The sequence below is a fragment of the uncultured Hyphomicrobium sp. genome (genome assembly GCF_902826555.1).
Lineage (GTDB): Bacteria > Pseudomonadota > Alphaproteobacteria > Rhizobiales > Hyphomicrobiaceae > Hyphomicrobium_C.
The window spans coordinates 56005-97695 of record NZ_CADEFI010000008.1 but is presented as its reverse complement, the minus strand read 5'-3'; the positions used below and the strand labels follow the sequence as shown (position 1 = coordinate 97695).

At 64.4% G+C, this 41691-nt stretch carries 37 protein-coding genes (1 of these 37 only partly in view); 22 read left to right on the top strand and 15 right to left on the bottom strand.

The features are described from left to right. From QZV93_RS06055 to ccoS, 8 genes are all read left to right on the top strand, one after another. The coding region (locus tag QZV93_RS06055; protein WP_295556816.1) for a cbb3-type cytochrome c oxidase subunit I at window positions 1-848 on the top strand (848 nt) is incomplete at its 5' end. A 13-nt stretch (window positions 849-861) separates the two neighbouring features. Then, window positions 862-1596 carry a cytochrome-c oxidase, cbb3-type subunit II gene (gene ccoO, locus QZV93_RS06050; RefSeq protein ID WP_295556815.1) on the top strand — a complete coding sequence of 245 codons (735 nt, stop codon included), beginning with the start codon at window positions 862-864 and terminating at the stop codon, window positions 1594-1596. A 10-nt stretch (window positions 1597-1606) separates the two neighbouring features. Next, window positions 1607-1795, top strand: a complete 189-nt coding sequence (locus QZV93_RS06045) for a cbb3-type cytochrome c oxidase subunit 3 (RefSeq protein WP_295556813.1) — start codon at window positions 1607-1609, stop codon at window positions 1793-1795. Then, window positions 1782-2654 carry a cytochrome-c oxidase, cbb3-type subunit III gene (gene ccoP / locus QZV93_RS06040; protein ID WP_295556812.1) on the top strand — a complete coding sequence of 291 codons (873 nt, stop codon included), beginning with the start codon at window positions 1782-1784 and terminating at the stop codon, window positions 2652-2654. Before QZV93_RS06045 ends, ccoP begins: the two co-directional genes overlap by 14 nt. Before the next feature lie 28 nt (window positions 2655-2682). Beyond that, on the top strand, window positions 2683-4185 hold the full coding sequence (ccoG, locus tag QZV93_RS06035) for a cytochrome c oxidase accessory protein CcoG (RefSeq protein WP_295556827.1): 1503 nt from the start codon (window positions 2683-2685) through the stop codon (window positions 4183-4185). Further along, window positions 4182-4706, top strand: coding sequence for a FixH family protein (locus QZV93_RS06030; protein ID WP_295556810.1), 525 nt, complete (start codon window positions 4182-4184; stop codon window positions 4704-4706). Before ccoG ends, QZV93_RS06030 begins: the two co-directional genes overlap by 4 nt. Then, the gene (locus tag QZV93_RS06025; protein ID WP_295556808.1) at window positions 4691-6919 is read left to right on the top strand and encodes a heavy metal translocating P-type ATPase; all 2229 of its coding nucleotides are present in this window, start codon (window positions 4691-4693) and stop codon (window positions 6917-6919) included. The genes QZV93_RS06030 and QZV93_RS06025 overlap by 16 nt, the downstream gene beginning before the upstream one ends. Beyond that, on the top strand, window positions 6916-7101 hold the full coding sequence (gene ccoS, locus QZV93_RS06020) for a cbb3-type cytochrome oxidase assembly protein CcoS (RefSeq protein ID WP_295556807.1): 186 nt from the start codon (window positions 6916-6918) through the stop codon (window positions 7099-7101). The genes QZV93_RS06025 and ccoS overlap by 4 nt, the downstream gene beginning before the upstream one ends. On the opposite strand, the gene QZV93_RS06015 is transcribed toward ccoS, so the two are convergent. Together QZV93_RS06015 and QZV93_RS06010 are read right to left on the bottom strand one after the other, a co-directional pair. Further along, window positions 7098-9779 carry a bifunctional acetate--CoA ligase family protein/GNAT family N-acetyltransferase gene (locus QZV93_RS06015; protein WP_295556806.1) on the bottom strand — a complete coding sequence of 894 codons (2682 nt, stop codon included), beginning with the start codon at window positions 9777-9779 and terminating at the stop codon, window positions 7098-7100. The two genes, ccoS and QZV93_RS06015, sit on opposite strands and share 4 nt — an antisense overlap. Window positions 9780-9905: 126 nt before the next feature. Further along, window positions 9906-10394 (bottom strand): hypothetical protein, encoded by a 489-nt coding sequence (locus QZV93_RS06010; protein ID WP_295556804.1) that lies wholly within the window; start codon window positions 10392-10394, stop codon window positions 9906-9908. A gap of 361 nt (window positions 10395-10755) precedes the next feature. On the opposite strand from QZV93_RS06010, the gene QZV93_RS06005 reads away from it, so the two are divergent. Continuing rightward, window positions 10756-11487 (top strand): response regulator transcription factor, encoded by a 732-nt coding sequence (locus tag QZV93_RS06005; RefSeq protein WP_363156650.1) that lies wholly within the window; start codon window positions 10756-10758, stop codon window positions 11485-11487. A gap of 26 nt (window positions 11488-11513) precedes the next feature. Here QZV93_RS06005 and QZV93_RS06000 read toward each other — a convergent pair whose 3' ends face one another. The 5 genes from QZV93_RS06000 to QZV93_RS05980 form a co-directional block, all read right to left on the bottom strand. Then, window positions 11514-13151 carry an ATP-binding protein gene (locus QZV93_RS06000; protein ID WP_295556803.1) on the bottom strand — a complete coding sequence of 546 codons (1638 nt, stop codon included), beginning with the start codon at window positions 13149-13151 and terminating at the stop codon, window positions 11514-11516. 151 nt (window positions 13152-13302) lie between these two features. Continuing rightward, on the bottom strand, window positions 13303-13638 hold the full coding sequence (locus QZV93_RS05995) for a cytochrome c (RefSeq protein WP_295556801.1): 336 nt from the start codon (window positions 13636-13638) through the stop codon (window positions 13303-13305). Continuing rightward, window positions 13635-13967, bottom strand: coding sequence for a cytochrome c (locus QZV93_RS05990; protein WP_295556800.1), 333 nt, complete (start codon window positions 13965-13967; stop codon window positions 13635-13637). Before QZV93_RS05990 ends, QZV93_RS05995 begins: the two co-directional genes overlap by 4 nt. Window positions 13968-14009: 42 nt before the next feature. Next, window positions 14010-14744 carry a sulfite exporter TauE/SafE family protein gene (locus QZV93_RS05985; RefSeq protein ID WP_295556798.1) on the bottom strand — a complete coding sequence of 245 codons (735 nt, stop codon included), beginning with the start codon at window positions 14742-14744 and terminating at the stop codon, window positions 14010-14012. Window positions 14745-14748: 4 nt separating this feature from the next. Continuing rightward, window positions 14749-15177, bottom strand: coding sequence for a DUF805 domain-containing protein (locus QZV93_RS05980; RefSeq protein WP_295556796.1), 429 nt, complete (start codon window positions 15175-15177; stop codon window positions 14749-14751). Between the two features lie 128 nt (window positions 15178-15305). On the opposite strand from QZV93_RS05980, the gene QZV93_RS05975 reads away from it, so the two are divergent. Beyond that, window positions 15306-15611 carry a hypothetical protein gene (locus QZV93_RS05975; protein WP_295556795.1) on the top strand — a complete coding sequence of 102 codons (306 nt, stop codon included), beginning with the start codon at window positions 15306-15308 and terminating at the stop codon, window positions 15609-15611. Between the two features lie 2 nt (window positions 15612-15613). Here the strand turns inward: QZV93_RS05975 and QZV93_RS05970 are convergent, their stop codons facing one another. After that, entirely contained in the window at window positions 15614-16159 is a 546-nt protein-coding gene (locus QZV93_RS05970; protein ID WP_295556793.1) for a hypothetical protein, read from the bottom strand. A 215-nt stretch (window positions 16160-16374) separates the two neighbouring features. Here QZV93_RS05970 and QZV93_RS05965 point away from each other — a divergent pair, with 215 nt between their 5' ends. Continuing rightward, a complete protein-coding gene (locus tag QZV93_RS05965; RefSeq protein WP_295556791.1) occupies window positions 16375-17064 on the top strand; it encodes a helix-turn-helix domain-containing protein in 690 nt (229 codons plus the stop codon). 129 nt (window positions 17065-17193) lie between these two features. On the opposite strand, the gene pqqC is transcribed toward QZV93_RS05965, so the two are convergent. The 3 genes from pqqC to QZV93_RS05950 all read right to left on the bottom strand — a co-directional run bounded on the left by pqqC (window position 17194) and on the right by QZV93_RS05950 (window position 21646). Continuing rightward, window positions 17194-17952 (bottom strand): pyrroloquinoline-quinone synthase PqqC, encoded by a 759-nt coding sequence (gene pqqC / locus QZV93_RS05960; RefSeq protein ID WP_295556790.1) that lies wholly within the window; start codon window positions 17950-17952, stop codon window positions 17194-17196. A 103-nt stretch (window positions 17953-18055) separates the two neighbouring features. Further along, window positions 18056-21124, bottom strand: coding sequence for a caspase family protein (locus tag QZV93_RS05955; RefSeq protein WP_295556788.1), 3069 nt, complete (start codon window positions 21122-21124; stop codon window positions 18056-18058). Between the two features lie 189 nt (window positions 21125-21313). Then, a complete protein-coding gene (locus QZV93_RS05950; protein ID WP_295556787.1) occupies window positions 21314-21646 on the bottom strand; it encodes a hypothetical protein in 333 nt (110 codons plus the stop codon). Window positions 21647-22191: 545 nt separating this feature from the next. On the opposite strand from QZV93_RS05950, the gene QZV93_RS05945 reads away from it, so the two are divergent. Genes QZV93_RS05945 through QZV93_RS05930 form a run of 4 tightly spaced genes read left to right on the top strand, consistent with a single transcriptional unit; the run spans window position 22192 to window position 27656 of the window. Continuing rightward, complete coding sequence (locus tag QZV93_RS05945; RefSeq protein WP_295556785.1) at window positions 22192-22782, top strand: hypothetical protein; 591 nt, start codon at window positions 22192-22194, stop codon at window positions 22780-22782. Continuing rightward, window positions 22779-25772 carry a hypothetical protein gene (locus QZV93_RS05940; RefSeq protein WP_295556784.1) on the top strand — a complete coding sequence of 998 codons (2994 nt, stop codon included), beginning with the start codon at window positions 22779-22781 and terminating at the stop codon, window positions 25770-25772. Before QZV93_RS05945 ends, QZV93_RS05940 begins: the two co-directional genes overlap by 4 nt. 19 nt (window positions 25773-25791) lie before the next feature. Further along, window positions 25792-26433 carry a hypothetical protein gene (locus QZV93_RS05935; RefSeq protein ID WP_295556782.1) on the top strand — a complete coding sequence of 214 codons (642 nt, stop codon included), beginning with the start codon at window positions 25792-25794 and terminating at the stop codon, window positions 26431-26433. 44 nt (window positions 26434-26477) lie between these two features. Next, entirely contained in the window at window positions 26478-27656 is a 1179-nt protein-coding gene (locus QZV93_RS05930) for a trypsin-like peptidase domain-containing protein (protein ID WP_295556781.1), read from the top strand. An 82-nt stretch (window positions 27657-27738) separates the two neighbouring features. Here QZV93_RS05930 and QZV93_RS05925 read toward each other — a convergent pair whose 3' ends face one another. Both QZV93_RS05925 and QZV93_RS05920 read right to left on the bottom strand, forming a co-directional pair. After that, a complete protein-coding gene (locus QZV93_RS05925) occupies window positions 27739-29616 on the bottom strand; it encodes an alpha/beta fold hydrolase (RefSeq protein ID WP_295556779.1) in 1878 nt (625 codons plus the stop codon). 178 nt (window positions 29617-29794) lie between these two features. Further along, entirely contained in the window at window positions 29795-31174 is a 1380-nt protein-coding gene (locus QZV93_RS05920) for an ammonium transporter (protein ID WP_295556823.1), read from the bottom strand. 418 nt (window positions 31175-31592) lie between these two features. Between QZV93_RS05920 and QZV93_RS05915 the strand changes: the two genes are divergently transcribed. The 4 genes from QZV93_RS05915 to QZV93_RS05900 all read left to right on the top strand — a co-directional run bounded on the left by QZV93_RS05915 (window position 31593) and on the right by QZV93_RS05900 (window position 37341). Next, a complete protein-coding gene (locus tag QZV93_RS05915) occupies window positions 31593-32261 on the top strand; it encodes a hypothetical protein (protein ID WP_295556777.1) in 669 nt (222 codons plus the stop codon). A 116-nt stretch (window positions 32262-32377) separates the two neighbouring features. Next, the gene (locus QZV93_RS05910; protein WP_295556776.1) at window positions 32378-34561 is read left to right on the top strand and encodes a dynamin family protein; all 2184 of its coding nucleotides are present in this window, start codon (window positions 32378-32380) and stop codon (window positions 34559-34561) included. Further along, on the top strand, window positions 34558-35844 hold the full coding sequence (locus tag QZV93_RS05905; RefSeq protein ID WP_295556774.1) for a hypothetical protein: 1287 nt from the start codon (window positions 34558-34560) through the stop codon (window positions 35842-35844). The genes QZV93_RS05910 and QZV93_RS05905 overlap by 4 nt, the downstream gene beginning before the upstream one ends. A gap of 264 nt (window positions 35845-36108) precedes the next feature. Continuing rightward, entirely contained in the window at window positions 36109-37341 is a 1233-nt protein-coding gene (locus QZV93_RS05900) for an SH3 domain-containing protein (protein WP_295556773.1), read from the top strand. Between the two features lie 64 nt (window positions 37342-37405). Here QZV93_RS05900 and QZV93_RS05895 read toward each other — a convergent pair whose 3' ends face one another. Further along, window positions 37406-38920 (bottom strand): hypothetical protein, encoded by a 1515-nt coding sequence (locus tag QZV93_RS05895; RefSeq protein WP_295556771.1) that lies wholly within the window; start codon window positions 38918-38920, stop codon window positions 37406-37408. 101 nt (window positions 38921-39021) lie between these two features. Here QZV93_RS05895 and QZV93_RS05890 point away from each other — a divergent pair, with 101 nt between their 5' ends. Beyond that, the gene (locus QZV93_RS05890) at window positions 39022-39237 is read left to right on the top strand and encodes a hypothetical protein (protein ID WP_295556769.1); all 216 of its coding nucleotides are present in this window, start codon (window positions 39022-39024) and stop codon (window positions 39235-39237) included. Between the two features lie 108 nt (window positions 39238-39345). Then, the gene (locus tag QZV93_RS05885) at window positions 39346-39747 is read left to right on the top strand and encodes a DUF930 domain-containing protein (RefSeq protein WP_295556767.1); all 402 of its coding nucleotides are present in this window, start codon (window positions 39346-39348) and stop codon (window positions 39745-39747) included. 6 nt (window positions 39748-39753) lie between these two features. On the opposite strand, the gene QZV93_RS05880 is transcribed toward QZV93_RS05885, so the two are convergent. Beyond that, entirely contained in the window at window positions 39754-40386 is a 633-nt protein-coding gene (locus QZV93_RS05880; RefSeq protein ID WP_363156642.1) for a TetR/AcrR family transcriptional regulator, read from the bottom strand. A gap of 194 nt (window positions 40387-40580) precedes the next feature. On the opposite strand from QZV93_RS05880, the gene QZV93_RS05875 reads away from it, so the two are divergent. Then, window positions 40581-41691, top strand: partial view of an efflux RND transporter periplasmic adaptor subunit gene (locus QZV93_RS05875; protein ID WP_295556766.1) — the 5' portion only. 83 nt of this gene lie beyond the right edge of the window; only the first 1111 of its 1194 coding nucleotides appear in the window; the start codon lies at window positions 40581-40583; its stop codon lies off the right edge, out of view.

Below are 41691 nucleotides of genomic sequence, written 5' to 3'. Positions count from 1 at the left end.
ACGCGGTCGGCTTCTTCCTTACGGCCGGCTTCCTCGGCATCATGTACTACTTCATCCCGAAGCGGGTGGAGCGCCCCGTCTATTCGTATCGGCTCTCGATCATCCATTTCTGGAGCCTGATCTTCCTCTACATCTGGGCCGGACCGCATCATCTCCATTACACGGCGCTGCCGGACTGGGCGCAGACGCTCGGCATGACGTTCTCGATCATGCTGTGGATGCCGTCGTGGGGCGGCATGATCAACGGCCTGATGACGCTTTCAGGCGCTTGGGACCGGCTCAGGACGGATCCGGTGGTGCGTCTTCTCGTGGTGTCGGTGGCCTTCTACGGCATGTCGACCTTCGAAGGGCCGCTGATGTCGATCAAGGCCGTCAACTCGCTCTCCCACTATACGGACTGGACCATCGGGCATGTGCATTCCGGTGCGCTGGGCTGGGTCGGCATGGTGTCGTTCGGCGCCATCTACTGCCTGGTGCCGTGGCTCTGGAAGCGCGAGGGGCTCTATTCTCTGCGTCTCGTCGAGTGGCACTTCTGGATCGCGACCATCGGCATCGTGCTCTACATCTCGTCGATGTGGGTGTCGGGCATCATGCAGGGCCTCATGTGGCGCGCCTACGATCACCTCGGCTTCCTCACCTACTCGTTCGTCGAGACGGTCGAGGCGATGCACTGGCCCTACGTGATCCGGGCGACGGGCGGCCTTCTGTTCGTGATCGGCTCGCTGCTGATGGCCTGGAACGTCTGGAAAACCGTGCGCGGTGACCAGCCGGTCGACCTCAAATCCCAGCCGCGTGTCGCGGCCGCGCCCGAGCTACGCCCCGGCGTCATCGCTACTCCCGCTGAGTGACGGAGAACGTAAAATGAAACTATCGCACGCGTTCTTCGAGAAGAACTCGCTGGTGCTCCTGATCGGCATCCTGATCGTCGTTTCGGTCGGCGGCCTGGTGGAGATTGCGCCGCTCTTCTTCCTCGGATCGACCATCGAGAAAGTGCAGGGGATGCGCCCCTATGCGCCTTTGGAGCTCGCGGGACGCAACATCTACATCCGCGAGGGTTGCTACAACTGCCACAGCCAGATGATCCGGTCCCTGCGCGACGAGGTGGAGCGCTACGGGCACTACAGCCTCGCGGCTGAGAGCATGTACGACCATCCGTTTCAATGGGGCTCAAAGCGCACGGGGCCGGATCTGGCTCGTGTCGGCGGCAAGTACTCGGACGCCTGGCACGTAGACCATATGAAGGCTCCGCGCGAGGTGGTGCCGGGCTCGGTGATGCCAGGCTATCCGTTCCTTGCCGCGCGCAAGATCGATGCGGGCAACATCGCTGCAGACATGAGCGCGCTCAAGCTCGCGGGCGTGCCCTACACCGACGATATGATTGCCAACGCGAGCGCGGACTTCGCGGGGCAGGTCAGTCCCGACTCGAAGGCCGGGAAGGCCGTACTCGAACGCTATCCGAAAGCTCAGGTGCGCAAGTTCGACGGCAATCCGGAAGGTCCGGTGACGGAGATGGACGCGCTGATTGCTTATCTGCAGATGCTCGGCACGCTGGTCGACTTCACGACCTTCGATGCGGCCGGCCCCAACCTGCGGTGAGGGACAAACGATGACGTACGAAGCAATTGCCGGATGTGCGCAGATCGTGGCGATGACCATCTTCGGAACGGTGATGGCGGGCGTGCTCGTTTATGCGCTTCGCCCGGGAAACAAGGCACGGTTCGACGCCGCGGCGCGGCTTCCCCTCGTGCACGACGAAGATGAAGATGAGGGAGGCAAGCACAATGGCCGGACATAAGGAGCTCGATGCGGTCACCGGCGTCGAGACGACCGGGCACGTCTGGGACGGCGACCTCAAGGAGCTGAACAAGCCGCTGCCGAAGTGGTGGCTCTACGTGCTCTACGTCACCATCGTCTGGTCGATCGGATACTGGGTCGCCTATCCGGCCTGGCCGCTCGTCGACGGCTATACGCGCGGCATGCTGGGGTACAGCCAGCGTAGCGAGGTGACGAGAGACGTCGCCGCGGCGAAGGATAGCCAGGCGCGCTTCGTGCAGGCCATCGCCACCAGCCCGCCGGCCGAAATCGAAAAGAACGCCGATCTGATGGAGTTCGTCCTCAGGGGCGGTGCGACCCAGTTTGCCAACAACTGCGCACCTTGCCATGGCCGCGGCGCACAGGGCTTCAAGGGCTATCCCAATCTCAACGACGACGACTGGCTGTGGGGCGGCACGATCGACGGCATCGAGAAGACCATCCAGCATGGTGTGCGCTCGGGGCATGCGGAGGCGCATGTCGGCGACATGCCGCGCTTCGGAATCGACCAGGTGCTGACCAGTGCGCAGATCGTCGACGTGGCCTCGTTTGTCCTCTCGCTCTCGGGCGCGCAGGGCGATGCTGCCGCTATCGAGCGTGGAAAAGCGGTGTTTGGCGAACAGTGCGTTGCCTGCCACGGCGCCGAGGGGAAGGGCATGGTGGAGATGGGGGCGCCGAACCTCACGGACGGGATCTGGCTCTATGGCGGCAGCAAGTCTGAGGTCGAGGAAACGATCCGGGGCGGCCGCTCGGGTGTGATGCCGGCCTGGGAGGGCAAGCTCGATCCCGCGACGATCAAGATGCTCGCCATCTATGTGCACGCGTTGGGTGGCGGAAAGTAGCTAGCCGTCGGAGGCGGCCGTGACCCAGATGGAGCCCATCTCGAAGTTCATTCACACCGAGGCCGCGGAGGCCGCGCCGGGTGTGGCGCGGATCGACGTCGAGGCTGTGTCCTCCAAGGGCGCGCGCAGTCTCTACGCGTCGCGGCAAACCATCTATCCGAAGCGCGCGAAGGGCCGTTTCCGCTCCATCAAATGGGCGGTGATGGTGGTGACGCTCGGCATCTACTACCTCCTGCCGTGGATCCGCTGGGATCGCGGCGAGGGGCGTCCGGATCAGGCATTCCTGCTCGATTTCGAGCATCAGCGCCTCTACTTCGGGCCGATAGAAATCTGGCCGCAGGAACTCTACTTCATCACCGGCATCCTGATCGTGTCGGCGCTGGGGCTGTTTCTCGTCACGTCGATCGCCGGGCGCATGTGGTGCGGGTATGCCTGTCCGCAGACGGTGTGGACCGATCTCATGATCGCCGTCGAGCGGTTCTGGCAGGGCGATCGCAACGCGCGCATGCGTCTCGATCAATCGGCGTGGACCTTTGAGAAGATCTGGAAGAAGACAGCGACGCATGTGACGTGGCTCCTGATCGGCATCGCGACCGGTGGCGTGCTTGTGTTCTATTTCCGCGACGCGCCGACGTTGGCTGCCGAGCTGGTGCAGGGCGATGCTCCGCTCGTCGCCTATGTCTTCATGGGTATCTTCGCGTTCACGACCTATCTGCTCGGCGGCATCGCGCGCGAGCAGGTCTGCATCTACATGTGCCCATGGCCGCGCATCCAGGCCGCCATGTTCGATTCCGAGTCGCTGCTCGTCTCCTACCGCGGCTTCCGTGGCGAGCCGCGCGGCCCGCACAAGAAGGGGCAGCCCTGGCTCAACCGAGGCGACTGCGTCGATTGCAAGGCGTGTGTCGCCGTTTGTCCGATGGGGATCGATATCCGCGACGGGGCGCAGCTCGAGTGCATCCAGTGTGCGCTCTGCATCGATGCCTGCGACGACATCATGGACAAGGTCGGGCGTCCTCAGGGGCTGATCGCCTACGAGACTTTCCGCAACATGGACGCGGTAGCGGAGGCCGACCGCAGGCCGGTGCGCGTCGTGCGGCCGCGTACGGTGCTCTATTCCGTTCTGATCACCCTCGTGCTCGGCATCATGGGCTGGGCATGGGTGACGCGCTCGCCGGTCGAGATCAGCGTCATCGAGGACAGGAACCCGCTGTTCGTCAAGCTTTCCGACGGCGGAATCCGGAATGGATATACGATCAAGATTCTCAACAAAGCGCACGAGCCGCTGCGCTTCCGCGTTGGCGTCGAGGGCATCGCGGAAACGGAAACCTCGATCGTCGGGCTCGCGCGCGGCGACGCGGAGATCGCCGTGGATGCCGATGTCGTGCGTGCTCTCAAGGTCTACGTCACCGTGCCCGCGGGCGCAAAGGGTCATCTCGGCGGTGCCTCGACACCGCTCAAATTCGTGGTCACGGACCTCGCGACGGGCGAACACGTGGTCCGCGACACTGCTTTCAGGAGTCCGGGTCCATGAGAACTTCGAGCGCCAATGATCCGAGACCGGGCGGCCTTTCCGGCTGGCATGTGCTCTCAGTCATGCTCGGCTTCTTCGCGGTCATCATCGTCGCGGACGCGACCATGATCTACAAGGCGGTCTCGACCTTCGGCGGCGTGGACAACGCCAACGCCTATCGCGACGGTCTCGCTTACAATGCACGCATCGCGAGCGAGGCGCGCCAGTCCGCGCAGGGGTGGCGCGACAAGGTGGCGATGCTTGCCGATCCGGCGCGTCTCAAGGTTTCGCTCGCGACAGCAAGCGGTCATGCGCCGGACTCCGTGAAGGTGGAGGCAACGCTGGGCCGGCCGGCCACCAACAGCGCGGATGCCGTTCTGCAGCTCGCCGAAGTCCAGCCTGGCCAGTTCGAGGCGCCGGTGGGGCGCGATCTCGCGCCAGGTACCTGGATCGTGACCGTCAGGGTGCTCCCGGCCGACGCGACGACAGCGGAAGGAGAGCCCCTCTATCGGAACCGGAGGCGCCTGTGGGTCGCGCCCTGACCGCAAGCGTTGCTCCGCCGGATACCGATGGCGGGCGCCTCGGTGAGGCGGCTCGCCCGCAGACGGTTTCGCTCGTGGTCGAGAACATGCACTGCGGCGCTTGTATCGTGACCGTCGAGCGGGCGTTGCGACACATGGCGGGGGTCAGGGACGCGCGCGTCAATCTCTCCGCCAAGCGCGCGACCGTCACCTACGATGCGGCGCTCACAGGAACGCAGCCGATGATCGACGCGCTGGATCGGGAAGGCTATCGCGCGGCCGAATCCGTGGAGACGGCGAGCGAGCTCGACAGCCGTCGCGCCGACGATCTCCTGCGCCGCCTCGGGGTCGCTGGCTTTGCGGCGGCGAATGTGATGCTGCTCTCGGTCTCGGTGTGGGCTGGTGCGGTGAGCGACATGGACCAGACGGTGGCGTCGCTGTTCCATTGGCTATCGGCTTTGATTGCCATGCCGGCGATCGCCTATGCGGCGCAGCCGTTCTTCCGTTCTGCGTCGTCTGCTCTCCGAGTGCGGCGCCTCAACATGGACGTTCCGATCTCGCTCGGCATCACGCTGGCAACGGCCATGAGCCTGTTTCAGACCATCCGTGGCAGCCATCAAGTCTATTTAGATGCCGCGATCATGCTGACGTTCTTCCTTCTCATCGGGCGTCTCCTGGACGAGCAGGTGCGCATCAAGGCGCGCGGGGCGGTCGAGAATCTGATCGGCCTCAAATCGCTGACGGCGACGGTGGTGGATGGAGACGGACGCGTGGAGCGCATGCCGGCACGCGCCCTTGTTCCCGGAATGAAAATCCAGGTGGCGGCGGGCGAGCGCATTCCGGTCGACGGACGCGTCGTTTCGGGGACGACCGACATCGACGAGAGTCTGATCACGGGGGAGACCATGCCCCGCTGGGCGGCTGCTGGAGCCGATGTGCATGCCGGCACGCTCAACATGACGCGCGCCATCAAGATCGAGGCGACGGCGACGGACGACAATACGCTGCTCGCCGAGATCGCGCGTCTCATGCAGGCGGCCGAGCAGGGGCGGGGACAGTATGTGCGCCTTGCCGACCGCGCCGCGCGGGTCTATGCGCCGGCCGTGCATGTTCTCGGCGCGGCGACCTTCATCGGCTGGATGATCGCGGGCGCCGGTTGGGAAACGGCGCTCACCACCGCCATCGCCGTGCTGATCATCACCTGCCCGTGTGCGCTGGCGCTTGCGGTGCCGGCCGTGCAGGTCGCTGCAACCAGCCGGTTGTTCGGAAAGGGCGTGATCGTCAAGGCGGCCGACGGTCTCGAGCGCCTTGCCGAGGTCGATACGGTGGTGTTCGACAAGACGGGTACGCTGACGCGCGGCGAGCCCGTGCTCAAGAACGGGGCGGAAATTTCCGACGAAACCCTTGCCGCGGCGGCGTCCCTCGCGGTCGCGAGCCGCCATCCCTATTCGGTGGCCGTCGCCCGGGCGGCGCGTGACCGTGGATTGGCGGTCGTTGCCGCGCCGGGCGTGCTCGAGGTGCCGGGTTCGGGGCTGATCGCACCCCTTGCGGCGGGTGAGCTGAGGCTCGGCTCCGAGGAATGGGTGAGCGGCACGGATCTGCCGTCGCAAGGTCAAGCCGGATCGCTGTGGTTCCTGGATGCGGAAAGTCGGCGGTTTGCGTTGCGTTTCGAGGATGCGGTTCGGCCGGATGCGTCCGATGTCGTTTCCGTCCTGACGGCGGCCGGCTACGAGGTCTGCTTGTTGTCGGGAGATCGTCCCGCGGCTGTTTCCGATGTGGCGGAACGGGCCGGCATCGCGCAATGGTGGGCGGGTGTGAAGCCGGACGGGAAGATCGACGTGATCGCGGATATGAAGGCCCGCGGCAAGAAGGTGTTGATGGTCGGCGATGGGCTCAACGACGCTCCGGCTCTTGCCGCGGCACATGCGTCCCTTTCGCCATCGACCGCTGCCGACATCAGCCAGACCGCGGCCGACGCGGTGTTCCAGGGCGTTCCGCTGGCGCCTGTGCTCGAAACCATGGCCGTGGCGCGAGCATCGCAACGGATGTCGCTTGAAAACTTCGGAATCGCGATCGGCTACAACATCGTCTTTGTGCCGCTGGCGGTCGCCGGACATGTGACGCCGCTGATCGCAGCCTTGGCCATGTCGCTGTCCTCGATAGCGGTGACCGTCAACGCGCTGCGGCTCAGGACGCGTGCGCTCGCTCTTGCGCCGGTGAGGAGGCCCACATGAGCGCACTCATCTGGCTCATTCCGTGCGCGCTGGCTCTCGGCGGATTGGGGCTCGCCGCTTTCCTGTGGGCCCTCAACTCCGGCCAGTTCTCGGATCTCGAAGGAGCGGGCTGGCGCGCGATCCAGGACGACGAGGATGCGGATCGGGCAGAGGGCCCGCGCGGGCGCCCGGATGCACGCTAGGGAATGGGCTCGACCGGCAGCGTCACGTGGCGGAGCGTGGCGTCGGACGGGTCGGTCTCTGTGCGGAAACCCAGATCGCGGCACATGTCGAGCATGGCCGTATTCTCGGCCAGCACCTCGCCGTGAAGCTCGCGCAAGCCTTCCGTGCGCGCGTAATCGATAAGCTGCTGCATGATCAGCCAGCCCAGGCCTTTGCCTTTGAGGTCGGAGCGCACGATGACGGCGAACTCGGCGCGCGCGTAGTCGGGATCGGCTGCGAGACGCGAAGAGCCGAGCAAGTTGCCCGCTTCCGAAAGTGCGACGAAGGCCATTTCTCGCGCATAGTCGATCTGCGTGAGGCGCGCGAGAAAGCGATGGGAGCGGTCCGGCGCGGCGGTGAAAAAGCGCAGGCGCAAATCGTCGGGGTCGATTTCGGAAAAGAAGCGCTCGTAGAGCGTTTCGTCCTCCGGCCGGACGGGGCGAATGGTCACCGTGCCGACCTCAGCGAGGTGCACGTTCTTCAGCCACTGTGCCGGATATGGGCGGATGGACAGCGGCTGGCGCGGTGAGGCCGCGGCGTCGGCAACGCGCATGCGTGCGTCCAGGGCGATGCAACCCTTGTCGTCGGCGAGCAGGGGGTTGATGTCGAGCTCGCGCAGCTCGGGCAAATCCGCAACGAGGCTGCTCGCGCGCACGAGCACGTCGGCGATGGCGTCGAGGTCGGCGCGGGGACGATTGCGATAGCCTTCGAGCAGCCGGTAGATGCGCGTCTGGGCCATCATATCGCGCGCGAGCTTGTGATCGAGCGGCGGCAGGGCGTGCGCCGTATCCTTGATGACCTCGACCGCCGTTCCGCCTGCGCCGAACAGAAGCGTCGGTCCGAAGGTCTGATCCTCGCTCATGCCGACGATCAACTCGTGCGCTTCCGGCCGTTCGATCATCGGCTCGACCGCCCAGCCCTCGATGTGGGCGTGGGGCATCACCTTCGCGACCGTAGCTGCCATCGCGCGCGCCGTCTCGCGGGCTTCGTCCGCGCTCGTGATGCCGAGGCGAACGCCGCCGACGTCGGACTTGTGGGAGATCTCCTCGGAATGGATCTTGACGACGCAGGCTCGGTATCGGGTAAGGATGTTCTTTGCGGTCTCGGCGACGGCGTCGGGATCGGCGCAAATGATCGTCTCGGCGACAGGAATACCGTAGGCGGCGAGCACCGCCTTGGCTTCGGCTTCGGTCAGCATCGATCGCCCTCGCGCCAGAGCGCCGCCGATGACGTTGCGCGCCTTGGCGCGGTCGACATCCGATCCGGAAGGCTGGACCGTCGGCGTGGACATCAGCTCGTCCTGCGAGCGGCGATAGCGGACGAGCTGCATGAAGCCGTCGATGGCCGAAGCGGGGGTCTCGAATGTGGGGATGCGCGCGGTCCTGAACTGGCGACGGCTTTCCGTCGCCGCGCCATCGCCGAGCCAGTTGGTGATCACGGGTTTCGTCCGGCAGCGGCCGGAGGCGCCGGAAATCGCCTTGAGCACGGCTGCGGCGGCGCTCTCGCTCGAGGCCAGCGCCGTCGGGCAGTTGATGACGAGAACCGCGTCCGAGGCCGGATCGGCAAGCAGCGCGCTCATTGCCGCCTCGTAACGATCGGGACCGGCATCGCCGATGATGTCGACGGGATTGCCCTTGGACCAGGTCGGCGGGAGCACGGTATCGAGCGCGGCGACGGTCGCCGGATCGAGTTCTGCGAGCGTGCCGCGGTAGTCCTCCAGCCGATCTGCCGCGAGAACGCCCGCGCCGCCGCCGTTAGTGAGGATGGCGAGGCGCTCGCCTTCGAGGCGCGGCGTGAAGGAGAGTATCTCGGCGGCCTCGAACAGTCCGTCGAGGTCCCCGACGCGGACGAGGCCGGCGCGGCGGAAAGCGGCATCGTAGACGGCGTCCGAGCCTGACAGCGCTCCGGTGTGGGAACGCGCGGCTTTGGCACCGGCCGCGTGGCGGCCCGATTTGAGGACGATCACCGGCTTGGCGCGCGCCGCGCGTCGCGCCGCCGACATGAACTTCGCCGCGTGCGTCACCTGCTCGATGTAGAGCAGGATGGCGCGGGTTTCGGGATCACCGGCGAGATAGTCGAGGGCATCGCCGAGATCGACGTCCGCCATCTCGCCCATGGATGCAACCTTGGAGAAGCCGATGCCGCGAGCGTGCGCCCAATCGATCACAGCCGTCACGAGCGCGCCCGACTGCGAAAGGAATGCGAGATCGCCCTTGAGAGGCATGAGCTGGGCGAAGCTGGCGTTGATGCCCAGTCGCGGGAGAATGAGGCCGACGCAGTTGGGTCCGAGAACGCGCAGGCAGGACGGCCGGGCCGCTTCGAGCATCCGCGTGCGCAGGTCCGCGTCGATGCCGGCGGTGATGACGACGGCGGCCTTGGTGCCGTGCGCCGCCAGCTCCGCAATCACGCCGGGCACGGTCGACGGCGGGGTCGTGATCACGGCGAGATCGGGTGCGCGCGGCAACTTCGAAGCCGAGGCATAGCAAGGTGCCCCGTCGATCGAGGTGTGCCGAGGGTTGACCAACCAAATGTCGCCGGCAAATCCGCCGCTGCGAAGGTTCGACGCCACGATCCGGCCTACGCTGCCTGCCTGCGGACTGGCGCCGACGAGGGCGACAGACGAAGGCGCAAAGAGGGGATCGAGGTTTCGAACCGACATTGAGACCTATCCTTCGAAGCATTCTGGCTCGCGACGTCGCGCCTGCGCGCACGTTCAACGCGGAAGTTTTCTAGCCGGGTTATACGGAATATTTCTTGCGCGATCGGGTCTCGGCGTTGCGGCCGATCAACCTTGCGCCGTTTCGTCGCCGGAGGGGAGGCGGACGCGCTCGCACGCTCTCGTCGTGCAACTCTGGCAGCAGTCGTCGTCGGGCGGCGGCTGGTCAAAGGCGCGCTGTTTCGGCTGGACAACGTCGTGCGTGAGCAGGAGGTCGCATTTTGCGTCGAGAAGGGTGCGCGAAACTCTGAGCAATTGCTCGGCCCCGGGAGCGTAAACGATAACGACGGTCGCCCCGGTTGCAAGGTGATGAACGAGGTTCTGGAATAGTGCTTGCGAACCCGCCGGGTGTGGTTTGCCCACCCGTGCGGCCGAATCGGCTCCCAACACGGCGAAGACCGCCGACGTGCTCAGCGCCTCGGCTACTCTCGATGGCAGGGTTGCGGACGTGTCGAGATAGCGCGTGATCACGTGGCCAAAGCCAAAGGACGCTGCCCTGGCCTTGTCGGTGTCGGAGGTCACCAGCACCTCGCAGGTTGCGGTATCCAGCCGGGACACCGCCGCATATGCCTCCGCCGGTTCCTTGAATATTCCGACGACGTATCGGTTGCGCGTGCCATCCGTCGAAGGGAGCCCCAGCGGAGGCTGGGATGCGGCAGCCACAACCGATCCCGCCGCCGCGCCGGCTGGAAGGGAAGCTCGTGTCTCGGCGCCCTCTGGCAATGTCAAACTTGCCCACCCTCTCGCAATGGTCTCCTCCGGCGGCCGCGGGACGGGCTAACCCGGAGATTTTCCGTTGTGAGCAAAGCCTGCTTGCGTATCCGGCGTATGCCGTGATTGTGAGATTGTGTGACATGATGTGACAGCGGCCCCGGGGGATCGGGCTGCTAGAGAACTCGCGATCCAACGAAGCCTTTCGATGATGGCCGAAAACATTCTGATCGTGGACGACGAGCCCGAGGTGAGGGCGCTCCTGCGTACGGGGCTCGAGGCCGAAGGCTTCGTGGTCGCGGAAGCGGGCAACGGTGCCGAGGCGGAGGCGCAACTCGCGGCGCATCCGATCAGCCTGTTGACGCTGGATCTCAAGCTCGGGGGCGAGGATGGCCTCAAGCTCGCGCGCGATCTCAGGACCAGACGCAATACGCCGATCATCATGATCACGGGCAAGGGCGACGCCATCGATCGTGTCGTCGGTCTCGAGCTGGGGGCGGACGACTATATCGCCAAGCCGTTCCTCATGCGCGAGGTGGTGGCGCGGGTGCGCGCCGTGCTGCGCCGCTATCAGAAAGTCGAGGCGCAGGTTATGTCGCCTGACGCGGCCGTTGCGGACGGGATGCGGTATGTCTTCGATGGCTGGAGCATGGACACGCTCCGCCGGGAGGTGCGCAACCCCGAAGGCGTGATATGCGATCTGACCACGGGCGAGTTCAACCTGCTTGCGACCTTGATCCAGCGGCCAGGCCGCGTCCTGTCGCGGGACGAGCTAATGGATCTGCTCAAGGGGCATGATTGGACGCCCATGGACCGCTCGATCGACGGGCTGGTCGCACGGCTGCGCAAGAAGATCGAGCCGGAGAGCGAGCGTCCGCAACTCATCAAAACGGTACGCGGCGTGGGCTATGTTTTCGCCGGAGCCGTGAAGCGGCTCTAGAAAGCCCTTTGCTCCTAAATGGGAAGCTAGCGCCGCAGTGCGTCGCGCAGGGCGATGGCGAGGTCCGCCCGCTTGTACGGTTTACGCAGGATCGCCATCTCCGCTGTCTCGGGCTTTGCCTCCTCGGCCGCGTAGCCCGTGGTGAGCAGAACTTTAACGCGCGGCGCATGCTCGGCGACCCAGCGGGCGACGTCGTAACCCGATACGCCGCCTGCCATGACGATGTCGCTCAGCACGACCTGAACGTCGGCGCCCTGCTCCAGCATGCGGATGGCTGCTGCCCCGCTCTCGGCTTCGAGCGCGACATAACCCAATCCCTCGACGCGCTGCATGGTCAGCTCGCGCACCTCGGGATTGTCCTCGACGACGAGCACCGCTTCGCTGTTCTCGGAGAGGGGTACAGGCTCGGCCGGTCCGGTGTTCTCTGCGGAAGCCTCGGTTGCGCGCGGCAGATAGATGTTGACTGTCGTGCCCTGCCCAGCGGTGCTGGCGATCGTCGCGTGCCCGCCGGACTGCTCCGCGAATCCATACACCGTGCTGAGGCCAAGGCCGGTGCCGCGTCCGGTTTCCTTGGTGGTGAAGAAGGGTTCGAATGCGCGCTCAAGCACGTCCGGTGGCATGCCGTGACCGGTGTCGCTGACGGAGATCAATACGAATTCCCCGCCTCCGGCGATGCCGGCGTCCTCAGCGGATACATTGCGGCTCTCGATGACCAGGTCACCGCCGCTCGGCATGGCGTCGCGCGCGTTGATGGCGAGGTTCAGAATCGCATTTTCGAGCTCGCTCGCATCGGCGCGCGTGCGCCATAGATTTCCTGCGAGCACGGTCGTCAGAGCGACGGGCTCTCCGAGCGAGCGCTGCAGGATTTCGGTCAGGTTGAGGATCATCTCGTTGACGTCGAGGATCTGCGGCGTGAGCCGGCGGCGGCGCGCGAACGTCAGGAGGCGTTTGGTCAGTGCCGCACCCATGTCGGCGGCGTCGGCGGCCCGTTTCAGCAGCGCGGTCTGTTTGGTTTCGTCCAGCTCGTTGCCGAGCAGCTCCAGGTTGCCGGTGATGATCGTCAGAAGATTGTTGAAATCGTGTGCGACGCCGCCGGTCAACTGGCCGAATGCTTCCATGCGCTGGGCTTGGATCAGCGCTGCGTGCGCTTCCTCACGGCGCTTGATCTCGGCTTCGAGCGCGCGCGTGCGATCCGCAACACGGGCTTCGAGCTGGCTGTTGGCGGCGGCCAGCGCGGCCTCTGCCGCTTTTCTGTCCGTCACGTCGCGGAGCACGACCATGTAGGCTTTGCGGCCGGAGATCACCTGCTTGGCGATTGAGGCTTCGGCCGGAAACTCCGAGCCGTCCTTGCGGCGCGCGAAGATCGCCTGACGCTCTCCCATCTTGCGCGCTGCGACGGGTGAAGTGGAAAAGTCGGCGACGTGGTGCCTGTGGTTGGATCGCATGCGCTCCGGGATCAGCAGATCCAGCGGCTGGCCGACGATCTCGTCCGGCGCATAGCCGAAAATGGCAGCCGCGCCGTCATTGAACAGCGTGATGTGCAGCTTCTCGTCGAGGGAGATGATTGCGTCCGCCGCGATGGCCAGAATGGCCGAAATCTGAGACTGGGCCAGTGCGGCGCTGCTTGCCGCTGCGTCGTCAGTTGGCGGTACGTCATCAGCCATGGCAAATCCGGATCAACGTCGTGTTGTCCGAGCCTTAGATCAATCGAAAACGGGGGACAAGGAACTTTGCGCCGCGTTTGAAAGGACGTGCACGTTGTGATGGATCGAAGCGGCGCGGCGATCTGTGTCCGTTGCAGCTCGTGATGGTCCCTCACTGTGCGAGGAGGCTGCGCAGGTAGGCTACGACCCCATCGATCTCCTCCGGCGCGAGAACGAATTCTGGCATGTCGGGATGCCCCGACATGATGCCTTCGGCCAGCGACTCGGCCAGGTCCTCCGGCGGATAGCGCTTGACGATGTCGCGGAAGGGCGGGGCATCGGAGCGCGGGCTCTTGCCCTCGGGGCCTATTGCATGGCAGCGGGCGCAGCGCGTCTCGAGTGCGTGGCGGCCTTTGTCATCCAAGGTCGGCTCGGCCAGGGCGGCACTGCAGCAGGTTGTCACTGCGAATAACGCGGCCAAGGTGGACAATGCGTTCGTGCCCGTCATTTCTTGGCCACTCGCAGGCTCATGATGTAGGCGATGAGGTTGTCGCGCGCCTCCGCCGGAATGATGAAGTCGGGCATGGTCGGGTGCGACGTCTGCAGCCACACGGCGAGTGCGCGTTCGGTGATGCCCGGGGTGTTGGCCACGACCGAGAAGTCGGGGGCGTCAACGTTGGGTGAGAAGTCCTCGCGCGCGGCTTCGACGCCGTGGCATTCGCCGCAATGGGCTCGCGCGTATTCGCGGCCGGCGTCGACGTTGCCGAGTTGCTCGGCCGCTGCGGTGTGCGCCATGAGTTGCATCGTGAGCGCGACCGCGATCAGTATCGTTCGCATGAATCGGTTCTCCAGTATCCGTTAACGATGCTATCGCCGGGATCAGGACCCGATCTTGATCTGGGTCAACGTTGCGTTCGCGCTAGGGGCGCAGATGGCTTCGTTCCGGCCCTGGGGCAGCCAGACCGTCAGAAACCCAAGGATCGCGATTGCGAGGCCGGCGGTGACGCGCAATGCCCGACGCCGCGCCGCGGCAACGAGGGTGCGAATTCCCACTGTCGTGGCGAGCAAACCGGGCAACGTACCGAGGCCGAACGCCGCCATGACGGTGCCGCCGCCGAGCGCCGATCCGCTCAGCATGGCCGTGAAAAGTGCCCCGTAGACCATGGCGCACGGCATCAAACCCCAAGTGAGGCCTCCGGCGAGAGCGGTCGCGCCGCGGCCCGGCAGGGGAGACGCGAGGCGCGCGAGACGGTTGGCCATCGGGGCCATCACGCGATCCATGGCGGATATCGGTGGAAGGAGCCCCGCGGTCGAGAGCCCGATCCACATCAACGCCGCGGCGCCCGCCCATTGTATGAAGCGGAATGCGATTTCCCGGTCGAGCCAGCCGATGGCCGGTGCACCAAGCGCGCCGACGAGAGTGCCTGCGAGAACATACGAGACGATGCGGCCGGCATGGGTCAGTGCGGCGAGGCGAATCCCCTCTGCGGCATTGCGCGGCGCGCCGAGGTGGAGCAAGCCGGCAGCGATGCTGCCACACATGCCGGCGCAGTGGAGGGTGCTCGCAAGACCGAGGGCGAAACCGCCAGCGAGCGTGAGGGCTAGCGATTGCACGGCCTCATCCTTGCTTTGCCGGACGCGTCGCGCATCCGATCACGGCAGGGATCATGACGGCGAGCAGCGCGCCGAGGCCGAGCGTCTCCAGGCTCGGGACGAAAGGATGCGCGAAAAGCCCCGATCCCCAGGCACAGAGGGCGATGAACGCCGGGATTGCGATGGTGTAAAGCATCCAAGCGGGCCGTCCGGCCTCGCGGAGGCGCTTGGCAGAAAGTGCCACGAAGGCGAAGAGGACGAGCGACATCCACAGGAAGGCCGCCATGGTCGGGATGTCGGGATTGGCGTAGGCGCTTTCGTCGAAGCTGTTGTCATTGAAAAGGGCGATGCCGCCAAAGGCGGCGAGGGCCAGAACCAGCGTTCCCAGCAGCCATTCCCGGCGGTTCGCCCGATCGGAAAAGGAGAAGAACAGGTCGATGACGTAGCCGCTCACGTTGGCGCTCCGATGCTTTTGCCCCATAGCCTTAGACACGAACCGAGGGGTGCGGTTTGACCGGCGTCAAGGTTCGGCGCTTGCCGGCGTGCAAATGTCGGTCATCGCCTGGATTGTCTGGAGGCATTATGCGCACGGTGCTCTTCGCGGCCGCGTTTTCGACTGTTGTCGTCGTGGGTGGGCTGGCCGCCGTGGCGGCGGACGACCCGCTCGGGCCCAATGAAGGGCCATGGCGGATCGTGCTCAAGGAGCAGCTCAAGGCGGAGAAGGACTGTGCGCTCAACGAGGTGCTGACCTACCAGGAAATTCCGCTGGGCGAGGACACGGGCGTGGACGGGCGCATTTCCTGTTTCGACGGTCGCGAATTCACGTTCACGCGCAAGGGCGCGCATCAGAAATTTTCACTCGAGGTTTGCGCTCCGAGCGTGTGCTAGCGCTATTCCCAAACATCCAGGATCAGGTTGACCGGGAAAGCGGGCGTGGTTCGCGCCGCGGCCCATCGGTCGAATCTGTCGCAATCGTGCGGCTCGAGCTCGGCCGGAAGCAGATGCTCCAGCGTACTCTCCGCGCTCGCGTGGCGGCGCCGCAGAGTCAGCGTTTCCTCGATGCTCACCATGACGGCGGTGCCCGCGATCTGCCTGCCCCCGGCCAGGGTTCCCAGGATGGCGGCCGTTTCGCGATTGCGCTTGCCGATCTCCACGTGCTCGCGGCGGAGGTGTTCGAGCAGGGTGCGCAGCTCGGCTGCCGGCGTGCCGTTTGCGGCCATAATCTCAAACAGGACGTCTTCCTGGAAGCTCGCGTGCTCTTCCCAGCTCGGCTCCAGCACGGCGCACAGAACCCGCACGAGATGCGACCCGACCCGGGACGGCACTCCGGCGGCGAGACTTTCCAGCGCGAGGTCGATCTCGCCCTGCAGCAGGCGATCCGCGGCGTGCCTCTGCTCCAGCGCGAGGCGGGTGGATGTGGCTTTTCGAGATCGCATGTCAGCCTTCCAAGATCGGACGGCCGAACATAACGTCGCAGGCTAAGGAGCCCCTTGATTGAGATCATAGGGCGAGCGTGGGCGTCGGATTAGAGGCCCTGTTACAAACTCTCACAATTCGTTACGCGCTCTGCATACGGTTGGTTCGCAACGCACCTTTAATCCCAGCATCGCACCAGCGGCAATCCGCACGATCTAGCGGCCGAGGAGAGACGATGCTCGCGATCAACACGTCTGAGACAAGCCCCTACATGCAGTCGTTCCGCCAGGAGTCCCGAGGGGGGCGGGCGCTCGATGACCGCCTGCAACAGGCATCGGAACGCAGGCTCGAGGCCAAGGAGCACGTGTTCTGCGAGGGCGATCAGCGGACGCATGTGTACCGGGTCGAGGATGGCGTCATCGCCATCTACAAGACGCTCTTCGACGGCCGGCGGCGGATCATCGATTTTGCCTATCCGGGCGACTATATCGGGCTTGGTGTGCTCGGCGAACACATTATGAGCGCGCAGGCGACGTGTGCGTCGAAGGTGCGCTGCTTCTCGGCGTCGGCCCTCGAGAGCCTTGCAGAAACCGACGCGTCGCTGGCGCTCAAACTCTATAAGTCCGTGTGCCAGGACCTGGTGGCGGCACGGAGCCTTCTCGTCACCGTCGGGCAGCGTAGCGCTATCGAGCGTGTTGCTGCGTTCCTGCTCGCACTGCATCGCCGCGGCGGTGAAGGTTCGAAGGGCGTGGTCAAGCTCGCCATGCGGCGCAGCGACATCGCCGATCTTCTGGGTCTTACCATCGAGACGGTCAGCCGTACGCTGACCAAGCTGCGGGAGATGCAGGTCATCGATGTCGAACAGGGAGGAACGACGGTGAAGCTTCGGGACGTTCCGCGGCTTGCCGACCTCGCCAACGAGTAACGATCGAGATCGCGGCAGGCTCTCTCGCCGCGTTGGACTGGCCGGCTCCAAGCCCGCAAACGTGCTGCCCTCGCCGAAGGGCGGCTATGGCGGGTGGGGCCGGTCTCTCTTTTTTGTACACTGCTCCCGTCAAGCCGGAACGAAAGCGCCGTGCGGCACGAGGCCGGGCGTGACGTAGGCGTGGTGCAGCGCGTCGAGTTGCGCCCAGAGCGTATTGCACTTGAAACGGACGGCGGCTACGCAGGCTTCCTGCTCGGCGCGGGTGCGCGCATTCTTCTTGACAAATTCCAGGGCGAAGTCGGCGTCGCGCGGCGCTTGCGTCAGACGCCGCTTGAAGTATGCCAACACGGTATCATCGATAAAGTCGTAGTTTTCGAGCATGCCGGCGATGCGCTCACGATGGATGGACGGGGCAAACAGCTCGGTCAGCGACGAGGCGACGGCCACGACGAGGGGCTGCTCGACCACGAAGCGGACGTAAGCCTCGACGGCGAAACGGGTCGCGGGCAGGGCGCGGGCCATGCTCGTCACGTCGTCGCGATCGAGCCCGAGGCCGTCTGTCAACACCAGCCAGCGCTCGATGCCGCCGGGCTCCTCGCCGAGGCCATCGTGGTCATGAATACGATGGATCCATTCGCGGCGCAGCTCGCGGTCGTGGACGCGGCTCATCAGTGCGGCGTCCTTGCGTGGCACTCCGGCCTGATAGCAGTAGCGATTGAGCGCCCAGGCCTGGACCTGTCCCTTGGTCAGCTTGCCGCCGTGCAAGAGCTTATGAAAGGGGTGCTTGTCGTGATAGCGCTCGGCTCCGACGGCACGGATCGCCGCTTCGAAGTCGGCTTCGCTCAACGGCGGCTCGGTGGCGAATTTCAGCGGTGCAAGCTCGGTCATGGGTGTGTCTCCGGATATGAGGAGCACACCCTGCGAGTGGTGCGTGGGGCCGCGTTTGATTGCCGTCAACGCGTGGGCATCACATCATGGTGACCGCGTTTCTTCATTGGGAGGTAGCGCAGGGCAAGGCGGGGGTGCAGTAGCGGACGACCGCGAATTCCGGCATGGCGGGCGGCATGAAGTGCCGAGGCGTCTGTTGATTGCCGGTTCGTTCTATTACCTGATCGGCCACAAACCGCCCGAGCTCCTCGAACTGGAGCACAGCGGGATTTCGACGGTTTGCCTTGCCCGACAGGCCGAGCAAGACCGCTTCTGTGAAATAGCCGTGAGGCGGAGATTCGCGTGCGTCCTGCTGGGGGCCGGTCGATGAATAGACCGCGAGGTTCCTCGAGACCATGTAGTTCGTGACGCCGTAATCGAATACGTGGGAAGAACGACACGCGTCCAAAAACACGATTTTTCGCCCATTGCCGGCGTCGAGAGCGCTCTGGAACGTGCTCCACGGCACGGTGCTCGCCTCCGTATAGCCGTTGGCGTCCTTGTTGGCGTCGAGAGGAAGAAAGACGAATCCGGGAGCGTGAGCGGTGCGATTGGTGCCGTGGCCGGCGAGGAACAAGACAATCGTGTCATTTGGCCCAGCTTGACTGAAAGCGCCAAGCGCCTTGACGATGTTGTCGTGCGTCGGTTCGCGGACATCGAAGCGTCTGACATCGAGCTTGTCGAGGCGAGGATTGTCCACGAGCACGATGGGGTGGACGCTCTTGTGATTGTTTCTGAGCAGGCCTTCCATGGCGAGCGCAAACTCTGTGGCATCGTCTCGTGCAAACTGGAGAGCGCGGGTCGGCGGCTTGTACCCGTTCACACCGATCGCCACGATGTAAGCCTTTTCGCGGAAGTCGAGAGGGCCGGTGCTGGCATCGAGGATCACGGGGACGCGCCAATCGCGCTGAGGGCGAGTCTTGGTGATCGGAATAATGATGACGTTGTTGTAGCCGGCGAACAGAGGAACCTCGAGCGTCGCACGCCGACGTGCTGCGTCGGTTGCATCCGCTGTCGGTATGTCGACGACCTGATTTCCGTTCACCCAGACCTCGAACCTCTCGATGTCCGCGGTGTTGTCCAGCAGATCTAGGACAACATTCACGCGCCCGTTTTTCGTCCGCACGGGCGCGTTTGGGTCGAAAGGGCTTCGAGGTTCCCTTACGCGAAGGTCTGGAGGGCTGCGACTTCGGAGGTCCTCCAGTGAGAAGTCGGGGAGGCTTCCGGCGGCGCGGAACTCGGAGACAGCGGCCTCCGAACTGGCGAGCACGATTGCGCGCGCCACCAGCTCGCGATTGTGAAAGAAGGTCCGCACTTCGCCGGCGGTGACGAAGTCGGCGCTCTTGTCCGGTCCGCGGTCGATATGCCAGCCGATCAGATTCTCGCCGGCCGGTGCGGCGCCGAAATAACCCTGCGGGGTCCACATGATCCAGCGGTCGTCGTCCGGCAGGTGAAGAAGAGAGACGATCAACTCGCCGGTCTTGCTGTTCCAGAGGCGGACCGTCTGGTCGATGCTGCCGGAGGCGATGAAGCGGCCGTCGGGAGAGACGGCAACGGCGGGAACGTCGCCGTCATGGCCGTCGAGCTTCTTTATCTGTTTGCCGTCGAGCGTCAGCGTTTCGAGCATGTTATTGCGGCCGCCGGAGACGATCCAGGACCCCGACGGATCGAAGGAGAAGCTGTAGTACTCGGTGCCGTTCTTGTTGCTGCGCTTCGAGATCTCGGTCGACTCGCCGTTACGCTCGACGAGCAAGCGAGACAGGTTGTCCCTGGTGGTCGCCTGCTTCTCGCTGCGCAGAGAGCCGGTCGGGGTGCGCAGGAGCGCGCGTGTCTCGATGGGCGTGATGCCTGTTCCCTTCTCGTCCAGCCATGGGGCCTGCTTGAGCGGGAACGGGTCGCCGAGGGTCGGCAGCCGTTCGTCCGGCAGGCGGATGGCGTGGCTCAAGGGTCCCATGACATCGGGGCAGGCTTGAGTGCCGACGCAAGGGTCGCTGTATCCCCAGGCGAGATAGGTGCCGGCTGCCTTGGCGTTGTCCGGCGTTTGCAGGAAGCCGACGCTCCAGACCGTGCGTCCGCCGCCCTGCAGCAACCGCGAGGCCTTGATCGGTGCCTTCTTCTGCTCGGCTTCGGTCAGCGACCAGAGATGAATGGCATTGGCGTTGCCGCCGACGGAGGCGATTTGCGTCCCGTCCGGCGAGACGGCGACGCCCTGCACGACGTTGTCATGGCCTTCGTAGGCTGCCGTCTGGGTCTTGCTCGCGACGTCCCAGACCGTGACGACATAGGGCTCTTTGCCGGAGGCGACGGCCAAGCGGGTGGCGCTGGGTCCCGCGCCGAATGCAAGATCGGCCACCCTGCGCCAGGTCGGGATCGTCCATTGTAGCTCGTCGACGGCCGGCCACGCGCGTATGCGAACGATGCCATCGTCGCCCGCCGTTGCAATACGTGTTCCGTCACCCGATACGGCGAGCGCCGTCTCTGGCTTCTCCGACTTCACGAAGCGTTCGAGGGTGAGCGGGGCGCGCTTGAACACGCGTAGTCCGTCATAGGCGGTGGCGACGAGATGATCCGGATCAGGGAACGCCAGCCGCCAGATGGCTTTGCTCGTCCCTTCGATGGCGTTGTCGATGTGGGCGACCTCGCGGCGCGTGGTCATACTCCAGATCTTCACGGCCCCCTTGTCGTCGCCCGACGCCAGCCATTGACCGTCCTTGGACATGGTCAGGCTCCTCACCCAGCCCGTGTGGCCCGTGAGACGGCCGATCTGGTCGCCGCTGGTGAGATCGATCAGCCTGATATCTCCACGGTCGGCGACGGTCGGCCCCAGAGCGCCACCGACAGCGGCGAGCGCGCCATCGGGAGACACTGCCAGCGCGAACAGCTTGCCGACGTTGCCCTCTCCGCGCATGCCGCGGACGACGCGCTGCTCTCCTGTCTCCGTGGACCAGATCCGCATCGTCCTGTCGGAGGAGACCGAGACAATCGATTGGCCGGTGGGCGTGAAGGCATGTGCCCAGATCAAGGCGCGGTGCCCGCCCGGGTCGGTGTCCGGCACAGGCTTGGCGTCGGCTGCCGGCGCGGCCGGCGGCGAGTCGCCCCCGCCAGCGGTCGCCGGCGAGATTGAACACAGCATGAGCACGACGGCGCACGCCACCGCGCAAACTGTGGACCAGCCTAACCGGTATCTGTTCTGAGCTACGACCATTCGGTCACCGATGACGCATACACCTGAGAATTCGGCGCCGACCTTCATCCGCCAACGCTTCGTGGCTCGTGCTCCGAGAGCGCGGGATACCCAACCAGGGTCGCCCGCGTCCGGTTCCTACTTCTTTTCTCCGCTTCCGCCCGAGCTATCGCTATCCTTCTTGGTGCCGCTGGGCGGCGGCTCGTCGTCCGAGTCACCGGGGTCGTCAGGGTTCTCGCCAAGGAAGTTCCCGCCGCCGATCTTGGAGATGTCGAGGAACAGCTCCTCGGGACTCTTGCCTGCCTTCTTGGCCAGTTCATCCAGCAACGCCTTTTTCTCGGGCGTGAACTTTTCTTCGATGAACTGCTTTGCCTTGCCGATCTCCTCCTCCGTGTAGGCGAAGGCACCATAGGAACCTGCGCTGGAGAGAATTGCGAACGCACAAAGCGCAATCGCGTATTGCTTGAACATGCATAATGCTCCCGGATAACGAGGCAGAACAAAACGTCGATGAAACAAAGAAAGGAGGCTCGAACAAATTCGATCAGCTCCATCAATCCTGCCGCATGGAAACGTTGTCAAGGGCGCTTGCTTCCTTCGGTCGTCGACATACGCGCGCCGTGTAACCGTCTTGAGGCGGCATCGGTGAAAGTGCACAGTTCCGCGAAATTCGGAATGATCATGCTCAACTTGCGGCCGGCCGAGTAGCAAGCCGCGTGCGGAGTGACCGGAAGGCCACGGGTCGGACTTTTGCTCATGCTTTCGCGTTGACCGGTCCGTGCAGGGAGTATACGTTTTTTCGATACTCGATCTATGTGTAATCAGTCAGTTTTCGGGGGGCGCTCGTGCCGGAGCGCGGGTTTAGCGTCGGCGGTTTGCGTGCCATAGCCGAGCGACCGAATTGGGGGTTGCGCTTGGCCGTGCTGCGACGCCTTTTGTGCTGCTCGCTTTCGGTTGCGAGCCTCTCTCTGTCTTTCCCTCTCCTCTTTTCGCGGTTGGCCTTCGCGCAGGAGAGCGTGACGGCGTCCCAGCTCGCGCCCTCCGTCATCGATCAGAGCCGTGTCGCTGCCGATCTCGATGCGGTGCAGCGCGACAAGGGTACGACACAGATCTGGTCGTTCAACGAGCGCTCGAAGTCGACCTTGGATGCGACGCCGGTGCCGCTGTTCCTGCCAACCGAGGTTGTGTCCGACCTTGCCGGTGGTTCGGAAAAGAAGGGCGGCGTTCTCAAACAAAGCGGCGAGGAAGAGAGCGAAAGCCGCATCATGGTTTTCGCGAACGAGTATTTCGTCATCCGCCAGTTCAAGGACTATCGCCTGACGATCCACGGTACGCGACAGGCCTTCACGACCGATGGCGACGTGGCGTCGCGAAAGGCGCAAACGACGGCGACTCCCGACTACGATACCGGCTTCACGGCGACCTACGCGGGTGGACAAATAAACTTCGGCTACGCAGGCGCCGATTATACCGCGGAGTTCGAATGTCCCGACGCCGTTCCGGGATGCATCTCGGAGGAGGAAGCGGTCAAGGTGGTGCGGCAGCTCGCGCTTTGCGGTGCGGACGGACGGTGCATCGATAACGGTACGGGGCTGATAAAAAAATGAGGATCTGCCGTACCTTTGCGAGTCTCGTTCTTGTGCTGACGGGTGCATTGCTCGGCCTCGCTTCGGCAGCGCTGGCGCAGTCCGGCGGCACATTCCGCGTCAATCCCCCCGGCGTGCTGAAAGACGGCTACGGCGAGGGTGTCCAGGATTACACCCTGTATGCTCCGGGAGCGCGATTCCCGATCGATGCGCCGACGACCACGCTCAACTCCCAACTGCGCAATCCCGGCGGTATGTTTTATGCCGGCAGTGAGTGCAGCGGGGGCAACTACGACGAGACGTGGTGGGATACCTACTGCGAGAAACGGAGCGGCAAGAACCGGGCCTCGCTCTGCAAGAGCAATGCGATCCATCAAGGGCTCGATATTCGTGGCGGCAGCGCCGAGACGTGCGCGGCCATGAAACGGGGCAAGACAAACCTGGTGCCCGTCGTCGCCGTCTACGACGGGGATATCTTCGACGCCAGCGGCTACACGGTGAAGCTGCGGACCGACCGCGGCGTATTCAGCTACCTGCATCTCAACATGAACGGTCTGGCGTTCCGGAAAAGCGATCTTCCCCTCGCGGTCAAGGCCGGACAGCTGATCGGCTACATGGACAACGACTTCGGGAAAGTCAGCACAACTTATCACCTGCATCTCGAGCACAGGATTACGCTGGCGGGGAAGGGCACCGTCCCCGTTCCGCTCTATTGTGACATGGTGCTTGCCTACGAGCGCGATCGCGGCAAGAAGGCGGTCATGGTGGGGGGAGGACGCCGTTGCGACGGCGGTGTCGATCCCGTCGAGAGCGTGCCGACGGATTCGCAGCCTCCGCAGCCGGCAACGGACGAGGTCGCGGAGGGTCCCAAGCCGGAGCCCAAGCAGCCGCCACCTACCTCCGGGTCCGGGACGACGGAGCCGGCGATCGCGAGCCGGTGGATGCACAACGGCTCCGAGATGGGGCTCGTTTCCAAGGGGGATGAACGGGAATTCGTCTACCTCAAACCGCGCTCCAGTCTCGGTTCGCTGGTGCAACCGGGAACGGTGCTCTTCTCCGGACGCAAAGTCGGTGACAGCTACGAAGGCAAGGCCAAGGTTTTCAAGAGCGGCTGCGAGCCGACGCCCTATGAGGTCAAGGGGCCTGTCCAGAACGAAGGCAAGACCGTGGTGCTGCGCGGCGTGCGGCTCATTCCGGACGATTCCTGCAAGGTCGCCCGGCAGTACAACGATACGCTCGTGTTCCAGTTCTCCGGCGATGCTGGCGGCGGCGCGGAGGCACCCGAGCAAGCACAGGGACAAGGACAGATTCCGGCACCTGATGTCCCGCCGCCCGATGCGACCGTATCGTCCAATCCGGCGGAGCCCGAGACTTCCTCCGATATCGCGTCCGGCGCAGCGAGCCTGCAAAGCACGGCGCTCACGCTCATTGCGGCGTCGCAATGCAAGCGTTTGGAGTGCGTGGACCGGGCTGCGTTCATGGCCGGCTATGGCCTGCTTTACAAGAAGCTGCAGGGCAAAGAGCTCAACGCGTATCAGGTCGCGGCACTGAACAGTTTGCTCAATGTGTGGGATACGGTCGATGCGCTGAAAAATCCGCTGCGCCTCGCCTATATTCTCGCGACCGTCTATCACGAGTCCTTCCATCTCATCTATCCGATCCGCGAATGCAAATGCACGAGCGACGCCGGTTCGATCGCGTGCGTGAAGCGTCTCTACGACAAGGGAAAGGCGTCGGCTTATCATCTCCGGGACAGGAAGACTCACCAGTCCTACTACGGGCGCGGGCAAACACAGCTCACGCTCAAGGACAACTTCCTGCGTATTGGGAGAAACCTGGGATTGCCGGTCGATATCGTCGCCAATCCGGACGAGGCGTTGAGGCTCGACGTCTCGGCGCGCAATGCCGTGCTGGGTCTCTACGAGGGCTGGTACCGCGCGCCGCGCAACTCCTACTGCAAGGGGTGCTGGCTGGGGCTCAAGAACATCCCATTCCTCTCCGACTTCGATTGGCTGGCGGCGCGTGACGTGCTGATCTCGCAGCGCCGCCATTCCGATCGCGTGGCCGAGCATGGAAAGCAGATCGCCAAGCTCCTGAAGTTCATCTCGCGCGCCGAGTTCGACCGCAAATACGGGACCGATGCGATGCAGCTGCCGCAGCCGAGCGAGCAGCCCCCGGCCGAGCCGCCGCCGGTTGCCGGAACCGGATCGCCGCCCATGCCGCCGCCGAGCGAGCCGCCAGCTCCCGTCGCCGATACCACGCCGCCTCCGCCACCGAAGCCCGCTCCCGCGCCCGTGGCCGAGCAGCCGCCTCCTGTGCCTCCGCCCGCTCCTGTTCCCGCGCCCGTGCCCGGTCCCGACCGTGCGGCCATCGCCAAGCTTGCTGCCGACGCGCGCCGCCTCGAGGAGAACGTCGGAGACGTGGAGAGCCGCGCGCGCGATCTGAGTAAGGAAATCGTCGCGCTCAGAGCAGCGCTGGAGGTGCTTGCCGGGGGCGCACAGGTGCCCGCCGCCGTCGCAACGCGCTCGGCATTCGACGAGGTGAAGTCAACAGATCTGCCGGTGGCGGCATCGAACAAGTCCGTTCTGACCGTGCTCGGTGTGCTGGGGGCTATCGATCCGCTGGTCGATTTCATCACCCGCTGGCCGCCGGATCACAAGCCGCATGCGTGGTGCAAGGCTCCGGGTGACAAGTCGGTCGCGGACGACAAGGCGTTCGATGGGGACGAGGAGGGGCTGTTCTCGCACTATGGGTCGGACAGCCTCAGCGCGCTTCCGCCTTTGCCGGTAGGAGGCTCTGCGGTCAAATCGGGCGAGGACACGGAAAAGCTCGTGCTCAGGGCTCCGCCGCTCGTGCCGGCTGTCGCGGGAGCGGGCCGGCAAATCAAGTCGAGCGACTCAGCGCCGGGGACGTGGTGGACGTTGCCGCGGATGCCCCGCTCCGTGACAATCGGGAAGATCGCGCCACTTGCGCCTGCAATTGTCGAATCCGCGCCCTCGAAGCGCCTCTGAGAAAAAAGGACGTACGACCATGCGTGCACAACCGATTGGATGCGTTGCAAGACGGTGGGGGCGGATCGCGAGCGGCACGGTCTGCGCAGCGGTGGTGGGGGTCGGGCTGTCGGTGCCGCTCCCTGCAATAGCTGCGGCAGATAAGATCGCGATCGAACTCGATCTCTCGGCGGCGGCGACTGCGCCAAGCGCTGCGACGGCCGCCCAGGTGGAGAAGCTCGCGACAACGCCGCTGATCTGCCTCGACCTTTCCGCGGTCATGGACGGCAAGACAGAGAATGCCCTGACGCGCGCGGCCGAAGAAGACAATCCGGACCTCACGATCCGAACGGATGTACAGTGCGGTCCGGGGAAGACCGGCCAGCTCACAATGGGGCCGGGCCTGCAGTACTATCTCATCACGCAAGGCGCCGCCGGCAATCGCATCGATCTTTCGGTGTTTCCCGGCTCGCGTACGGAGCACATCATCAATGATGTGGCGTGCGTCTTCGATGAAACGGGCAGCGCGGTGAAATTTCGCGCGCGCGGGCTCTATCGGCCGATCACGAACCGCTACCAGGAGATCGACGCGAGTGGAGCCGTGACCGGCAAGAGCATCCTGTCGATCCAGCTTCGACCGACGGTTTCCACGCCCCAGGAGGCTGCTGATTGTGCACCCTGAGCCGATGGCCGGCGGTGAATGCGAAGGCTATCGGAATGCGAAACATGCGACGGCATAAACTGGATCGATCCGAGGCGCTGGCTGCTATCTCGATGGTGGCGTTCGCGCTTTCGGCGACGGCTGCGCTCGGCGGCTCCGATGCGTGCCAACTGGTTCAACAGTTCGGGCTCGAACGCTTCAAAAGCACAAGCGCGGTGGTCGAGCATTGCAAGGCCAAATCATCCGGTCCGTTCGTGGAGCGCGGGCTCGATGACGACAAGAGCGCGGCTCATGACGAGGACGTCAAGGAGCGCGTGGAGGAGAGCTACGGCTCGTCATCGGAGAACCCGCGGTCCATCTACGTCGAGGACGACAGGCTCGAAGCCGACCAGATCGATGCGATTCCGGGCGACGTGAAGCTCGACGCGGTCCGGCGCGCCGTCGCGGCCACGGCGATTCTCTCCAAGAAGCGTAACGTCAAATCGAAGGCGTCCGAGAGGGAGATCCTTCTCGAGCCGTACAAAATCAAACAGTTCCCGCTGGGCGAGGTGCTTCTCTGCGAGGGAGAGCGTTTCCGCGAGCAACAAACGGGCGGGTTCTGCACGGCCTTCCTGGTTGGCCCGGACATCGTCGCGACGGCAGGCCATTGCGTGGATTTCGACGACGTCGACGAGCAGGATGCGTCGCGCAACACCTTTTCGGTGGTGTTCGGGTTCGAGCGGCGGGACGGCGCGTTCCGGAGCACGGTTTCCGCTGAAGAGGTGTTCGATGTCGTGCACGTGCGCGGGCTTTCGAAGCCCGGCCAGAACCCGCCTTCGGCAGATTTCGCGCTGCTTCAGCTCGATCGGCCCGTGCCGAGCAACATCGCCGTGCCCTTGCGTCTTGCAGGTGCGGCTGGTCTTTCCGTCAAGGAAGGTTCGCGTCTCGCCCTGGTCGGACATCCGTCGGGGCTGCCCAAGAAGCTGAGCTTCAACGGCATGAGCGTGGCCATGGAAGACGGAAACGCGACGCAGTTCCGTGCCCAGCTCAATGCTTTCCACGGCAACTCTGGCTCGCCGGTGCTGTTCTATGACGCGCCGGACGTGGTGGCCGGCATTCTCGTCAACGGCCAGAACGATTTTCTGCCCGATACCAAGAACGATTGCGTGCGTCCGCAAGTCTATCTGGCAAACGGCATGTGCAACGGTCAGCGCTGCTCGGAGGGCGTGACCAAGTCGGCGGTCATCGAGCCGTATCTGCCTTAGGACCGCTCGACGGCAAGCACCACCCAAGGGACGATCCGGACGCAGGACGCAGACGTGTTTCGCCGAGCCGTCACGAGCGCCGTCACGGCGCGAGCTTCGGATATTTCCAGTACTTGCCAGCCCGCCCGGCGATCTCCTCAAACGGCTCGTAACGCAGCTTCGGCGGGTGGGTCCCGGTCTTGAAGATGCGGGCGATGTCGTCGAGAAGCTGCGATCGATCGGCAAACTCCGAATGATTGAGCGAGAAGACGTCGGTGCTCACGGCGGAAGCGTCGATGGAGTCGATGCCGGGTACAATGATCGGCACGCCGGCTCTCGGAATGAAGCCGGCCGGCATCTCACCGAGAGCGACCTGGTTAGACACGCGCAAGGCCAGATCCTTCTCCGAGGCGTAGAGCGTGATCCCGGTGCCGAGGTGCGCGATGCGCTTGGCCCGATTTTCGAAGCTGTCGCGGGTGACATCGGGGGATGCGAGGATGATCTCGCCGAAGGGCGGAGTCGTTGTGCCCGCCTGCCCCGTTGCAGCAATCTCGCGCAGCGTGTCGGTCAGCAGCTCTCCGCCCATGCTGTGGGCCATCAGGTGCACTTTGGTTGCGCCAGTCTTTTTGCGGACGATGTCGAGAAACTCGATGAGGTGCTCGCGCGCCACGTCGACCCGCTTCAAATCGTGCGCGTAGCCGAGGAACTTGCCGCTCGACGGCCATGAATAGAGAAACGCGCCGCCGTCGAAGCCGGTGTCGTAGGAGATTTGGGCGGTGCGGAACAGGGCATCGTCGAAGACGACGTTGTAGCCGTGGATGAAAACAAACGCCTGATCCTTGAAATCCTTGGCGCTGGCGATGCGTTCCTTGGCCTTGGCCACGAACGCGTCCTCCGAGAGCTCCTCGACGCTATCGATCGTGAAGTCGAGCGCCATGTCCTCGTCGCGGAAGGCGATAGTTGTGAAGAGCAGGTTCCATCCGGGCCGGGTGATGGCGCCGCGCTCGCGATCCTTGCGGGTCGGCACGGTCACGACGGCCATGCCGAGGGCCATATCCTTCTGGCTCTCGTTGGTATAGACGGCGATTTTTCGGCCTGCCTTGACCAGATCGACGCCGCGGGCCCGATCGGTGCCATAGAACACCGGCACGGCGACGAACGGCTTCTCGGGCTCTGCGGGTTCATCGGTGCTGCGCGAAACGACGGTTGCGCCGCCGTAGATCTCGACGGTGGCCGTGCCGCCTTGCGCCGGTTGCGGGCGATAGTTGAGTCGAATCTCGCGGATGCCTTCTTCGGACACCGGGATCCAGGGCGACAGGTCGCCTTTTTTCAGATTTGCGTTGACGTCCACGGTCTGACTGAGGCCGCTTACAGAGACGACGACGGCGCTCACAATCCAGATATCGTGATCCACTGCGTGAAATCTTATGCGGCCACCGACGGCCTTCGGGGCCGCGAGGGTGATCACGTCGCGATCGAGCAGCAGCGAGAGCGTGGGAACGGCGATCTGTTCCATCTGCTCGGCGCCCGTCGATGGAAGCTCGGCACCACGGGTGGCCTCCGCGTCCTGGGCGGTCTGGCGGGCCCACACTTCCAGAACGGCAGGCGCCGTCGGCAGTGCGGTGTCCGGATAAGCTATCTCGACGGAGTCGATGAAGCGGGCTTCAGGCCGCTCGGCGACAAGCTTGGTGCGGTCCTTGGGGTTGAGCTTGCGCTCCGCGTCATCAGTGAAAACCTGGCCGTTGGAGTATTGGACGGCGATGCGTGACAGGGTCACGGTTCCGCTTGCCATTCGCAACTGAACGGCGCTCGAGCGGCCCTTGGCGGCGCTGAGATCCGTGCGATTGGATTTCGTGCCGGGTGACACCTCGATGGTGCCCAGCTTGATAAGGGGGATCTCAGGGGCCGGCGGCGTTTGGGAGAATGCAGCGCTGAACGCTAGAGCGATGAAAACGAACGGTAAAATTACACGATCGAACATGAGACCCCCACAACGCGACAATCCCAACACGGCGGCTAGCAATAAGACTGCAAATTAGCACGGGACGGATGATCGCGCAGGCTCCGTTTGGGCCCACGGGGTGATGTCTCCACGAGTGTTACCTCGGGATGACGCGGGGACTGCCGGATGGCCGAGGGAGCGGCGCCTCGTGCGACCGCTAGAAGTGGTAGCCGCGCTCGCCGTGGTCGGTGATGTCGAGGCCGGCGCGCTCCTTGTCCTTGGGCGGGCGCAGACCGATGACGAGATCGACGAACTTGAAGAGCACGACCGACAGCACACCGGACCAGGCGAGGGTCAGTGTCACAGCCTTCACCTGGGCGGCCATCTGGGTGGCCATGTCATAGCCGATGGTAATCTGCCCCGGTTGAGCGATGTAGTCGGCGACACCCGTTCCGCCGAAGCGCGGATCGACGAGGATTCCGGTCGCCAGGGCGCCCAAGATGCCTCCGATGCAGTGGACGCCGAAAACGTCGAGGCTGTCGTCGTAGCCGAGGCGACTCTTCATCCATGTGCAGGCGCCGTAGCCGACGATGCCGCTTGCGATGCCAAGCGCGATGGCGCCGATCGGGCCGGCGAAGCCCGCAGCCGGCGTGACGGCGACAAGACCGATGACCATGCCCGTGATCAGGCCGAGCGTGGTCGGCTTGCCCTTGATGGCCCATTCAACGAAGACCCAGGTCAGGGCGGAGGCGGCCGTCGCGCCGAACGTATTTCCCATGGCCAACGCAGCGACGCCGTTCGCCTCGAGGTTCGAGCCGCAATTGAACCCGAACCAGCCGACCCAGAGGAGGGCAGCGCCAACCATGCTGAGCGTCAGCGAATGCGGAGGCATGGGCTCGCGGCCATAACCCGAGCGCGGGCCGAGCATCAGTGCGGCGGCAAGGCCGGCGATGCCGGCGTTGGTATGGACGACGGTTCCGCCGGCGAAATCGATGGCGCCCCATTGGAAGGCAAGGCCGGAGTTCGCCAGCAAGCCGCGCAGGTGCGCGTCGGCGGCAACCTTGGCTTCACCGACCGCGGTCGCGGCGGCGCGTGCAGCATCGCTCAAGGCGTCCGGGCCGGGCCAGTACCAGACCATATGCGCGATCGGGCAATAGACGATGGTCAGCCACAGGGCCATGAACAGCAGCATCGCGGAGAAGCGCATGCGCTCGGCGAACGCGCCGACGATCAGCGCGGGCGTGATGGCGGCGAACGTCATCTGGAACCAGACGTAAGCGTACTCGGGCACGTGGACGCCATGGGAGAATGTCGCGGCGAGCGAGTCCACGGTGATGCCGGAGAGGAATGCCTTGGACAGGCCGCCGACGAACGGGGCCGACCGCGGGTCGTCCGTAAACGCAAGGCTGTAGCCGTAAAGCATCCACAAAACGCAGACCAGGCACACGGTGGCATAGACCTGCATCAAAGTCGCGAGGACATTCTTGGTGCGTACGAGGCCGCAGTAGAAGAGCGCCAGGCCCGGTACAGTCATGAGGAGCACAAGGACGGTCGAGATCATGAGAAAGGCGGCGTCGCCCTTATCCGCGGCCGCCATTGCCGGGGCCGTCCATGTCGCCGTCGCAAGCAACGCGGCAAGCCCAGCGGCTCTCGGCTTCGTCATGGCGTGTGGCTCCCAATTCGAGAACTCCGGGCGGTGTGGCCCGTGTCGCATTCCTATACAGAGCTGGCTCACAGCAAGCCATGTGCCGGATCTCAGGGTATGGCGGACATGGTTGATTTGTTTGTTAACGATCCTCGGTTTCGTCAGGCGCGCGTGGTGGTGCTTGCCGCAGCTTTAGGCGTCCTGCTCAAAAGACTACCATGCGACATTCTGGTCCAAGTGCAGTAGAGACCTACGAGGTCTCGCTGTATTGAGTTAATCTTACGCGGGATAATTTGGTCTCCCGGCAAGGTGGCCGAATTAGTGTGCAAGCAAAAGCAAGTGCGTGTGAGCACCTGTATGGATGGCAGCGATGGCACACAGCGTCGAACCCAAGATGGACGAGCTCAAGAGGCTGCTTCGGCGTCTCGACGGTCTCGATGGAAGCAAGAGCGTCGCTAAGAGCGCGCAAGAGGAAGAAGCCGAGCAGCGTGGCTATGTAGGTGCTCTGCGCGGCGCCCCGGTCTCCGAGGAGGAGGACGGCGCTTCCATACCGCTCCCGGTCGCGGAAAAGAAGAACTCGAGCTCTGCGGTCCTCATCGCGGCCGCAATGGCCGCGGCGATTTCCACGGCGACAGTCTATCTGATCATGTCCTGGCAGGCGTCCAACGTCGAGCAGGGGCGCGGACCTCTGCCCTCGTCCGCAGTTCCGAGCAAACTCGATTTCAAAGCGCCCGAACCGGGCGGGGCAGGGCAACAGAGACAGTCGGACACGGCCGACGGGCTGGTGCGGCGGGCCGAACAGCTTCTTCAGGGCGGCGACGTCGTCACGGCACGCATTCTTCTGCAACAGGCGGCCGAGCTTGGCTCGGGGGTCGCTGCGCTGAAGCTCGCGCGCAGCTACGACCCGGCTCAGACTGGGACGTTGCGTTATGCCGATAGCCAGACTAACCCTGCCCTAGCGAAAGCCTGGTACGAACGCGCGCTGGCCCTCGGCACGCAGGAGGCCGCCGGCTACATCGCGGATCCAAGTGCCAGATAGCGCTGCTATAAGTCACTGGTGAACACGCCCGGCACGATTGGACACGTTTCGGCCACGTCTTTCGTGATTTTGCACTGTGGTCGTTGAACGCCGCGATTGCCGGGGAGGCTTTTGGGTTGCGCGCTGCTCGATCCGGAGAGGATGTTTATGCGGGGCGCATCGGCGCCCGGTTGGAGGGCCTGCGCCAGCAGCTCTTGAGCTGCGGCGACGTGCTTGCGGGGCTCGTCGAGCCGTCATCGCGCCCTCTGATCGCGGACGCTCTCCATAATCTGCGACAGCTCGAGTGCCGGATTGCCGTCGTCGGCCAGATCAAATCCGGAAAAAGCTCGTTCATCAACGCGCTCGTGCGCAATCCGCGATTCCTGCCGACCAGCGTCACGCCGTGGACGACGGCGATCACCAACCTGCATTTCGGCCAACCCTCGCCGGGCGGATACGCCGCCGTGTTCACGTTCCTGCAAAGGATGGAATGGGATCAACTGGCGGAAGGCAGCGGCAAGATCCGCGAGCTTACCGAACGGCTGGTGCCCGATTTCGAGCCCGAACTTTTGCAGCAGCATGCGGAGATGTTGAGAACGCGCGCCAAGCAACGGCTCGGCAACGAGTTCGAGCAGTTGCTCGGACAAGCGCATTTCTTCGTCAATCTCGAGCCGGGAACGCTCGAGCACTATGTCTGCTCCGGTGATTTCGCGGGCTCGCCGGCGATCGGCAAATATTCCGACATCACGAAATCGGCGGACATCTACTGCCAGCAGGGCCCGTTCGATTTCCCGTGCACGATCATCGACACGCCGGGCACAAACGATCCGTTCCTCATTCGTGACGAGATAACCCGGCGCAGTCTGGGCTCCGCCGACGTCTATATCGTCGTGCTGACGGCCCGGCAGCCGCTCTCCGACAACGATGTAGCGCTGCTCCGCATCATGCGCGGTCTCAACAAGGACCGCATCGTGGTTCTCATCAACCGTATCGATGACCTCGCGGATCTCGATACCGAGCTGCCGCAGGTCGTCTCCTACGTGCGCGACAAGCTCGCGCTCGAGTTCCCGGGCTCCAACATTCCCGTTGTCTACGGCAGCGCCTGGTGGGCCAATCAGGCGGTGACGTTCGACGAGCAGGCGGCGGCCCGCATCCTGAGGCGCAAGTCGTCGGGATACCTGTTGCGGGCGGGTCTCCTGCAGCCCAACGAGCTCGGTGCCGCCGGGCTCGCGTCGGCGGATGCCCGCGAGCGCATCCGCCAGTCGCTGTTCGCCATGTCGGGATTACCGGCGGTCAATCAGGCCGTCGATACGCTGATGGGCATGTCGCATCCGACTTACATCCTGCGCCAGATCACGCGCTCGTTCGCCGAGATGGCGCGTGCGTGCGAGAGCGGCGCGCGAAGCGAACTGCAGATCCTGCTCGCCTCTGGGGGCGGCAAGCGCGAAGCCGAGCCGCTGACGCACGAGAAGCTCGCCATCTACGCGCAGGAGCGCGAGCTGCTTGCAGGAGTGGCGACCAACATCGAAGCCTCCGCCGCGGGCATCGAGGCACAGCTCGCACGGATCATCCAGGAGGAGAAGGAGCGGCTGCGCGCGGTTCTGCAGGCAACGATCGAGACGCATGCCAAACGGGAGCGCGACGTTCTGATCGATACGCTCTCGCGCGGGCGTCCGCCGCGGGTCTGGACACACGAAGGGGTCGAGCTTCGGCGCGCGCTGGCGAACGAGTTCCGGTCGGGGTTCGAGAAGGCGGCGCATCGGCTGACTTCGTTCCATGCGCGCGTCATTCCCGAACTGCACAAGCTCATGAACTCGCTGGTGCCAGAGCCCGATCTGGTCGATCCCCATGGCGAGACACTGGCCATTCCCACGCCGACCATCGCGCCGTTGAGCCGTATGCTGGTGCTCGACCTCAAGACCAGCAAGTGGTGGAAGGCGTTCTGGAGCCGGCAGCCGTCGGCAGACGTCTCAGGGGCGAAGATCGAGGCACTGATCCTGGCGGAGTTCGCTCCCATCGCCGACGAGCTCGTGCAACTGGCCGGCAACGAGTTCCATCATTTCAGCACGACGACCATTCGGTGGTCGTTCGGCGCTTGCCGCAACATTCAGCACGCGTTGAAGCGGCGGCTCGAGCTCCTGATGGCGGACTACGACCAGTCGCAGCGTCCGGAGGCCAAGAAAGCGGTGCAGGATCGGGAGGATCGGCTCCGGACCCAGGCACAGCGCCTCAAAGATAACGAAACTCTGACCCAACATCTCGAAAATCTGGCCCAGTACATCGACACGGTTCTGAAAACCGAAAGCGTTCAAGTGCCATGAGTAGGGAATCGGTAGAGTTCGCCGAGCGATTGAAGGCAGCCCGGGAGCGCCTTGTCGCCACGAACATCAACGACGCGGCGCTCGCCGTCTGCATCTCCGGGCTCGGGCGCCTCGAGGAGGCGCTGCGCAAGCCGCTCCGGGTCGTCATTCTCGGAGAAAACAACTCCGGCAAGACGTCCGTCGCCGATCTCCTGATCGGGCAAGGGCTGCTTCCCACAAGCGTGGTGTCCAATACGCATGTTCCGGTGATGATCGCGCACGCCGAGCAGGCAGCGGTTTACGGCATAAACTATGAAGGAACACGGATCAGGATCGACGGCGACGATGACGACGACGCCTTGACAGACCTCTCCTACCGCGCGTTGCAGGTGTTCCTTCCGATCGCCTGGCTGCGCGGGTTTCAGGTTCTCGATACGCCGCCGTCGGTCTCCCCCGCCATGTTCGTCGACGACGCCGATATCGTTATCTGGTGCACGGTCTCAACGCGGGCTTGGACGGAAAGCGAACGGGCGGTATGGGCCGCTCTCCCGGCGCGGTGCAGCCGCAATGCCCTTCTTGTTGCGACCCACAAGGACGGGCTCGACACCGAGGACGACATTTCCTTCGTGACGCAGCGGCTCAAGAGCCTGACCGCAGGGCAATTTCGCGACGTGGTGCTCGTCGATGGGGAAAGTGCCAGCGATCAGGACGCTCCGTCGGATCCAGGCTGGAGCGGTGCCGACGATCTTCGCGCGGCCGTAAGCCGCCTGGCGTCCGACATCATGGACCGCCGATCGCAGAAGGCCGAAAAGATCGTGCGCCGCCTGGCCCGGCTGACGTTCCATCAGTTCGCTGTCGATGAGGTGCGGCCCGAGGCGGTGGAGCTGCTGTTGCGATGGGAGGCGCACACGCGGCGCCTGCTGGAGCTGCTGCAGCAGGAGCAGACGACCGTTCCCGAGGCGATCGAGGCACTGCTGGCCGCCTATGCGGTCTATGCGGAGAAGCTGCGGCCGGGAGTCGTGCGTGGCGACGACACCATTTCGGCCACGGCCTCGCGTGCACTCGCGGCGCCGGTCCGGTGGCCGAGGCAGACCACGGCTGCCGCACGCCTCGTGCAAACGCTGGCGTCGGATCTTACCGGGCTCCTGCGTATGCTCTCGGGGCATTCGTCGTTCACGGATCCGACGGTTCGTGCCGAGTATCAGGCCGCGCGCGCCATCGTGCTGACGCTTGCGGATCTGGACGGTGCATTTGACGCGCTCGGCCGCATGATGGGCTCGTCGCTGGTGTCGGAGCAGGTTTGACGGCACAGTTCGCACGCAAGCCGCCGCTGCGTCCATGTCTCGAGCTTTGCGCTAAGGACTCCTTAACCTTCCGGTAACGCCTCGCAGTCTAATGATTAGGCTCGCCCGCCGAAGCTTCCGCTTGAGGTGGGCCGGGCACGCTAGATTTCTGTCGTGCCGAGGTTTTTTGGTGCCGAAGGTCGGGCGCGACCCTTGTTCCTGCCACACTCATGGTGGAGGAAAGGGGTTCAACCGGGCGGGTAGACTAGCGTTGGGATCGGTTCTTTGCTGAGACCGTTCATCGTCATTGGTTTTTTGTCAGCGGCAACGGGCGCGTTCGCGGATCCGGTGCAGCTCGCGAACGATGAGCTGAAGCAGACCGTCTCCGGCGCCACCGTCGAGATCGATACGCCCCTCGGAACCACCGTTCCCATGAGATTTGGACGCGACGGGCTCGTCTCGGCAGAGGCTGGCGTGCTGGCCCCGGTGCTCGGCTCGGCGAAAGATCGCGGGCGCTGGTGGGTGGACGGCGAAAAGCTCTGCACCAAGTGGTTCCGTTGGTTCGATGCCGGCGTGCGTTGTCTGACGATCAGCCTGGAAGGCACGCGCGTCTACTGGCACAAGATCGATGACGGTGAGAAGGGGACGGGCACGCTGATCGCGGCTGCCGCGCCGAAGGAGACGCCGGCGGCGACCGTTGTCGCAAAGGCGGATCCGACACCGCAGGCCAAGCCATCGACGCAAGAGACGCCATCTCCGGTGACCATCGCGTCGACCACCCAAGAGAAGCGCGCTACGCGTCTTGCGGGGCCACCTCGCGAGGTTGCGGACGGGCCAGTGGCCGCGGCACAAGCTCCCAAAGCGGACACCGCGCCCGCAGCTCCCGCAGCCGTTGCGTCGGCCGAAACCAAACAACCCGAACCAGATGGTGACGAACGGCCCGCGATGCGTTTCGGCAGCGCCGGCCTCATGGATTCCTCAACGTTTTCCAATGTCGGTACATCGCTGGCGGCGACGCATGTAACCGAGCCAAAGGAGGCCGCTTCGGCTGCTCCCGTCGTTCCGGCGTCGTCAGACGAACCGAAGGCCATGCTGCCAGCAGCCAAGCCCCCTGCGTATTCCGTCGCTTCGGGTCCCGAGACCAAGAAGCCGGCCGTTCAGCGCCAGGCCTCGCTGGATGCCGGCGGTGCCGCCAGGCGCGTGCCTCAAAAGCGTGTCGGGAAGGCTCAGGCCCGGGACGCGGCCGCAACGTCGTCGAGCCGGTCGGTGGCGCTTTACCGGGTCACGGGCGTGGCCGGGTACGACGTCCTCAACGTGCGGCGCGGGCCCTCCGAGGAGCACGTGTCGATCGCGTCCATTCCGCCGACCGGACGGCGGGTTGAGATCACAGGGCAGTGCCGCGAGGCCTGGTGTCCGATCCGGTATGGCGGAATCACGGGCTGGGTGAACCGCTACTATCTGGCCGAAGAGGGCTCACGCGAGGAGCAGTGGAGCGGGGCTTCCAACTTCAGCCGCTGAGCCCCACGCGCTCCTGTCAATTCTTCTTCCTGTATTTCCTGTGCCCAAACGGGGGCTCGCCTCTCTAGCTGTTGCGGGCCACCTCGGCACCGCTGAGTCTTGAGCCAAACAGCACGATCGCTGCGAGCGGCACGACAAGACCGAGCGCCATGACGACACCCAGGAGCAGGGGCAGGCTTTCGTAGGCGCCGCGATCGACGACGAAGATCTGGTTCAGGTACTTGGTCTGGAGCGCCGACGCGACCAGAGCCAGATTCATGAGGGACCCCATGAGGGCGAACCATGTGGCGCGGCGTTGCTCAGGTGCGTAGATCGCGCAGAGGGTCAGAAGCGGGATCATGCTGAGCTGCAGAAATGGCGATGACGCCGCCGTGTCGATCACGGCGATGGTACGGGCGCCGAAACCGAACGTCGTCTCCGTCCAGCCGCTGATGCCAAGGGTGAGCGCCAAGCTCGGCAGCGAAAGCACGGTGGCGATGATGGTCAGCCAGAACAGCACGACGGGGATCGGCCGTCCGGTGATGGCGTCCGAGAACAGCCAAGTGCCGGTGAGCGCGAGCAGCGCACCGATCTGGTTCAGCGTGCCCTGAAAGGCTTCGTCGAAGCCAAGCACGTCGATGGTGAACCAGGTGTAGCCCTGGCCGACGAGGGGCGTGGCCCGGAAGGCGAAGATGATGATGGCGGCGTAGAGGATCGTCTCCTGCGTTTTCCGGTCGAGGTCGCCGACGACGCGCCAGAGCATGGCCGAGACGACGGCCACGGAGACGACGAAGACGATCTCCTGGGCGTAAGGGACACCGGTAACGGCCATCACCATGACGGTGGCGCCGAAGGCCAGGCCGCCGCCGAGGATGCGCCAATCGATCGGCCGCGACGCGCTGCTCTCGATATCGATCAGAAGCGCGCCGGATACGGAGATGAGCGGAATGACGAGAGCGCAAAGAAAAACGGTTTCGTAGGAGAACAGGCTCGCGAGCCATCCGCCGAGGCCTGCCACGACGACGAGGCCGAGCGACAGGGCGAGGCGGCCCAGCACCTGCACCATGGCGAGGTCGCGATTGATCTCCTGCGGCGCGCGGGGAGCCCCGTCCGGTGTCTCGCGCTCGACGACCTCGGTGCTCATGGCATCGGCGGCTACGTCCTGCAGCACGACGCCGACAACGCTCAGGAACGAGCCGATGCGATAGAGGTCGGGCGGTGGAGCGAAGGTGAGCCAGCCACCGGCTGCCCCGGCCAACGTGATCAAACCGAGGGCGACCAACGTGCCGCCGATCAGGACGTAGGCGCGGCGCTGGGAGCCGAGGATCGGCACCGCATCGACCAATTCACCGAACACCATCTTGATGGTCCAGGGCAAGGTCAGCCAGACGCCGAGAGCCGCAAGCTCGGACGGTGTCAGAGTGAGAGCGGACTTGATCCAGAAGCTTTCAGCGATGGTGACGAGGCCGAGGGCGCCATAGGCGAAGTAGACCATCAGGAGCGGGAGATAGCGCAGACGGAAGGCGCGGATCGGCGTCAGAAGAGCCGCTTCGATCTTCTGCCGGATCCGTGTCCCGGCCGGCCATGCCGTGTCTCTCATCTGGACATGCCCCCCTTAACCCCGCGAGGACCTTATACAAAGTCCTGCGAAAATGCTCGGACGGCAGGGGAACTCTGGCTGGCCAATCCGGTTTTATGAGCATGAACGAGGTTTTGAAATCTCTCGGCGATGCGCTGCGGCGTGCGTACAATTCCGTAGTCCTAAAGCCGATGCCTTGGCGCATGATCGACAAGCTCGCGACGCTGGACGAGGCTTGCGAGCGGCGCGAGCCGTCCAATGGCTCCGATGCGGCGCAAGGCGTTAACGACGCACTCACGCAGTCGAAGCCCGACTGCACAGGCGATCCCCGGCATTGATATGACCCATACCGCAAAGCCCATCCGCTGACGGACGATGCGCCGCGCGATTGCTGCCACATTTGCTTGATCTGACGTTCTCCATCAACTTTGGGGATGGGGGATCGCGTGCTGCGTACAGTATGGGCTCTGGTCATTGCGACCGTGGTTTTCTCGGATGTCGGTCGAGCGGTGGCGGCGGGCTCACTCGACAAATCCCTCATGAAGCTCGATCCCGTGGAGCGGGCCCATCAAGCGTGTGTCATCAAGGGTCTCGAGATGGTGCGCCGCGGTGGCGACAAGCGTCTGGCGAAGGCGGATCGCATCCAGCCCGATACGTTCAAGCGCGCGCAGTTCGATGGCAGCGTGGTGACGGCAAAAGGCGCGGCCGTGCGCGCCAACAAGCATTGGTATGCGCTCTCGTTCGAATGCCAGGTGTCGGACGACCAGATGAAGGCGCTCGCGTTCACCTTCAAACTCGGCAACGAGATTCCGCCTGAAACATGGGAAGAAGTCGGCCTCTGGCAATGAGCCGGATCAGCCGTCGCGAGCCGCGCGCGCGAGCAGATCGCGCAGCATCTTCACCACCCGCAGTGCCGGTCCGCGACCGCCACACTGGATCGAGATGCGTGCACCTTCGAAGAGCAGGAAGACCTCGTCGGCGAGCAACTCGGGATCCCGGTAGTGGGAGTCCGCGAACAGCTTGACCAGATGTTCGCGCTTGCGCTGCTTGTAGGCTTCGATCACGGCGCGCGCCGGATGATCCGGTTGCAGCTCGACGGCGGCGTTGGCTAGTGCGCACCCGCGCTCGACGTTGCTGGTCAGGACCTGCTCGACGTGGTCCACCCATGCGTCCAGGCGCTTTCCGGGATTGTCCGGATGGGCTTCTGCCAAGCGCTCCCAAACGGCATCGCCTTCGGCGGCAAGGCCGCGCGCATACTCCACGACCAGCTCGTCCTTCGACTTGAAGTGCCGGTAGAGCGTCATTTTATTTGTTTGAGCTGCTTCGGCGATCAGCTCGACACCGACGGTGTGAAGCCCGTGGCGATAGAACAAGTCTCGTGCGACGGCCAGAATTCGCTCTCGCGGAGGGGGCAGGGGTGCGTCGCCTGCGGCAGTTTTTCGCCGAGTTTGAACCAAGGTCTTGCTCACCACACTCTTGACTGCCAAGCCCGCTCTCAGTACGAACGGGTGTTACCGGTCAGTACCGCCACCCTATTTAAGGCAACTTTGTCGTCGGATCAATCGCACCCGTGTCGTTCGTAGTCTGATTCTCGGATTTTCGACCCCCGTGCAACTTGTTTTGCCGACTGCTTATCGGCCGGACGAAAGACGTTATTCTAAATTTCTGCGCTGGAGGGCCCATGTCGCCTCGTCGCATACGTTCCACTCTTGCTGCGGCCCTGCTTCTCGTGTTGCCGCTCGCGGCATGCGGGGACAATCAGAGCGCCGCGCCCGGTGCGGCGGCTCCTCCGCCGCCCAAGGTCACGGTCGCGAAGCCGAGCCAGAAACTCGTCTCCGATTACGACGAATATGTCGGCCGCTTCGTGGCTTACGATTTCGTCGAGGTGCGTGCCCGCGTCTCGGGCTATCTCGACAAGATTCACTTCACGGATGGGCAGCTGGTGAAGGCGGGCGACGATCTTTTCACCATCGACCGGCGGCCGTTCGAGGCGTCCCTCGATCAGGCCAAGGCGGCGCTGGAGCAGGCCAAGGCCAACCTCGCGTTCGCGGAAGCGGATCTCAAACGCGGTTCGAACCTTGTTCCCGGCACTTCGATTACCCAGCAAACCCTTGACCAACGGACGCAAGCGAAGCGCGTCGCGCAGGCGTCGGTGACGGCGCAGGAAGCCGCTGTGCGGCAGGCCGAACTCGACCTGCAATTCACCGAACTGAAGTCACCCGTTTCGGGGCGCATCGGTGACAGGCGCGTGTCGATCGGCAATCTGGTGGCCGGCGGTACGGCCGGATCGACGACGCTGCTGGCAACGGTTGCCACCGTCAATCCGATCCGCTTCGAGTTCACGATGGATGAGGCGTCCTATCTTCGCTATCTCAATGCGGCCAGCAAGCAGGCGGCATCGGCTGCCAACCGTGGCATGTCGCTCCCGGTCAGGCTGAAGCTCATCGATGAGGACGAGTTCAAGCATGAAGGGCGGATCGACTTCGTCGACAACGTCATCGACCGCTCGTCCGGCACCATCCGCGGGCGCGCCGAGTTCAACAATCCCGACGGCAAGCTGACGCCCGGCATGTTCGGACGGGTCCAGATTACGACCTCGCCGCCGGCGATGGCGCTCCTGGTCCCAGACAGCGCCATTGCGACGGAGCAAGTGCGCAAGTTCGTCTACGCGGTGTCGCCGGATGGCATTGCGAACCCGAAATACGTGACGCTCGGGCCGCTTGTCGATGGACTGCGCGTCATCGCCTCGGGCATCGATGCAAACGACACCCTCGTCGTCAACGGCCTGCTCA

Excerpts from the sequence above, each read along its gene's own strand:
- QZV93_RS05915 (WP_295556777.1), top strand. The coding sequence starts at position 31,593 with ATGGCACACAGCGTCGAACCCAAGATGGACGAGCTCAAGAGGCTGCTT.
- QZV93_RS05955 (WP_295556788.1), bottom strand. The coding sequence starts at position 21,124 with ATGCTGTGTTCAATCTCGCCGGCGACCGCTGGCGGGGGCGACTCGCCG.
- QZV93_RS05920 (WP_295556823.1), bottom strand. The coding sequence starts at position 31,174 with ATGGCGGCCGCGGATAAGGGCGACGCCGCCTTTCTCATGATCTCGACC.
- QZV93_RS05905 (WP_295556774.1), top strand. The coding sequence starts at position 34,558 with ATGAGTAGGGAATCGGTAGAGTTCGCCGAGCGATTGAAGGCAGCCCGG.
- QZV93_RS05890 (WP_295556769.1), top strand. The coding sequence starts at position 39,022 with ATGAACGAGGTTTTGAAATCTCTCGGCGATGCGCTGCGGCGTGCGTAC.
- QZV93_RS06000 (WP_295556803.1), bottom strand. The coding sequence starts at position 13,151 with ATGGCTGATGACGTACCGCCAACTGACGACGCAGCGGCAAGCAGCGCC.
- QZV93_RS05970 (WP_295556793.1), bottom strand. The coding sequence starts at position 16,159 with ATGCGATCTCGAAAAGCCACATCCACCCGCCTCGCGCTGGAGCAGAGG.
- QZV93_RS05895 (WP_295556771.1), bottom strand. The coding sequence starts at position 38,920 with ATGAGAGACACGGCATGGCCGGCCGGGACACGGATCCGGCAGAAGATC.
- QZV93_RS06015 (WP_295556806.1), bottom strand. The coding sequence starts at position 9,779 with ATGTCGGTTCGAAACCTCGATCCCCTCTTTGCGCCTTCGTCTGTCGCC.
- QZV93_RS05990 (WP_295556800.1), bottom strand. The coding sequence starts at position 13,967 with ATGCGAACGATACTGATCGCGGTCGCGCTCACGATGCAACTCATGGCG.
- QZV93_RS05940 (WP_295556784.1), top strand. The coding sequence starts at position 22,779 with ATGAGGATCTGCCGTACCTTTGCGAGTCTCGTTCTTGTGCTGACGGGT.
- QZV93_RS05965 (WP_295556791.1), top strand. The coding sequence starts at position 16,375 with ATGCTCGCGATCAACACGTCTGAGACAAGCCCCTACATGCAGTCGTTC.
- QZV93_RS06005 (WP_363156650.1), top strand. The coding sequence starts at position 10,756 with ATGATGGCCGAAAACATTCTGATCGTGGACGACGAGCCCGAGGTGAGG.
- QZV93_RS06030 (WP_295556810.1), top strand. The coding sequence starts at position 4,182 with ATGAGAACTTCGAGCGCCAATGATCCGAGACCGGGCGGCCTTTCCGGC.
- pqqC (WP_295556790.1), bottom strand. The coding sequence starts at position 17,952 with ATGACCGAGCTTGCACCGCTGAAATTCGCCACCGAGCCGCCGTTGAGC.
- QZV93_RS05935 (WP_295556782.1), top strand. The coding sequence starts at position 25,792 with ATGCGTGCACAACCGATTGGATGCGTTGCAAGACGGTGGGGGCGGATC.
- QZV93_RS05930 (WP_295556781.1), top strand. The coding sequence starts at position 26,478 with ATGCGACGGCATAAACTGGATCGATCCGAGGCGCTGGCTGCTATCTCG.
- QZV93_RS06045 (WP_295556813.1), top strand. The coding sequence starts at position 1,607 with ATGACGTACGAAGCAATTGCCGGATGTGCGCAGATCGTGGCGATGACC.
- ccoO (WP_295556815.1), top strand. The coding sequence starts at position 862 with ATGAAACTATCGCACGCGTTCTTCGAGAAGAACTCGCTGGTGCTCCTG.
- QZV93_RS05975 (WP_295556795.1), top strand. The coding sequence starts at position 15,306 with ATGCGCACGGTGCTCTTCGCGGCCGCGTTTTCGACTGTTGTCGTCGTG.
- ccoG (WP_295556827.1), top strand. The coding sequence starts at position 2,683 with ATGGAGCCCATCTCGAAGTTCATTCACACCGAGGCCGCGGAGGCCGCG.
- QZV93_RS05925 (WP_295556779.1), bottom strand. The coding sequence starts at position 29,616 with ATGTTCGATCGTGTAATTTTACCGTTCGTTTTCATCGCTCTAGCGTTC.
- ccoP (WP_295556812.1), top strand. The coding sequence starts at position 1,782 with ATGGCCGGACATAAGGAGCTCGATGCGGTCACCGGCGTCGAGACGACC.
- ccoS (WP_295556807.1), top strand. The coding sequence starts at position 6,916 with ATGAGCGCACTCATCTGGCTCATTCCGTGCGCGCTGGCTCTCGGCGGA.
- QZV93_RS05995 (WP_295556801.1), bottom strand. The coding sequence starts at position 13,638 with ATGACGGGCACGAACGCATTGTCCACCTTGGCCGCGTTATTCGCAGTG.
- QZV93_RS05950 (WP_295556787.1), bottom strand. The coding sequence starts at position 21,646 with ATGTTCAAGCAATACGCGATTGCGCTTTGTGCGTTCGCAATTCTCTCC.